This window comes from Streptomyces sp. I05A-00742 (assembly GCF_013055795.1).
GTDB lineage: Bacteria > Actinomycetota > Actinomycetes > Streptomycetales > Streptomycetaceae > Streptomyces.
Genome location: NZ_JABETO010000011.1, coordinates 113,448 through 171,118 on the forward strand (window position 1 = coordinate 113,448; position 57,671 = coordinate 171,118).

Here is a 57,671-nt window from a genome sequence, read left to right on the forward strand (position 1 = left end):
GGCTTGGGCTCCGCGAAGTGCTTGTACATCTGCGCCGTCCAGCAAATGGCCACGAACCGGCCCTTCTGCTCGCGCGTCAGCCGCGCGGCATGCCCGTCGCTGACCGAGAGGAACTGGCGTACCTGCTCGTACACGGCTCCCGCTGCTGCCCGCTCCCAGTCCGGTGTTTCCTCCCACGGGGTGACATAACCGGCCTTGGGCTCCCCGGGATAGTGCGCGCGCACTCCGGCGATCCACGTCTCACGGAACAGCCGGGCGCCTTCGTTCTCCGACAAGCGAATTCCTTTCATCGTCGTGGTCACGAATTCGAGGCGCTCACGTTCCGGTGAGCGCGGGGGCGAGCCCGCGGGCCCGCTCGTGGAGTTCCTTCGCCGCCGCGTTCCTCAGATGCGGGCGGATGCGGGCGCTCATGACGCGAACGCGGGTGTCCGCCCGGCCGGAGTGGACGTCGGGGTAGTCGTCGAGGGCGAGGTGCCACGTCCGGCAGGCCTCCTCCAAGTGACCGATGTCCAACTGCCGCTCGGCCAGCGTGCACCGATGCCGGACCCGTGCCCGCCGGTACACCCTCTGCCGGACGCGGTCCGACTCCTTCAGCACGCCGACCGATCCGGCGACGTCCCGCAACTCGTAGCGGACCTGGCTCACGTGGTACAGCAGGGACGAGGGATCGTACGAACCGAACGCCCTGGCCCGGGACTCGGCCTTCTCCATCGCCGCCTCCGCCTCCCGGATGTACATCAGCGCATTCGCCCGCTCCCCGGTCCGGGCCGCCGCATGGGCCTGCTGCCCCGCCAGGAACGCGCGCATCCGCGGCCCGGCCTGCGGCGACGCGGCCGCGGCGGCGTCGGCCAGGCGCAGGGCTTCACGACCGTGCCCGAGGTCCACCGCCTGGACGCTCATGCCCCGCAACGTCGTGCAGTAGGTGAGATGGTCACCCGCCGCCCCGGCCAGCTCCAGGGCCTTCACGTAGTAGCGCTGGGCCAGGCCGTGGAAGCCCTCGTCCACCGCCATGTAGCCGGTGAGGTAACAGAGGTCCGCAGCGGCGGACATCATCGCCCGGCGCACGGGCGTGGGCGCGTCCGCGCGGAGGTAGGGGGCAACGGTGTTGACGAGGAACGTGGCCGCCATCGGACGCGCATGCCGCCCGCCGAACCGGTCGTCCAGCTCCGATATCCGTTCGGTCATGGCGGACACCATGTCGACATCCGCCATGCCGTAGCGGTGCGCCCTTCCGCGCTGAACCGCTTCCATGCGCCCGACCACGTCCTGCCAGTGCGGAACAGTCAGCGCGACGGAGAACAGGCCGGCTCCGAGGACGCCGCGTCGCGAGGGCACCGGCCGGTACGGCCTGGGCAGATCCGCGTCACCGCCTGACGATTGCACGACACTCACGCTCCCGGGGAACGAGGTGGAGTCGGTCGGGGCTCACAAGGACCTGGTACAGGCTGACGGAACGGCCCTCGGCGACCACCCCGTACCATCGGAGTCTAAGTCACCGGAACCCAGGACCTCTTGAGGTGACCGTGAGCGGTTGGGCTGATCTGACGACCGGAAGGCGCATCAAGCACTTGCGCGGTTCCGACATGACACAGCAGGGCTTGGCGGATGCGGCCGGAGTGTCTCTCGCTCTGGTGCAGAAGGCGGAACAGGACAAGGGGGACCTGTCCGTCGGCTCACTGCTGAAGTTCGCCGCCGCGCTCCGGACGGACGTCTCGGTGATCCTGGGCCAGCAGGCTCCCCGACAGGGCATGAACCGCGAGGACCGGGCCGCACTGCGCCGCCTTTCCGACGCTGTGCACGAAAGCGCGCTCGGCGAATGGGAGGGGGTCGAGGACCCGAGCAGCGTCGATGAGCTGGGCAAGGCGCGTGATCTCGCGTGGGCCGCCTTCTGGGCCGGGGACACCGTCGCTTTGAGCGGCTTCGCCTCCCGGGTCCTCATGGAAGGCCAGGCGCGGTATGTGAGTGCGGGAGGAGTCGAGCGCGAGCGACTGGGCCTCGTCCTGGCGAGCACCTACAGGGTCGCCGCGTCCTGTGCGAACGGGTTCGGGCAGCGTGACCTGGCGCTGAGCGCGCTGACCTCCGCCAAACTGCGCGCCGTGGAGACCGGTGATCCCGTGATGCCGGCCCTGCTCGAATCCACCCTGTCCTGGATCTATCTCAGGAGCGCCAAGCTGCCGCGAGCGGTCTCCGTGGCCGAGCGCGCCGCCCTGGCCGTCGAACCCCGTTTCAGCCGGCCCTCGCGTCCGCAACTGGTTGCCTACGGCCGCCTCATGATCTCCGCAGCAGTCGCGGCGTCACGGCGTGAGGACGAGAGCGCAGCGGACGACTACATCTCCCAGGCCCATGCCGCGGCTGCCCGGCTCGGCAGGGACGTCGACCTGTACGGCACGAACTTCGGCCCGACGGCGGCGAAGGCTGAGGCCGTCGGCATTCACGTCGCCCTCGGCAACCACGGCCGGGCCCTGAAACTGGCCGGTGAGCCGGGCATGAACAAGCTTCCCTGCTCCATGTCGAAGGTGGCGAGGAACCGCTACAAGCTCGATGTGGCCCAGGCGCAGTGTTCCGCCGGTCTCTACGACCAGGCCGCGGACACGCTGATCGAAGTGGGGCTCGATGCTCCGGAGTGGGTGAGGCACCAGGCGCTTCCGGGGGTGATCGGCCGTCGCCTGGCCAAGGTGTCGGCGGCGAGGGTTCGGAACATCAGCCGGGTGATCGGCGTCCCCTTGATCAGCTGACCCGTACGGAGCGTACGAGCCGCTGCCGGCGGTCTGAGGAGGTAGGACGCCCCGTCGCTTCACCCCAGGTGTCCATACCGGCACGATGCGTGCATGGTCAGCAATCAGAAGACCGAGTCCGGGCCCGCGCCCGACGTCCGGAGGGCCGATGGTGATCGCAGGCGCCGACGCCAGTTGACGGACGCCGCCTCTGGTCTCACCTCCGGGGTCGAGCGGTTCCGATGCGTCATCTACCTGTCCGGTGGCATTGATTCCGTCACCGCGCGAGCGCGCGAGGACTGCCAGGGGGCCGCCTACGCGTTCGGATGGAGTGTGGTCGCGGTGATCGAGGCGGACGAGGGTCACATGACCCCGAGAGAACGCATCGGCCTGTCGAGCGCCCTTCGCTATATCCGGAGCGGAGCGGCAGGGGTTGTCCTCACCGCTTGGCGATCGATGATCGCGACAAGTGCCGAGGAATACCGTGAAGTTGCCCGGTCGGTCGAGGAGAGCGGCGGCTTCGTGTACGCCAGGACCCTGACAGGACCGTCGGACACCGCGCAACCGGGGCCGGAGCGGGACGACACGTGACGCAGCAGGTGAGAACCGGGGCACCCAGAGCCGGCGTTCCCCTCGGGCGCCTGGTCAAGGATCTGCGGTCGGGCCGGGTCGGGGTGGTCACACAGGATTACGGAGACACCGTTCGGCTCGGAGCGCCTGATGGCTCCGGGCGCTGGCTGTGCCCGGCGAGCCGGATCACTCTGGCCACCTCGGCCGACCGGCAGGCGCTCGGTCTGGCCCCCCACCCCGACCCGGGGCGATGACGGGCGGCACCCGCTTTCGGGCCGGTCGCATACGCTCGCCGGGTGACGCTCTACTTCGACCCCTTGACCGTTCTCGACGGCGAGGACCGCGACGTCTTCCGAGGCCGCTGGGAAGACCGGCTGTGGCTCAACGTCCCCGGCCCCTTCTACGGCGGTGAGACCGACACATGCTGGACGGGGCGCCTCCACGCGCCCCGGCACGTCCTCTACGGAGGCCGGCACCTCAGCGAGTACGTCTACCGTCAGCCCCGCACGCCCGCCGAGACCGCCGCGCTCGTGGAGGCCGCGGGGGACGACCCGTTCCTCGGGTACGGCTGTGACGGCGACTCGCGGTGGACGCCGGAGACCGTCCGGGAGTGGTGGCGCGATCGCGGCCGGGTCGCTCAGTACCTGTCGGACCACAGGAGCCAGTGGGAGGAGAGCGACGTCGCGGCGGGGCAGGGGGTGGCAGCGGCCGTGCGCGACTTCAAGGCCTACCTCGACGGGGAGTTGGCGGCCGATCTGCGGATCTACCTCTTCCGGTTGGCGGAGGGGCGGCCTCCTGCCTCGGGCGATCGGTTGCCCGAGCTCTAGTACTACAGCCGGTTGTTCACGTGACGTGACGGCGGGTGCCTCGTTGCTCCATTCGTGGGACTGATGCTGACGCTGGGCGTGGTGCAGACTGGCGAGCTGAACGAGTTTGAGATCCGGTCGCTGGATGGCGAGTTGGAAGCGCTGTGTGCATCTGTGGACGATGTGTTCGCGCGTCCAGCCTCGCGGGAGAACCTGCGGGCGATGGTGCGCGGGCTGCTCAGCGAGGTGCCGCGCAAGAACCTGTGGCAGCTCGCCGAGTTCGCCGGGCACCCCAATCCCGACCGGCTGCAGGGCTTTCTCGCCAAGGCGGCCTGGGACGCCGACGAGCTTCGCGACCGGGTCCGCGCCTACGCGGTCGCGGCCCTGGTGGCCGACGATGCGGTGCTGATCGCGGACGAGACCGGCGACATCAAGAAGGGCACCAAGACCGCCGGGGTGCAGCGGCAGTACATCGGCACGGCGGGCCGGATCGAGAACGCGCAGGTCAGTGTGCATCTGTCCTACGGCTCCAGCCGTGGCCGCACACTCATCGACCGCGAACTCTACCTCGGCCGCGCCTGGGCCGGTACCACCGCCGAGCACGAGCATCGCTGCGCCGAGCAGGGCATCCCGCCCGAGCGGGCCACCGAGGTGGCGACCAAGCCGGAGCTGGCCCGTCATGCACTGGCACCGCTGGCGCACCCGCCATCAGATCCGAGCCCGCGCCAGCCACTACCGCACGCGAACGGCCCGCGCTCACTCACCGTAAAACCACCGGCCGTAACACTAGTGGTGCCAAGCTCGCCCACCCGTGTTGTGGATGAACCGCTGCAACACCTTGAGGGCGGTCAGGTACTCCTCGTCGGAGATACCCGCGTGCCGTTCCGCCCAGAGCTCGTCCTGAAGGGCTGCGGCCTTGTCGTAGAACGCCCTGCCCTCAGCCGTGATGCCCAGACGTCCCTCGGCATCCTCTTTGATCCAGCCCTGGGCGATGATCGTGTCGATCTCTGACTCCATGGTTTCCGGGCCGGTGTCGAGATAGTTCCGAAGGAGGCGGGACACTTCGTCACGGGTCTTGACGGTGTCGGCGCCTGCGACCTGTGCGAGGGCCCACCACTGCGGTTGGGTAGTGCCGATCCCGGCGAGGGCGGCCCGGGTGCGGGCGATGACGGCCTTGTTGGCCGCCCAACTCCAGTAGCCGATGGGCTGTTTGATCAGGTCTGTGTCGCTGTGCGAGTACTCCATGGCCGAAACCCCTGTTCGTTGTCTGAGCCGGTTCGACGGGATCGACCGTAGAAACTCAACTGGACTTGAGGTCAAGGGCGTACCGGTCGACTCGTCCGAGAGGTCGCCTACTTGCTGCTCTCACCGTGAAACCACCGGCTGTAGTACTAGCCGGCCTTGGGTGGGCCGCACCGCTTCACGCCGCCATCGGCCACCGGGCGGAACGCGGAACGGGTACGGCTGCAACTCGGCTCCGCGCGGGCGAGCCTGCGCGCCGGCCGCCGTCAGGGCCTCGGGCGCCTTCCGCCGCTGTCGGTCGCGCACCAGCCAGCTAGCCGGGCGGGCGACCCGCACGTCCTCCCACAGCGCCGAGGGCGCGAGCGCTGCCGCTCCCGGCCTGATAGCCGCAGTCGAGCCTTCCGCGCGAGACAGCCGACAGCGCCGGGCCGCCCAGGCGGCGCCACTCGTGCAGGGAGCAGCCTCTGGCCTCAACTTCTGCCTAGGGAGGCGGGAGTTCTGGGCGGGGTGGGGTGGGATGGCGGTGTGCAGCCGGTGGGCGGTACGGCGCTGCTTCGGTGGGGCGGCATTGTGCCTGTCCGGCTGTCCGTTTCGTCTCGGGCCCTGCGGGCCCAAGGCGGCGGGCTGCGCGCGGGAAGGGGCCCGGGCCGGGTTCCTCGACCGCGGGAGTTGAGGGCGGAAGGCCCGGAGCAGCCGGTGTCGGGGAGTTGGCCGCGTCTCTGGCTCCTCGCACGTCCCACAGGCAGCAGTTGTGTCCCGCAGGCGTCTGCCTGGGCGTGGGCCGGGGCGGTTGTGGTAGATCCGGGCGGTTTTTCGGCCCGACACGCCACAAGAAGCGCCCCGATCCACCAGTTCCTGCTCGCTCACGCCGGGGAGGGGCGGGCACCCACTGCCACCGCTCCCGCCCGCGCCTCCACCCCCAGGAGCCGCAGGCGAGGTACCGGCCCGGGCCTCCTCTCCGCGTAGTCAGCCGCTTTGGGCCCGCAGGGCCCGAGACGAAACAGTCAGCCGGGCGAGCACCATGCCGCCCCACTCAACCTGATCCGCCCTACACGCACCCACACCGAACCCGTAGCCGAGTCCACGGCCTTGGCCACCTGCCCGGAGAAGTCCCCGACCGCCGCGGTCGAGCCGTCCTGGTTGAGCGGACAGGCCCCGGCAAGAAAGATCAGCCGGGCCTCGGCCGGTGCCGTGGCCGCGTAGGCGTACTCGGCGACGCCGGAGAGGGAAGGGGAGCGGACCAACGTAACGGCACGGGGCACAGGCATTCCCTTTCGCGTCATACGCAGTGGTGCCCCGCACCTTTTCAGAGATCCGCTCGGCCTCAGAGATCCACTCGGCATTCGACGCAATTCCCTGACCAGTTACGTATGGCAGCAAGCCGTTGTCGGCAATCGTCACGCGTCCACGCCGCGAACGAAGCAGGTGATCGGAGAGACGCGGTCTTCGGCAGCGTTTTCACCCCCGGAGATCGTCACGAAGGGCAGCACTATGTCAGGTCGTCGCGCACCTTCCGCGCCAACTCGGCGGCACCGGGGCCGCTGTCCTTCGCCGGCACCTTCCAGCGGAAGATATGACCCCGGGCGTCCAGGAACATGAGCGTTCCCCCGCGGGCCGCCTCCGGGATGTCGAAGGCGACCTGCGTGAGGTCGTAGGTGCCGGGCTGCACGATGTTGCCGTGGCCGCCGCCCTGGACGATGGCGGCTCCGTTCCCGGAACCGCTGTCGGTGGCTCGGCCGTCCGGGGCCACCCACTTCCAGCCTCCTCCGTCCAGGGACACCGCCTGAGCGGCAGGAGCCGCCCTGGTCGCCTTCTCCTTCACCGAGATGACGGCGAACAGGCCGTTCCTGGCCTTGGTGTACGGGCCGGTGCCGCCCTTGGCGTACACGACGTCGGTGGGGGTCAGTTCCAGTGGCCCACCGCCCGGGACCCGTGACGGGGAGCCGTCGGTCTGTACCGGCTTCCCCAGTGCAAGTGGATCGTCCGTGTTCCCCTGGGCGTCCGGCGCCGACTTGTGGGCGGCTTGCGGGGGGTGCGCCGGGACGGGATCGTCCGGAGCTTTGTTCCCTCCCCCGGAGGAGCAGGCTGACAGGCCAAAGGTGAGGAGAACGGTTCCGATCAAGATTTTTCTTCGCATGTCCGCATGATCACAGCGTTCATGGGCATCGCATGCATTCAAGGGCCATTGATGTCCCGACATTGTTGACTCGCGCCCTGGCGCAGGCACTCCCGACGCGAGCCGAGGCCGGTGTGGCGAGGACGCGGCCCAGGCAGGTCGACAACATGGCGTCAGCGGCGCCGGAATGCCAGCAGTGTGCAGTCGCACCGCAAGTGTCCCGCCTCATCGGCATGCTCGGCGAACACGGGATCGGTGCCGAGCCGCTCGTGCGGTATGTCGAACACGTTCTCCTGGTACACCTCGCACGTCAGGCCGGCGGACTCGGCGAACTGTTCCAGCAGGCCGATGTTTCCCGCGATCCTGCTGTACCCGAGGTAGACCGTTCCCGAGTCGGTCAGGTGGTCGGGCGCTGTCCGGAGAAACTCGCGGTGTGCGGTGTAGCCCGGGTCGAAGACCGCTGCCTCGGCATACGACGGGGAGGTGTTGTCGGCGGGGCTCTCGACGAACGGCGAGTTCCAGTAGATGATGTCGAACTTGTCGTGGGCGTCCAGGGATTTGAACAGGTCACTCCTCAACGCGCGCACCTTGTCCCCGACGCCGTGTCGCTCGGCGTTGGCCCGTACGTTGTCCACGGCGGACGGATTGATGTCGACGGCGGTCACGGGTGCGCAACCGTGCAGAGCGGCCATGACGGCGGTGACGCCGCTGCCGCATCCCATCTCCAGGAAGCTGGTTCCCGCAGTGAGGGGCAGCCAGGAAGTGAAGAGGGTGGACGCGAGCTTGGACTCCCCGGCGAATACGTCACCGAACTGAATCCACTCCCTGTCCAGGAGCGAGAATGAGGTGGTCTCGACCTCACCTCGTGCCCGGATCGCGCGCTGTCCCATTGCATAGCCGAGCCTGTTCATGACAATCCTCTCGAATTGGAGCGGTGATGTGAGAAAGGCGGTTTGCCGTGGGTCCGTGAGTGAGGGTCGACCACGTGCTGCTCGCGCTCCGGTCGTCTCGCGCTCCGGACGTCGCCGGTGGGGGAGGAGTCGACGCTCGTCGCCGTCAGGCCCAGCCGGTCCGCGTCCATAACGGGCAAGAGCCGGAAGGGATCGGCCGCGTCGGGCCGTGATCGCCGCGGCGCCCGGGGGCCGGTCGTGTCATGACCGCCGTGATCTGCCGGATCCCGGTTCCCGGGCGGGATTCGGCCGCCATCGTCGACATCGGCGCCCACCCCTTCCTGGCTCGGTGGGGCGACGCTACCCCTCCCGGATCGCGGTCCGCAGCCGATTCCGGGAAGGAGTCCGCACCGGGAGACAAATGGGCGGCCGCCCGGGCCGTCGGGCCGGGCCCGACGGCGGCGGGGGCGCCACGCGGCCCGGCCCGCGCGCCGGTGGTCGTCACCGGCGGCGGCCCCGGGCCCGCCGGTTCAGCACTCGATGACGTTGACCGCGAGCCCGCCCCGCGCCGTCTCCTTGTACTTGACCTTCATGTCGGCGCCGGTCTCCTTCATGGTCTTGATGACCTTGTCGAGGGAGACGTGGTGCCGTCCGTCGCCGCGCAGGGCCATACGGGCGGCGGTGACGGCCTTGGCGGCGGCCATGCCGTTGCGCTCGATGCAGGGGATCTGGACGAGGCCGCCGACCGGGTCGCAGGTGAGGCCGAGGTTGTGTTCCATGCCGATCTCGGCGGCGTTCTCGACCTGCTCGGGGGAGCCGCCGAGGACCTCGGCGAGGCCGCCGGAGGCCATGGAGCAGGCGGAGCCGACCTCGCCCTGGCAGCCGACCTCGGCGCCGGAGATGGAGGCGTTCTCCTTGAAGAGCATGCCGATGGCGCCGGCGGCGAGGAGGAAGCGGACGATGCCGTCCTCGTCCGCGCCGGGGACGAAGTCCATGAAGTAGTGCAGGACGGCCGGGATGATGCCGGCGGCGCCGTTGGTGGGGGCGGTGACGACGCGGCCGCCGGCGGCGTTCTCCTCGTTGACCGCCATGGCGTAGACGGTGATCCACTCCATGGCGCGGGCCTGCGGGTCGCCCTCGGCGCGGAGCTGCCGGGCGGTGCCTGCGGCGCGGCGGCGGACCTTGAGGCCGCCGGGCAGGATGCCCTCGCGGGACATGCCGCGGGCGACGCAGGCCTGCATGACGCGCCAGATCTCCAGCAGCCCGGCCCGGATCTCCTCCTCGGTGCGCCAGGCCTTCTCGTTCTCCATCATCATCGCGGAGATCGACAGGCCGGACTCGCGGGACATCCGCAGCAGCTCGTCACCGGTCCGGAAGGGGTACTTCAGGACGGTGTCGTCGAGGACGATGCGGTCCGCGCCGACGGCGTCCTCGTCCACCACGAAGCCGCCGCCGACCGAGTAGTAGGTCTTCTCCAGCAGGGGCGCGCCGCTCTCGTCGTAGGCGAAGAGCGTCATGCCGTTGGCGTGGTACGGCAGCGAGCGGCGGCGGTGCAGGATCAGCTGGCTGGGCTCGTCGAAGTCGATCTCGTGAGCGGTGCCGATCTCGGTGCTCAGGAGGCGCAGGCGCTTGGTGGTGCGGATGCGCTCCACCTCGTCGTCGGCGATCTCGACGTCCACGGTGCGCGGGGAGTGGCCCTCCAGGCCGAGGAGGACGGCCTTGGGGGTGCCGTGTCCATGACCGGTGGCACCGAGGGAGCCGAAGAGCTCCGCGCGGACCGAGGTGGTCTGGGCCAGCAGGCCGTCCTTCTTCAGGCGGCCCACGAACATCCGGGCGGCGCGCATCGGGCCGACCGTGTGGGAGCTGGACGGGCCTATGCCGATCGAGAAGAGATCGAATACGGAGATGGCCACGGTGGCAGCTCCTTGGGTCGGGGGGTGGTACGAGGGGTGGTACAAGGGTTGGCACACGGTGCGGGGCACCGCGCTCACCCACCAGTGTGCGCGATGCCCCGTGCGTACCGGTAAATCCGATGCGTCGGTCCTACTTCAGGCCGGGGTACAGCGGGTGCTTGTCGGCCAGGGCCGTGACGCGGGCACGCAGGGCGACGGCGTCGTAGGCGGGCTTGAGGGCCTCGGCGATGACGTCGGCGACCTCGCGGAAGTCCTCGGCGGTGAAGCCGCGGGTGGCCAGCGCCGGGGTGCCGATCCGCAGGCCCGAGGTGACCATCGGGGGACGCGGGTCGTTCGGGATGGCGTTGCGGTTGACCGTGATGCCGACCTCGTGGAGGCGGTCCTCGGCCTGCTGGCCGTCCAGCTCGGAGTTGCGCAGGTCCACCAGGACCAGGTGTACGTCCGTGCCGCCGGACAGGACGGAGACGCCGTGCTCCTTGACGTCGTCCTGGACCAGGCGCTCGGCCAGGATTCTGGCGCCGTCCAGGGTGCGCTGCTGGCGCTCCTTGAACTCCTCGCTCGCCGCGACCTTGAAGGAGACCGCCTTGGCCGCGATCACATGCTCCAGCGGGCCGCCCTGCTGACCGGGGAAGACCGCGGAGTTGATCTTCTTGGCGAGCTCGGCGGTGGAGAGGATCACACCACCGCGCGGACCGCCCAGGGTCTTGTGGGTGGTGGTGGTAACCACATGCGCGTGCGGCACCGGGGAGGGGTGCAGCCCGGCGGCGACCAGGCCCGCGAAGTGGGCCATGTCGACCATCAGGTACGCGCCGACCTCGTCGGCGATCCGGCGGAACGCCGCGAAGTCCAGCTGGCGCGGGTAGGCGGACCAGCCGGCGATGATCAGCTTGGGGTGGTGCTCCTTGGCGAGGCGCTCGACCTCCTCCATGTCGACCACGTTGGTCTGCTCGTCGACGTGGTAGGCGACCACGTTGTAGAGCTTGCCCGAGAAGTTGATCTTCATTCCGTGGGTCAGGTGCCCGCCGTGGGCGAGGTTCAGACCCAGGATGGTGTCGCCCGGCTTGAGCAGCGCGAACATCGCAGCGGCGTTGGCCTGGGCGCCCGAGTGCGGCTGCACGTTGGCGGCCTCGGCGCCGAAGAGCGCCTTGATCCGGTCGATGGCGATCTGCTCGACGACATCGACGTGCTCGCAGCCGCCGTAGTAGCGGCGGCCCGGGTAGCCCTCGGCGTACTTGTTGGTGAGGACCGAGCCCTGGGCCTCCATGACCGCGACCGGAGCGAAGTTCTCCGAGGCGATCATTTCGAGCGTGGACTGCTGACGGTGGAGTTCGGCGTCGACAGCGGCGGCGACGTCGGGGTCGAGCTCATGGAGGGAGCTGTTCAGAAGCGACATGAGTTCTTCCTGGGCGGGAGGGGCCGGGTGGAGGCGAGGGGCGAGGTCAGCCGGCGAAGTCCGTGTACGCGTCGGCGGTCAGCAGCTCCGCCGGCTCGTCCGTGATCTTCACCTTGAACAGCCAGCCGCCCTCGAAGGGGGCGGAGTTCACCAGCGAGGGGTCGTCCACGACGTCCTGGTTGGCCTCGACGACCTCGCCCGTGACGGGGGCGTAGAGGTCGCTGACCGACTTGGTCGACTCCAGCTCACCACAGGTCTCGCCCGCGGTGATGGTGGCGCCGGCGGCCGGGAGGTCGGCGTAGACGACGTCCCCGAGCGCGTTGGCCGCGAACTCGGTGATACCCACCGTCGCCACACCGTTCTCGTCGGTGGCCGACAGCCACTCGTGCTCCTTGGTGTAGCGCAGGTGCTGGGGGTTGCTCATGGGTCGATTCTCCTGTACGCGGGTCAGTGCTTGTGCAACGGGTCTTGACAGGTGAGACGGAAAGACGCAGAAAGGGGCAGCCGAACGGGAAGTGGATCAGCGCTCGCGCTGGTAGAACGGCAGTGCCACGACCTCGTACTCCTCGTGGCTGCCCCGGATGTCCACGGCGACCCCGGCCGTCCCGGGCGCGGCGTGCGCCGCGTCCACGTAGGCGATGGCGATCGGCTTGCCGAGCGTGGGGGAGGGGGCGCCCGAGGTGACCTCGCCGATCACCGTGCCGGAGGCGGCCTCCACCACCGGGTACCCGGCGCGCGGCACCCGGCGGCCGGTGGCGACGAGCCCCACGAGCTTGCGCGGGGGAGTGCCCGCGGCGCGCTCGGCGGCGGCCTCCAGCGCCGCGCGCCCCACGAAGTCGCCGGGCTTGTCGAACTTGACGACGCGGCCGAGCCCGGCGTCGAAGGGCGTGGTCGCGGTGGTCAGCTCATGCCCGTAGAGCGGCATGCCCGCCTCCAGGCGGAGCGTGTCGCGGCAGGAGAGGCCGCAGGGCACCAGGCCGGCGTCCGCGCCCGCCTCGGTGAGCGCCTGCCACAGCTTCTCCGCGTCGGCGGGGGCGACGAACAGCTCGAAGCCGTCCTCGCCGGTGTAGCCGGTGCGGGCGATGAGCGCGTCCACGCCGGCGACCGTGCCGGGCAGTCCGGCGTAGTACTTCAGGCCGTCCAGGTCCGCGTCGGTGACGGACTTCAGGATGGCGGGGGAGGCGGGGCCCTGGACGGCGAGCAGGGCGTAGTTCTCGCGGTCGTCCCGGACGGCCGTGTCGAAGCCCGCGGCCCGCTCGGTGAGCGCGTCCAGCACCACCTGGGCGTTGGAGGCGTTGGCGACGACGAGGTATTTCTGGCGGCCTTCCTCCTCGTCCAGCCGGTAGACGATCAGGTCGTCCAGGATGCCGCCGCGCTCGTCGCAGATCATCGTGTACCGGGCGCGGCCGGGCTTCAGCGCGGAGAGGTTGCCCACCAGGGCGTGGTCCAGGGCCTGGCCTGCCTGCGGACCCGTAAGGGTGATCTCGCCCATGTGCGAGAGGTCGAACAGACCGGCTCGGGTGCGGACGGCCACGTGCTCGTCCCGCTCGCTGCCGTAGCGGAGGGGCATGTCCCAGCCGGCGAAGTCGGTCATCGTCGCGCCCAGGGCGCGGTGGACCGCGTCGAGCGCGGTACGACGGGGGGCGGCGGTCTCTGAGGGCATGATCAAGGCTCCCGGGCAGCAGTCGCGGGGACGTCGAGGAACGGCCTCCCCATCTGTCATCGGAACCTGAGAGGTTCACCGGGAGCCCCCGCAGAGGGCACGCGGCTTGCACCTTGGGTGGGACCGCGCCGCGGTCCGCTTTTCAGATCTGCCTCACCCTGCGCGGTACGGGGCCTGAGAGATTCAAGGGAGGAACTTGCTCCTTCGGCGCCCGGCATGCGGCATGCCGGGACTCTCCCGCGCGGATTCGAGCGGCCGGTATGCAGTTGGTCGTGCGTTGGCGCGCACATCATTGCACGTACGGACGTGCGATGGACCGTTCGGAGCCCATCGCATTGCATTACTTTTCGCTTACTTGCTCCGTATCCGGGTCGGGTAGACCGAGGGCACGGGTGGCCGGGCAAGGAATCCCGGGAATGCCCGGGGTAGCCATGGGGAAGTCAGAGGCGTCAGAGCAACCAGAGGCTTCTGAGAAGCAAGAGAATCCGGAGAAGCCCGGGAAGATCGAAGACCGTGAGCAGCGGGAACACCGTGAGCAGCGGGAACACCGCGAACACCGGGGAGACCGGGGAAAGGGACGGGGGAACATTGGGAACGGGTGGCCATACGGAGGCGGCAGGCGCCGCTCCGGGCACGGAGGAGGCCCTGCCACGGGTCCGGGACCTGCGCCGTGCGGCACGGCCCACGGCGGAGTCCACGGCGGAGCTGCGGTACGCGGCCGGGGACCTGCTGGTGGTCTCCGGACTGCCCGGCAGCGGGAAGTCCACCCTGATCCGGCGGACGGTGACCGCTCTCGACGGGCGCGGCGAGCCCGTCCGGTGCGTGGACTCGCAGGACTCCCGGGCCCGCCTGGAGCGCAGACTGCCCGTCCGGCTGCCGTACGGCGCCTACCGCCCCCTCGCGCGCCTCGTGCACTACGCCCGCCTGTGGCGCGCCCTGCGCTCCGGCGCGAGCCTCGTCGTGCACGACTGCGGGCAGCGGGACTGGGTCCGCCGCGGGCTCGCCCGCGAGGCACGGCGCCGGGGCACGGCCCTGCACGTCCTGCTGCTCGCCGTCACCCCCGAGACGGCGCTGGCCGGCCAGCGGGCCAGGGGCCGGGCCGTCCCCCGGGCCGCCTTCGAGCGCCACCGCCGGGCCATGGAACGGCTGGTCACGGCCGCGGCCTCCGGCCGGCCACCAGCCGGCGCGGCCTCCGTGGTGCTCCTCGACCGCCCGGCGGCCGCCGCGCTGCGGACCGTCGCCTTCCCCCGCCGGGCCGGGGCCGGCGCCCCCGCCCCGCATCCCTCTCCCTCCTCCTCCGTTCCCGCGCAGGCCACCGCCCGTCCGACCCCGGCCCCTCCCACGACCTGACGGGGAGCCGGCCGTTAAGGTGCGGTGCGACGGCGACGACACGGTGGTGAGAACGGATGAACGGCCCCGGGCTGTACGGCACGGAGCGGGACCGGGGCGAGGCGCCCGGCTGGCCCGCCAACGAACTGGAGGAGACCCTCGCCGCCTGCGCGGGCGTCCCCGGAACGGGCGAGCGCGTCGTCGAGGTGCTCGGCCGCAGCCCGGTGTGGATCCCGCTGCCCAACGGCGGCGGCCCCGACAGCCCCGACCTCGACCTGCCCACCGTGGAACTCGGCGGCGCCGCCTTCGTGCCGGTCTTCAGTTCCGAGGAGGAGTTCCTGCGCGTCGTCGGCGACCGCATGCCCTACGCGGTCGCCCCCGCCGTGGAGTTCGCCCGCGGCCTGCCCCCGCAGGTCGGCATCGTCGTCAACCCTGACGGGAGGATCGGCGCGCCGCTGCCCCCGGCCGCCGTCGCCGAGCTCTGCCGGGCCGGGCACCTGCGCCTGGAGGGCGAGCCCACCGGCGGCCGGGTCCGCCTCTATGAACCGGACTGGCAGGACGAGCCCACCGCCTTCCTCGCCGCCGCCGGACTGGAGTTCGCCGCCGCCCGCCCGGTGCGCACCGCCCGCCGCGCGCTCGCCAGCGTCGAGGGCGGCGCCCCGGAGCTGTTCGTCGGCGTCGAGCTCGACCTCCCCGACGACGCCAGCCGCACCGCCGCCCTGGACGCCCTGGGACGCGCCCTCGGCTCCGTCCCCGTCCCCTGGCCGGTGCGCACGGTCTTCCTCGACGTCGCCCGGGACCCCGTGGCCGACTGGATGCGCGACCGGGTCGGACCGTTCTACGACCGTGACCGGTGACTGCTCCCCTGCACGCCGCCCCGGCCTCGTAAGCTGGTTGGACGAACCTACGGGAGGCGCGACCGCGCCATGAGGCAGTGGGCGGACGCGATGCCGGCGTCGGCCGGGAGAAGGGGCGGGATCAGGTGAGCGCGGGCGCGGAGAGTGGCGTGGAGCAGGTGCTGCGCCAAGTGGCGCCCGGGCGGTACGACGTCTACGAGGCGCTGCTGCGCGCCGTCGCCGAGGACCGGCTGTGGATGCTGCTCTGGCACGGGCGGCCCGGCTCGCCCGACGCCCAGTACGGGAACATGGAGGTCGACGGCCTCGGCTACGCGCCCTGCGTGACCTCCGAGCGCGAGCTCGCCGCCAGCGGCTGGAACCGGGCCCACGAGGTCGTCCCCGGCCGCTCCCTCGCGACGTCCCTCTACCCGGGTCGCTGGGGCCTCTGGCTCAACCCCCACGCCCCCGGCGGCGGCGTCGGCATCCCCTGGCTCGACCTGCGCCGTATCGCCGGCGGCCTGGACCGGCTGCCCGCCGGGCCGCTCGTGATCACCGAACCGGCCGTGGAGATCCCGCAGTTCTACGCCCTCCTCGCCCAGCACGCCCGGCGCACCCCCGCCGTCCGGGCGCTGCGCCGCGCCTGGGTGCAGCCGGCGATCGGCGCCGCCTACCTGGCGATCGGCCTGGACCTGCACGACACCTCACCGCCCGCCGTGGAGTCCGTCCGGTCGATGATGCAGCAGGTGGTGAGCGTGGTGCCGGAGGGGCTGCCGGTGTCCACCGTCGCGATGTCGGACGGTTTCGATCCCGTCGCGATGTGGATGCGCGCGCACGCGCGGCCGTTCTACGGGCACGAGGCGCCGAACGGGGCACCGGCGCCGGCGGCGGGGTACGGGTACCCGCGTTAGGGGTCGTTCGTGGACTGAGCGGAGCCGCGGCGTCCCGTCGCCTGCGGCCGAACGCGCCGCGGCCGGCCCGTCGTGACGACGGACCGGCCGGGTCAGGCAGTGGCGGTGTGCCTCTCGGTCACTCCCAGATGTGGAGCTCGTAGCCGGCCGACACCTCGTAGCACTTGTAGTAGGTCGCTCCGTGGCGCATGAAGTACTCGCCGCCGCCCTGACACTGCCGGTAGTTCTCGTAGAGGCCGATGTAGCGGTGGGTGTCGGGTGTTACCCGACTGACCGTGGAAGGCGCCGCCACAGCCGAAGTGCCGGCAGCGAGGGCACCGGTCAGACCCAGAGTGATCGCTGCTCCCGCCATGGCCGCCCTGTGCATCAGCTTCCGTGTCACGTCAACTCCCTTGTTCGCAGGGGTGGATGGCTTTTCAGAAGTACTGTGAGCCTCATCGTCGAGCCATAGGCCTGTCAAGGCTCAGAGGGCTCTTGCGCCGCATACATCCCATTAACAACACCATTACCAAGGAGTGGAGTTACTCCTTCCGTCTCTCGCTCAGAGACCATCGGTGTCCGTATAACGGAACCCTGCATCGCACATCACGGTTGCGCATCCATTGCCGGTCAGGTCTGGCGGGTGATCGTGACGGCGTTGAAGACTCCCGCTCCAAGGACCCGCAGGTCCGGTGTACGGCCAGCTCTGCATGTATTTCCCGCACTTCAGCACCACCTGTGTTCAGTGATGTCGACCAGCCGCCCGCCGGGCGGCCGGCACGGGCCGGGACCACCGGCCGAGAGGGGTCCTGCGAACGATGACGGCACCACTCCCCGAGACGAGCGCGACCGGGACCGCGACCGTCGTCGCCGACGCGGAAATTCCGGTTCCGGGCAAGACGATCGAGGGCCGTTCTCCCTGGCGGATCGCCTGGACACGGCTCAAGCGCGACAAGCTGGCGCTGGGCGGCGGGATCGTCGTCCTGCTGCTCGTGCTGGTCGCGATCTTCGCTCCGTTGATCGTGGACCTGCTGGGCCACCCGCCGAACGAGTACCACGAGGACCAGATCGACCCGCTCTTCGGTACTCCGAAGGGCTCGTGGGGCGGCATCAACGGGGACTTCCTGTTCGGCGTCGAGCCGGTCAACGGCCGGGACGTCTTCAGCCGGGTGGTCTACGGCGCCCGGGTCTCGCTGCTGGTCGCTTTCCTCTCGGCCGTGGTGGCGGTGCTGATCGGTACCGTTCTGGGCATCGTGGCCGGCTACTTCGGCGGCTGGGTGGACACCGTGGTGAGCCGGGTGATGGACGCCCTGCTGGCCTTCCCGCAGCTGCTGTTCATCATCGCCCTGATCTCCGTCGTGCCCAACGAGCTCTGGGGGCTGACCGGTTCGGGCGTGCGGATGGCCGTCCTGATCGCCGTGATCGGCTTCTTCGGCTGGCCCTACGTGGGACGCATCGTGCGCGGGCAGACGCTCTCGCTCCGGGAGCGCGAGTACGTCGAGGCGGCGCGCAGCCTGGGCGCCGGCCGGACGTACATCCTCTTCCGCGAGCTGCTGCCCAACCTGGTCGCGCCGATCACCGTCTACGCCACCCTGATGATCCCGACCAACGTCCTCACCGAGGCCGCGCTGAGCTTCCTCGGCGCCGGCGTCAAGCCGCCGACGTCCTCGTGGGGGCAGATGCTCTCCAAGGCCGTCAACACCTACGAGGGCGACCCGATGTTCATGGTGATCCCGGGTCTCGCCATCTTCGTCACCGTCCTGGCGTTCAACCTCTTCGGCGACGGCGTCCGGGACGCACTCGATCCCAAGGGTTCGCGCTGACCCCGCGCGCACCTCGCAACACCCCAAGCACCGGGAGCGCTTGACGACCGTCAGTCACTTCCGGCCCCAGGAGTACGAGCTGTAGAACCACCCCTCATCGCGGTCCGCTCCCCGGTCCGCGACAATCACGGAGGTCGCGACATCTTGGCAACGCAGAGAACATCGAGGCGCGGAACGGTCGCCGGCGCGGCGCTGGTGGTCGCGGCCCTCGTCGGCGTCACCGCCTGCGGCGGCGGAGGCAGCAGCAAGGACAACGGTGGCGGGGGCGGCGGCAAGGGCCCCGGCTTCAACGCGGGCGTCGAGAAGGTCGCCTCCCCGTCCGACAAGAAGGGCGGTGAGCTCAAGTTCATCGCCACCCAGGAATCCGACTCCTGGGACCCGCAGCGCATGTACTACGGGTTCGCCTGGGACTTCGCCCGCTACTACACCCGTACGCTCGTCACCTCGAAACCCGCGCCGGGCCACGAGAGCGCCGAGCTGGTGCCGGACATGGCGACCGACCTGGGGAAGATCTCGGACGACAAGAAGACCTACACCTTCACCCTGAAGGACGGGATCACCTGGGAGGACGGCAGGCCGATCACCGCCCAGGACATCAAGTACGGCATCGAGCGCACCTGGGCCCAGGACAAGATCTCCGGCGGCCCGACCTGGCTGATGCAGGTCCTGGACCCGGAGAAGAAGTACAAGGGTCCCTACAAGGACGAGAGCAAGGACAAGCTGGGCCTGTCGGCGATCGAGACGCCGAACGAGAAGACCATCACCTTCAAGCTGGCCAAGCCCAACGGTGACTTCCTCCAGATGCTGGCGCTGCCCGCGGCGGCCCCGGTGCCCCGGGACAAGGACAACGCGGAGAAGTACAACCTCCGGCCGTACTCCAGCGGGCCGTACAAGTTCGAGTCGTACAGCCCCAACAAGAGCATGGTCCTCGTCCGCAACGACAAGTGGAACAAGGACTCCGACAAGGTCCGCAAGGCCCTGCCGGACAAGATCTCGATCAAGTTCACCACCAACGCCGACGCGATGGACAGCGACCTGATCGCGGGCAACTACGACGTGGACCTCAACGCCACCGGCATGGGCTCGGCCGGCCGTCAGAAGGCGCTCCAGACCGCCAAGGGCAACCTGGACAACCCGCAGACCGGCTTCATCCGGTACGCGGCCTTCCCCAAGTCCGTCGCGCCGTTCGACAACGAGCACTGCCGCAAGGCGGTCATCTACGGTGCCGACCACACCTCCCTCCAGACCGCCCGCGGCGGTCCCCAGGCGGGCGGTGACATCGGCGTCAACATGCTGCCGCCGGCCGTCACCGGCCACGACGGGAGCTACGACCCGTACAACCTCAAGCAGGGCGCGGCCGACATCAACAAGGCCAAGGAGGAACTGAAGCTCTGCGGCAAGCCGGAGGGCTTCAAGACCACCATCGCGGTGCGGAACAACAAGCCGCAGGAGATCGCGACGGCCGAGTCGCTCCAGGCGTCCCTGAAGAAGATCGGCATCGAGACGCAGATCGACCAGTACGACGGTGCGCAGTCGCAGAGCGTCGTCGGCGCCCCCAAGAACGTCAAGAACAAGAACTACGGCATCATCGTCTTCGGCTGGGGCGCGGACTTCCCCAGTGGCCAGGGCTTCCTCCAGCCCATCGTGGACGGCCGGTTCATCCTCGACACCGCCAACCAGAACTACCCCGAGCTCAACGACCCCAAGGTCAACGAGCTGATGGACCAGGCCATCGCGGAGACCGACCCGCAGAAGGCGGGGAAGATCTACCAGGAGGCCAACAAGAAGGTCATGGAAGGCGCCTGGTACCTGCCCTTCACCTTCGAGAAGAACATCATCTGGCGCAGCTCCCGGCTGACCAACGTCTACACGACCGACGCGTTCAACGGCCGGTACGACTACGCGTCCCTGGGCGTCGTCAAGTGACCGCCCGAGGGCCACAGATGATCGTCCGACCGCTCCTCCGGCACTCCCGCCGCTAGGCCCGAAGGGCAGGTGAGGGCCGAGCGCGGCGGCCCGGTGGGTACTCCACCACCGGGCCGCCGCCGGGCCGACCGCAGTGTTCGCTTACATCGTCAGGCGACTGTTCGCCGTCATCGTGATGCTGCTCGTGGTCACGCTGGTGACCTTCTTCATCTTCTTCACCATCCCCAAGCTCACCGGGGCCGACCCCGCCGCCATGTACGTCGGCAAGCAGGCGGACCCGGAGACGATCGAGGGCATCCGGCAGAAGCTCGGGCTCAGCGACCCGGTCCTGGTCCAGTTCTGGCACTTCATCAGCGGCATCTTCGCGGGCCGCGACTACACCGGGGGCGGCACCACCGACCACTGCGCGGCCCCCTGCTTCGGCTACTCCTTCCGCACCGAGCAGGCCGTCTGGCCGATCCTCACGGACCGGCTGCCCCCGACCCTCTCGCTGGCCGGCGGGGCCTGTGTGATCTGGCTGCTGCTCGGCGTCTCGGCCGGTGTGGTCTCCGCGCTCAAGCGCGGCACCAAGATCGACCGCGGTGCCATGATGACCGCCCTGGCGGGCGTCTCGCTGCCGATCTACTTCACCGCGCTGCTGCTGCTCGCGCTGTTCAAGTACAAGCTCGGCTGGACCTCGTCCGAGTACGTGGACTTCGCGGAGGATCCGGCCGGCTGGTTCGGCGGACTGATCCTGCCCTGGGTGGCCCTGGCGTTCCTCTACGCGGCGATGTACGCCCGGCTCACCCGCGCCACCATGATGGAAGTCCTCGGCGAGGACTACATCCGCACCGCCCGCGCCAAGGGACTGACCGAACGCGTGGTGATCGGCAAACACGCCATGCGCTCGACCATGACCCCCATCGCCACCATCCTCGGCATGGACCTCGGCGCCCTGGTCGGCAGCGCGATCCTCACCGAGAGCGCGTTCAACCTGCCCGGCCTGGGCCAGGCGGCGGTCACGGCCATCAACAACCGCGACCTGCCGATCATCCTCGGCGTGGTCCTGATCGCCGCCACCGCCGTCGTCGTCGCCAACCTCGTGGTGGACCTGCTCTACGCCGTGATCGACCCCCGAGTGAGGCTCTCATGACCACCACCCCCGAGCCGGCCACCGAGGCCACCGCGCCCGCGGAACGGCCGGCGGACGGCCGCGCCTACCTGGACGTCCGCGACCTGCGGATCCACTTCCCGACCGACGACGGCGTGGTCAAGTCCGTCGACGGGCTCTCCTTCGAACTGGAGAAGGGCCGTACGCTCGGCATCGTGGGCGAGTCGGGATCCGGCAAGTCGGTCAGCTCGCTCGGGATCATGGGCCTGCACACGGTCGGCCAGTACGGCCGCCGCAAGGCCCGGATCTCCGGGGAGATCTGGCTGGACGGCAAGGAGCTGCTCTCCGCCGACCCCGAGGAGGTGCGGCGGCTGCGCGGCCGGGAGATGGCGATGATCTTCCAGGATCCGCTGTCGGCCATGCACCCCTACTTCACCATCGGCGCCCAAATCGCCGAGGCGTACCGGATCCACCACTCCGTCGACAAGAAGACCGCCCGCAAACGGGCCGTGGAACTGCTCGACCGGGTCGGCATCCCCCAGCCCGACCAGCGGGTGGACGACTACCCGCACCAGTTCTCCGGCGGTATGCGGCAGCGCGCCATGATCGCCATGGCGCTGGTCAACAACCCCGCGCTGCTCATCGCGGACGAGCCGACGACCGCCCTGGACGTCACCGTCCAGGCGCAGATCCTCGACCTCATCCGCGACCTCCAGAAGGAGTTCGGCTCGGCGGTCGTCATCATCACCCACGACCTGGGCGTGGTCGCCGAACTGGCCGACGACATCCTCGTCATGTACGGCGGGCGCTGCGTCGAACGCGGCCCGGCCGAGCAGGTCTTCTACGAGCCCCAGCACCCGTACACCTGGGGCCTGCTCGGCTCCATGCCGCGCATCGACCGCGAGCAGACGGAACGGCTGATCCCGGTCAAGGGCTCCCCGCCCAGCCTGATCAACGTGCCGCCCGGCTGTGCCTTCAGCCCCCGCTGCCCGTACGCCGACGTCCCGGAGGAGGGGGTCACCCGCACCGTGCGGCCCGAACTCCTCCCGGTGACCGGTGAGAAGAGCCGGGGCCACGTCGCCGCCTGCCATATGGCGCAGGAGGAGCGGACGCGGATCTGGACCGAAGAGATTGCGCCCAAGCTGTGAAGGACCGAGCCGTGCCCGACGAATCTGTGCCCGACAAGGCTGTGCCCGACAAGGCTGTTCCCGACCAGGCTGTTCCTGACAAAGCCGTGTCCGCCGAGAAGGCCGCGCCCGGGAAACCGGAGGCGGAGGCCGAACCCCTGCTCCGGGTCGAGGGCCTGGTCAAACACTTCCCCATCACCAAGGGGCTGCTGCGCCGCCAGGTCGGCGCCGTCCACGCCGTGGACGGCGTCTCCTTCGACGTGCGTCCGGGCGAGACCCTGGGCGTGGTCGGCGAGTCGGGCTGCGGCAAGTCCACCATGGGCCGGCTGGTGACCCGGCTGCTCGAACCGACCGGCGGGACCATCGAGTTCGAGGGCAAGGACATCTCCCACCTGGGCGTGGCGGGGATGCGCCCGATGCGCCGGGACGTCCAGATGATCTTCCAGGACCCGTACTCGTCGCTGAACCCCCGGCACACCGTGGGCACCATCGTCGGCGCCCCCTTCAAGCTCCAGGGCATCACGCCCGAGGGCGGTGTGAAGAAGGAGGTGCAGCGGCTGCTGGGGCTGGTGGGTCTCAACCCCGAGCACTACAACCGCTATCCGCACGAGTTCTCCGGCGGCCAGCGGCAGCGCATCGGCATCGCCCGGGCGCTCGCGCTCAAGCCGAAGCTGGTGATCGCCGACGAGCCGGTCTCGGCGCTGGACGTGTCGATCCAGGCCCAGGTGGTCAATCTGCTCGACGACCTCCAGGACGAGCTGGGCCTGACGTACATCATCATCGCCCACGACCTGTCGGTGATCCGGCACGTCTCGGACCGGATCGCGGTGATGTACCTGGGCAAGATCGTGGAGCTGACCGACCGCGCGTCGCTCTACCGCTCGCCCCTGCACCCGTACACCAAGGCCCTGCTCTCCGCCGTGCCGGTGCCCGACCCCCGCCGGCGGGCCAAGCGGGAGCGGATCCTGCTCAAGGGCGACGTGCCCTCGCCGATCTCGCCGCCGTCCGGCTGCCGCTTCCACACCCGCTGCTGGAAGGCGACGGACCTGTGCAAGCAGAAGGAGCCGGTCCTGAGCGCGCTCCAGCCGGGGCACCAGGTGGCCTGCCACCATCCGGAGCCGGTGGTGGAGCCCGCCGCGCCCACGGCGGCGTGACGGCCGGGACGTCCCGGCCCGCCCCCGACCGGGCGGCGCCGGGACGTCCCCGTGGAAACGTCCACAGGGCAGGACATGGGCGACACCGCGCCGACCGGTAAGAATGTCGCGTGCTCACCGATCTGTTCACCCCCTCCGTCCAGCACTGGCTGGACATCGCGGGGATCTTCGTCTTCGCGATCTCCGGCGCGCTGCTCGCCGTCCGCAAGAACTTCGACGTCTTCGGCATGGCCGTGCTGGCGGAGGTCACGGCCCTGGGAGGGGGGCTCTTCCGGGACCTGGTCATCGGTGCCGTACCGCCCGCGGCCTTCAGCGACCTCGGCTACTTCGTCACCCCGCTGATCGCCACACTGATCGTCTTCTTCCTCCACCCCGAGGTGGAACGGATCACCGCCGCGGTGGGCGTCTTCGACGCGGCGGGGCTGGGCCTCTTCTGCGTCACCGGAACCGTCAAGGCGTACGCGTCCGGGCTCGGTCTCACCCAGTCCGCCACCCTGGGGCTGGCCACCGCGGTGGGCGGGGGAGTGCTGCGCGACGTGCTCGCCCACGAGGTCCCGTCGCTGTTGCGCTGGGACCGGGACCTGTACGCCGTCCCGGCCATGGCGGGCGCCGCGACGGCCGCGCTGATGCTGCGGTACGGCGTCCTGCACGGGCCCACCAACGCCATCCCGGTGGTCGTCGGCTGCGGGCTGCGGCTGCTGGCGATGCGCTTCCACTGGCGCGCCCCGCGCGCCTGGCACCGGCGCAGCGCGGCGGCGGAGGAGGTACTGCCAGGGGTAACACCCCGGAAAGCTACCCGTCGGTAACGTGCCGGTGTACGGTGCCCGCATGGCACTGGCAAGCATCGGCAACAGCGAGTTCGACCGGGACACCGCGATCACGTCGCGTACCCCGGAAGCCACGGGGGACCAGGGACACCAGGGCTCCGCCGTGCACGACGCCCACATCCACGAGGGCTGGACCCTCCTCGGCGCGGCCAACGGCGGCTACCTCCTCGCCATCACCGCGCGCGCCCTCGCCGACACCCTCCCGCACTCCGACCCGTTCACCGTCACCGCGCACTACCTGAGCGTCACCCGGCCCGGCCCCGCCGTGATCCGCAGCAGCACGGTCCACCGGCGCCGGTCGCTCTCCACCGGCCAGGCGAGCCTGTTCCAGACCGCCGAGGACGGCACCGAGGTCGAGCGCCTGCGCGTCCTCGCGACCTACGGGGACCTGGACGCGCTCTCCGACGACGTGCGCACCACGGCCAAGCCCCCGGGCATACCGCCGCGCGAGCACTGCTTCGCCGCCGGCGACGGCGAGGGCTTCGGCGCCGCCGAGATCGTCGCCCGCCTCGATATGCGCCTCGACCCCGCCACCGCGGGCTGGGTGACCGGCGGCCCGGCCGGCCGGGGCGAGATGCGCGGCTGGTTCGACTTCGCCGACGGCCGCGACCCGGACCCGTTCTCCCTCCTCCTGGCCGCGGACGCGCTCCCGCCCACCACCTTCGACCTGGGGATGGTCGGCTGGGTGCCGACCGTGGAACTCACCGTCCACGTCCGGCGCCGCCCCGCCCCCGGCCCGCTGCGGGTCGCCGTCGTCACCCGCAACCTGGCCGGCGGCTTCCTGGAGGAGGACGCGGAGATCTGGGACAGCGAGGACCGGCTGGTCGCCCAGTCCCGCCAGCTGGCCCGGCTGTTGAACGGCCCGTCCGGCGCTTGAGGACGGGCGCCGAAGGCGTGCTCGGGGGGGCCGGGGGTTCGGGGGCGATGCCCCCGAGAAACGGTGCAAGGGCGGGGGCGCGTCCCCCACCACCGACAGCACACCACCGCCCCACCGGACACACCCCGGGGCCGGAGGCTGTCAGCCGGCCGTCGTCTCCACCGCCCTGCCGGTCCGCGCGGCCAGCCGGACGTGCGCGTCCGCGCCCTCGGGGGCCGGCCGGGCGGCGGCGAAGGCACCCGGCCGTCCCTCGGCGGGCAGCCGCTCGGCCGTGGCGAGGGCGTACTCGGACAGCTCGGGATCGAGGGCGGCCGGACGGCCGAGCGCCTCGTTGAGGTCCCAGGCGTGCACGACCAGCTCCATGACGATGAACCGCAGGGCGTTGTGGCCCGGCACCTTCCCCCACGGGGCGTCGAACGGCTCGGTCAGCCGGGCCTCGTCCCGCCACGCGTCGACGAGCTCCGTACAGGACTCCTCGACGGCGGCCGGCCAGGCGTCGTCCGCCACCCGGGGCGGACGGTCGTCCCCGCGCCGGACCTCGCCCTCGCCCGTGGCCTCGGCCAGGGCGCGGGCGACCCCGACGAGGTGCCCGAGCAGCCCCCGGACGTCGTACTCGCCGCAGGGCGTCGCCGCGTCCAGGCGGTCGGGCCGCACCTGTGCGGCGACGGCGTTCAGCTGGGCGACGGCGCGCCGTAACTGCGGGCGCGGGTCCTGGTCGTTCTGTATGTCCTGCACGGGCGGCTCTCCTCAGTGACAGGTACGTGGATCCGGTACGTGGATCCGGTACGTGGATCCGGACAGGCCGAGCCTGCCGCCACCGGCCGCCGCCCACCGACAGGTTTTCGGCCAATATGCGGACGTCCGTCCTCCCGGCGGGCGGGCCGACGGCGGAGAACGCGTCGCCCGCCGGCCGGACCGGGCCGAACCACCGGGTACGACACCGCCCGTCAGCTCGTAGAATCGTCCCCACCATGGCCTACCTCGACCACGCAGCCACCACTCCGATGCTCCCGGAGGCGGTGCGGGCGATGACCGACCAGCTCGCCGTCGCCGGAAACGCCTCGTCGCTGCACGCCGCGGGGCGCCGCGCGCGCCGCACCGTCGAGGAGGCCCGCGAATCCCTCGCCGCGGCGCTCGGCGCCCGGCCCAGCGAGGTCGTCCTCACCGCAGGCGGCACCGAGGCGGACAACCTCGCCGTCAAGGGGCTGTACTGGGCCCGCCGCGCCGCCGACCCGGCGCGGACCCGCGTCCTCGCCAGCCCGGTCGAGCACCACGCCGTCCTCGACGCCGTCGACTGGCTGGCCGCCCACGAGGGCGCCACCGTCGAGTACCTGCCCGTCGACGCCCACGGCCGCGTGCACGCCGACGCCCTCCGCGAGGCCATAGCCCGCGACCCCGCCGACGTCGCGCTGATCACCGTCATGTGGGCCAACAACGAGATCGGCACCGTCATGCCGGTCCATGAACTCGCCGCCGTCGCCGCCGAGTTCGACATCCCGATGCACTCCGACGCGGTCCAGGCCTTCGGCCAGCTGGATGTGGACTTCGCCGCCTCCGGGCTCGCCGCGATGACCGTCAGCGGCCACAAGATCGGCGGCCCGTACGGCATCGGCGCGCTGCTCCTCGGCCGCAGCCAGACGCCCGTCCCGCTGCTGCACGGCGGCGGCCAGGAACGGCACGTCCGCTCCGGCACCCTGGACGTCCCCGCCATCGCCGCCTTCTCCGTCGCGGGCACGCTCGCCGCCGAGCGGCGGGAGGGGTTCGCGCGGGAGATCGGCGCCCTGCGCGACCGGCTGGTCGCCGGCGTCCTGGAGGCCGTGCCCGACGCGGTCCTGGGCGGCGACCCGGACCCGGCGGGCCGCCTCCCCGCCAACGCGCACTTCTCCTTCCCCGGCTGCGAGGGCGACTCGCTCCTGCTGCTCCTGGACGCCCAGGGCATCGAGTGCTCCACCGGCTCCGCCTGCACCGCCGGCGTCGCCCAGCCCAGCCACGTCGTCCTCGCCACCGGCACCGACCCGGACCTGGCCCGGGGCACCCTCCGCTTCTCCCTCGGCCACACCTCGGCCGAGGCGGACGTACGGGCCGTGACGGAGGCCATCGGGCCGGTCGTGGAACGGGCGAGGAGCGCGGGCCTGAGCTAGGCCGGCCCGCGCCACGGCGCCCGCCGGAAAACGGGAAGGGCCGTGACCGGGGCTCCCGTACCCTGGAGGGGCTATGACTGACTTCCCAGGTGCACCCGACCCCCAGGCCCCCCGCAAGGGGCTCCGCGTGCTCGCCGCCATGTCCGGCGGCGTCGACTCCGCCGTGGCGGCGGCCCGCGCCGTCGAAGCGGGCCACGACGTGACCGGCGTGCACCTGGCCCTCTCCGCCAACCCCCAATCCTTCCGCACCGGCGCCCGCGGCTGCTGCACCATCGAGGACTCCCGCGACGCCCGCCGGGCCGCCGACGTGATCGGCATCCCCTTCTACTGCTGGGACCTGGCCGAGCGCTTCCGCGAGGACGTCGTCGAGGACTTCGTCGCCGAGTACGAGGCCGGGCGCACCCCCAACCCGTGCCTGCGCTGCAACGAGAAGATCAAGTTCGCGGCGCTGCTGGACAAGGCGCTCGCCCTGGGCTTCGACGCGGTCTGCACCGGCCACTACGCCACGGTCGTCCTCAACGAGGACGGCACCCGTGAGCTGCACCGCGCCAGCGACATGGCCAAGGACCAGTCCTACGTCCTCGGCGTCCTCGACGAGCGGCAGCTCGCCCACGCGATGTTCCCGCTGGGCGACACCCTCACCACCAAGGACGAGATCCGCGCCGAGGCCGAGCGCCGCAGCCTGGCCGTCGCCAAGAAGCCCGACAGCCACGACATCTGCTTCATCGCCGACGGCGACACCCGCGGCTTCCTCTCCAAGCGCCTCGGCACCGCCGAGGGCGACATCGTCGACGAGTCCGGCACCAAGGTCGGCACCCACGACGGCGCCTACGGCTTCACCATCGGCCAGCGCAAGGGCCTCCGCATCGGCCACCCGGCCCCCGACGGCAAGCCCCGCTACGTCCTCGACATCTCCCCCGTGAACAACACCGTCACCGTCGGCCCCGTCGAGGCCCTGGACGTCGCTTCCCTGACCGCCATCAACCCCCGCTGGTGCGGCCTCGCCCCCCACGGCCCCGGCACCTACACCGCCCAGCTCCGCGCCCACGGCGGCGAGACCACCGTCACCGCCGAACTGCTCGACGACACCCTCCACGTCACCTTCACCACCCCCGTCCGCGGCGTGGCCCCCGGCCAGGCGATCGTCCTCTACGACGGCACCCGCGTGGTCGGCTCGGCGACGATCGCGACGACGGCGCGGGCGGTCGCGGCCTGAGGTGTGGGCCGAGCGGTGACCAATCGGGGAATCCGCGCACGCCCAACCGATCACTTCGGACGGTGCCCCGCGGCGCCGGGCTGCCGAGCCCGGCGCCGCGGGGCACCGTCATTCCCGTGAAATCCCAGCGGAAGGCGTCAACTCGCGGCAATATTGCTGTACATGACACCCACGGCAGGAAGTGCTGCCTCCGCCGAGGCGATCGACAAGGCTCACCCGTGTACCCGTACACGGCCCGTTCAGGGCACTGAGCGGCCGATGCCGGCATCCGCCCGCCTCTATTTCCGGCGCGCGGAACGCCCTGGATTTCTCACGGTCCAAGGGCCGTCGGGCCCCCTGGTTCCGATGTTCACCTCGCTGGAAGCCCTCGCCCGGTTCGCCGGGCCCTGTTCCTGGGCTTCCACCACCGCCGCGGACGCGCTCGACCTGCTTCCGGACGGGTGTCGCATCCTGGTCGACCCTCTGGGGCGCCGGCCGTTGCTCCTCGGCAGAAGCGCCACGGGTGGTGCGGAAGGCGGCGGCCGTGACGAGTAGGGACGCGGTGAGTGCTGTCACCCACGACGACTTCGACGAAGGACGCGACGGGTACGCGGTCGAGATCGCGTCGCTGAAGGGCATCGTCGCGCCACTGCTGGAATCCGTCGCCGCCGCCGAGCAACTGGGCAAGAGCGCGGAAGGCCTGTTGGGGCACCTCGCCGCCGAGACCGCGGAACTCAGGCAGTCGGGACAGCACTTCTTCACGACGTGGGGTTTCGGCATGGAGCAACTGGCTGATTACGCGTCTCAGGTGGCCGACCGGCTCAACGAGGCGATCACGGCCTACGCTTTGGCCGACATTCTGCAGGTGAAGAATTTCACCCCCACACAGGACAACATCGAGAAGCTTCCCGTGGGTTCGGCAAGTACGTGGATGTGGCACCACGGCGGAGACCAGAAGATGAGCAAGTCCGGTGGAACGGTCGCCAAATGGGTCGAGAAGGCGGAGGACTGGGGGTTTGACTGGTGACACAGAAGGATGCCACGAATCCCGGCCCCGACCGCATTCCGTCCGGGGCCGACCCCGCCGATCTGGTACCGGGCGATCCGGAGAAGGTGGACGATCTCGTCAGCACCCTCCGCGCGTATGCCGGAGCCTTCGACGACGGAAGGGAGCGACTTCGTGCACTGGACCGTATGGAGTGGGAGGGTTCCGGCGCCATCTCCTTCCGCCGGGCGGCCAAAAAGCTGCCGGGCGACCTGAGCGCCGCCCACCGGCAATTCCTGGATGTGGCCGACGCACTGCAGGCGTATGCGCACAAGCTGCGTTCGGTGCACCAAGCGTGCGTACCACTCATTGAGGAAGCGGAAGAGGCGCGCGCCGCGTCCAGGCGCTACCGGCTGCAGGTGGACGACTACAACAACGCGCTGGTCCGACAGGATTCCGTGCTGCCTGAACGCCCTCCCGGGACCGACCCCGGAGTGACGGCGATGAGTGGGTGCGTGAGTCGACTGGACAGCCTGATCTCGGAGATGAACGAAGTCCTCAAGGCGACTAAGCGCAAGGTTGACAAGGCGGCGGCAGAGGCGCCGGACAAGCCGAAGTCCTGGAAGACAAACACTCGGGACTTTCTCCAAGGGGCTTACGAAGGCGCCGACTCCCTGGCCGCCCGGCTGAAACCATGGCTCACCGGTGACGGCAAGGCCGAATCGATGCAGTTGGCCGGTGACATCGATGCGGCGGCCTACGCGAAGGAGCACCCGAAGGAATTCGCCAAGGCACTGGTGAACTGGGACGAGTGGACGAAGCATCCGGCCAGAGCGGCGGGAGAGCTCACCCCGGGCGCGATCCTGGCGATTCTCAGCGGTGGCGGTGGGCTTCTCAGCGGTGGCAAGGGGGCCAGGGACGCCGCCGCTCAGCTCGCCGACCGTGTGCGAGCGCTCCGCCGTGACGGTAGCGCTCGCGAGAGAGCCGAGAGCCAACCCGGAAAACACGACAAGTGCGGAACGGAGAAGTGCACGGCTGGTGAGCCGGTCGACGTCGTCACGGGCGAGCTTGTGCTCCCCGCCGTCGATGTGCACCTTCCAGGTGCGCTTCCCCTGGTGCTTGAGCGCACTTTCGTGGCCGGCTATTCAAGCGGAGGGTGGTTCGGTCCTTCGTGGGCGTCGACCCTCGACCAGCGCCTCGAACTGGACGACAAGGGCATCGTCTACACGGCGTCCGACGGGATGCTTCTCACCTATCCGGTTCCCTCACCCGGTGAGGCGGTCATGCCGACCAGCGGCCCGCGGTGGCCGCTGACCTGGTACGGCACCGCAGACGGCGCGATGCGTATTTCCGTTCCGGAGGCGGGTCGTACGTGGGAGTTCGCCCCCCTGCCGGGATGCGTGGCGAACGGCCCGGTGACGGAACTGCCGCTCCGGGAGCTTTCCGACCGTAACGGGCACCGCATGGTGCTGTCCTACGACGACCAGGGCCGCCCGGTGGAAGTCACCCACTCCGGCGGATACCACCTGGCGGTCGACACCGACCCGACGGCGATGCGTGTCACCGGTTTCCGTCTTCTCGGCGCCGGTGACGGGGAGCGCGGTGTCGGACTGATCCGCTACGGCTACGACGACGCCGGCGATCTCGTCGAAGTCTTCAATTCCAGCGGGCTGCCCCTGCGGTACACCTACGACGAGGCGCACCGCGTCACCTCCTGGACCGATCGCAACGGAACGACGTTCGGCTACGTCTACGACCACCGCGGCCGCGTGTTGCGTACCGTCGGGCCGGACAACATGATGAGCGGCCGCTTCCACTACGACGAGCCGAACCGCACCACGTGGTACACGGACTCGTTGGGGCATCGGACGGCCTACACGTACAACGCGCGATACAAAGTCGTCTTGGAGACCGACCCTCTGGGCAACACGACGAGAACCACGTGGGACTCAACTCACCGCTTCCCCGTGACGATCACGGACCCTTTGGGCAGGACAACTCATTACTCCTACGATGAGCAGGGCTGTCTGAGAAGCGTGATCCGCCCGGACGGCACCACCATCACAGCTGCCTATAGCGAGCTGGGCCTGGCCACGGAGGTGGCCGATCCGGGGGGTGCGCTATGGCGCTACACGTATGACGAGCGCGGCAACCGTACCTCGGCCATCGACCCCGTCGGGGCGGAAACCCATTACACCTACGATGAACTCGGCCACCTCAGCTCGATTCGCAACGCCTTGGGGCACACCACTACCGTCACGATGAACAAGGCGGGACTTCCCCTCACTGTCACGGACCCGCTCGGCAATACCACCACGGTCGTGCGCGGCGTCCACGGCTGGGTCAATTCCCTCACCGATCCTCAGGGGAACACCACCCGGCATGCTTGGACCATCGAGGGCAGGCCGGCGTGGGTGGAACGCCCCGACGGGCGCCGGGAAACGTGGAAGTGGGATGCGGAAGGCAATCTCGTCAGGCACACGAATGCCGCTGGACAAGAGACGTCCTTCACGTACACGCACTTCGACCTGCCGGCGACGCGGACCGATGCGGACGGGGCTCGATGCTGCTTTTCCTACGACACGGAGCTTCGACTGACGAGTGTCACCAATCCCGATGGCCTGCGGTGGTGTTATGAGTACGATCCTGCCGGACGGATCGTCTCGGAGACCGATTACAACGGGCGGACGGTCGACCGCTCTTACGACGGGGCCGGCTGCCTGCTGTCACACACCAACGGTGCAGGTCAGGAACTTCGCTTTGTGCGCGACGCGTCGGATCGGATCGTGGAGCAGCACGATGCGGAGGGAGGGGTCACGACCTATCGGTATGACCCTGCCGGGTACCTGGTCGAGAGCGTGAACTCTGATTCCAGAGTGCTTTTCCTGCGCGACAAGCTGGGACGAGTTCTACAGGAGCGGCTCAACGACTTCACTACCAGCTATTCTTATGATGCCTTGGGCCGTCGAATCAGTAGAGTGACGCCTTCTGGTGTCCTCTCGGAATGGGTTCATGATCCGGCGGACCGCCCGACTGTGCTCAGAAATCCCGTCGGGACGTTGGACTTTACCTATGACGGAATGGGGCGCGAAACAGCGCGCGTCGTCAGTGGCCGGGCCGTCCTGTCGCAACAGTGGGACGAGATGGACCGTCTGGTCTCGCAAACCGTCGCCGAGAGCGGCCACAATGGTCGTGGCACAGTGCAGGGCCGATCCTACTCCTATCGGGACGACGGATGCTTGACAGAGATCCAGGACCAGACCTCCGGAGTGCGTAAATTCGATCTCGACCGTGTGGGCCGCGTCGTCGCAACGCGCGCATATGGGTGGGACGAGAGGTACCGCTATGACAGGTCGGGAAACCTCACTGAGGTTCATGCTCCCTTCCATCCTTCTCCGGGGAAGCGGCAATTCGACGGCACCCTTGTGCGGCGCGCCGGCCGCACTCACTATGCCTACGACGCCCAGGGGCGAGTGGTGCGAAAGCTCCGCAGACTGCTCAATGGAAAGAAGCTGGTGTGGACGTACAGATGGAATTCTCAGGATCGCTTGGTGGGAGCAACCTCTCCGAATGGCGCCTGTTGGAAATACTCGTACGATCCGTTGGGGCGGCGCACGGCCAAGTGCCGACTGGACGCTGAGGGTTCAGTAGCCGAGAAGACCGAGTTCGTTTGGGATGACACCAGGCTGGCCGAACGGTACTGCAGCGCGGGCCTCGTCACCACATGGGACTACCGTCCGGGCACCCACCATCCGCTCGCTCAGACAGAACACAGGCACTTCAATCCGCTTCTGGGAAGCTCGCCTCCTCCTGTGGCGGGAACCGGCGTCGCGAGCGGTTCCGGGGATTTCTACGCAGTCGTCACAGACGTGGTGGGGACGCCGACCGAGCTGGTGACTCCCGACGGAGCAGTGCCTTGGCAGTATCGGACGACGGTCTGGGGAACAGCTTTCCCCTCGCTCAGGGAGAACGATGGGCCGGATTGCCCGCTTCGGTTCCCCGGGCAGTATGAGGACCTTGAAACAGGTCTCCACTACAATTATCTACGGCATTATGATGCGGAGACAGGCCGGTACACGTCTCCCGACCCACTTGGTCTGCTGGCCGGGCCTAACAATTTTTGGTACGGCCCAAATCCGCATGAATGGATCGACCCGCACGGCCTCGCCCTGTGCCGGGCGAATCCGAGGATGGAGAGCGGGAACAACAAGGAGGGCTGGCAGCATATCGATGAACGGCATATCGCAGGAAACAGTGCAGGCGGGCACGGTGACCTGATGCCACCATCGACCACACGGGCTCAAGTGGAGGAAGCCTCGCAGAAGGTGATGGAGAAGGGGACGAGGGTATCTGATCCGTCGCGCCGGATCCAGACATTCGAGAAGCGCCTGATTGTCAATGGCATGAGAGCGCGTTACCGTCTGGTGGTCGACTCGGAGGACGGGAACAGAGTCATTACCTTCTTTCCGGTCGGAAGGAGCTACACCCCGTGATCGAAATCAGGTTCACCGTGCGCCCCGGGCAAGGAGATCCTCATGGGTTCGATCTGGGCGACATCCTTTGTGAGGGCCCTCTCGGGCGTGTGAGTTCCGCCGGACATACGCCGGACCAAGGAATGATGATCTACCCGTCCGTCGTGCTGCTCCTCGACAGCCTCAGGGAGTTTTTCAACGGAGGGCGCAAAGTGGCGCGCTTCATCGGTGTCGACTCATCGTTCGAGTTGGTTGTCCGTCGGCGCGGCAAGGGTTGTGTCGTGGCCGCGGGGTCGAAGCCCATCGCCGAGGTGGAGCGAGATGAACTTGCGGAGTCAGTGCTGTCCGCTGCCGAAGAACTGGCGCGGACCCAGTTGGCACGTGTTGCTCCGCATGATGCGGCGAAGGAGGACTATCTCGCCGCGCTGACCGCGTTCCGGTCGGCGACGGGGGAGTGGCGGGCGGCACGGTGAAGGTGCGACGGGCCGGCAAGGTCGCGCCGCCCGCGCAGAGGGCAACCGAAGGGGCGGCCCCGAAGATACGGGGCCGCCCCTTCGTCATGGCGGTGCTCAGTTCGACGTGCGCACCACGTTTGTGACCTCGCAGCGGCCGCGGCCCGTGGGGGCGCCCGGCTTGGGGACGTAGGGGGTGGAGACGTCGGCGTTGCCGGTCTTGCCGGGGCCGACGAAGAGGATGGAGCGCTGGCGGGTGGTGCGGGTGCCGTCGGGGACCGTGAAGTTTACGGTGAAGCGGTAGTTGTAGGTGAGGGACGTGCTGCTGTTGGTGGCCGTGATCTTGGCGGTGATGCCGAGGCGGTCCGAGTAGTCGCAGCCGGCGATCCGGATGTCGCGCATCGCGCTGTTGCGGCTGCTGCTGCCGCCGGTCGAGCCGTACGTGGACGAGCCGCCGGTCGTGGTCGTCGTCGTGGTGCTGCCGCTGGTGCCGCTCGTGGTGAAGCCGCCCGTGGTGGTGCCGTCGGTCGTGCCGCCCGAGGTCGTGGAGCCGACGGTCGAGTCGCCTCCGGTCGTGCCGCCCGAGGTGGTGGTGGAGCCGCCCGAGGACGAGCTGCTGCTGCTGTGGCTGGAACCGCCCCCTCCGCAGCTGCCGCCGTGGTGGCCGCGGGCTCCGGTCAGGGTGACGACGACGATGCCGAAGACGGCCGCCGCGCGGACGTGACGAATCTTCATTTTTGTGGAACTCCCCCGATAAATGACCTGGTTGCCCGTCATTGACGAGCGCACGACAGGCTAACAACGGCCTTACAAGCCACCAAATCCCAGCAAGATCTGTGACAAGGGTGCGATCAAACCGGGCCCCAACCGGAACGGAGAGTGTCCGAAAACGGGCATAGCGGTTCAGTGTGTGGTCACCGGACGGGTGGTGGGGCGGTCGTCCTCCGCCGCCGGGTCGCCGTCGGGCAGGACGACCCGGACGCGGAACCCGTCGGCCAGCGGCTCCGCCGTGAACGTTCCGCCGAGGTGTTCGGCCCGCTCGCGCAGACCCGTCAGACCGTGACCGCCGGACGGCAGGGAAGGGGGTGCGGCGTCGGGGGAGAGGCCGTTGCGGATCTCGGCCACCAGGGCGGAGCGGCCCGCCAGTTCGCCGGGTTCCACGGTGACCGTCACCGGCGCGCCCGGCGCGTGCTTGCGGACGTTGGTCAGGGCCTCCTGGACCGTGCGGTAGAGGGTCTCCTCGACGGCCTCGGGCCACTTCCGGGAGTCGATCGCCGGTATGTCCCCGCGCAGGGTGGCGTCGAGGCCGCTGTTCCCGACGAGGTCGGGCAGCGCGTTCAGCCGGGGGCGGATCGCCGCGTTGCCCGGTACGGAGCGCAGGACGCCGACGAGGCCGCGCAGTTCCTGGAGGGCGGTGACGCCGAGGCCGCGGATCACCGAGGCGGTCTCCCGGGCGGCGGGCTCCTCCGCGGTGCGCTCCAGGGCGCCGGCCTGCACGGTCATCAGGCTGACCTGGTAGGACACCACGTCGTGCATCTCCCGGGCCAGCCGCGCCCGTTCGCCGACGACCGCGCGTTCGGCGATCAGCTCGGCCTCCCGCCGATGGGCCCTGGACAACTCCTCGATGTGTGCGGCCAGTTCGCGCCGTGCGCGGCTCAGCTGCCCCATCGCCGTCGGCCCCGCCGACATCAGGGCGGAGGAGATGACGCCGAAGAGGAGCGCGTCCTCGGTGGGCCACACGCCGAACACCGACGGCCACCAGGGGCCGAGCGAGGCGGCGAAGAACACCAGGGCCCAGCCGTAGACCGCCCGGCGCCGCTCCAGGGACCGTGCCACCTCGAACATCGCCACCATGGGCGCGAGCAGCAGGTGTCCGGCGACGGCGACGGGCAGGGCCGTCACCAGGGCGGGGACGGGGAAGCGGCGCCGGAGGAAGAGCGCGCCGACCGTCACGCCGTAGAGGGCGACCTCCACCGTGCCGGCCAGCGGGCGCATGGCCAGCGCCTCGGCGGCCGTGACCGGGACGAGGGCCAGGTCCCTCACCAAGGTCTTCCGTGACGTGAGGTGCCGCAGGCGGGACGGGATCCGGGCCCGGATCCGGGGGAGGTTCACGAGGAGCGGGCGGGGGCGCCGCCCGCCCCCGGGTCCGTGTCGAGGCGCACCAGCCCGTAGTGGTGGGCGAGCACCGCGGCCTGGACGCGGTTGGACGTGCCCAGCTTGGCGAGGATCGCGCTGACGTGGTCCTTCGCCGTGGCGGCGCCCATGAGCAGGGCGGCGCCGATCTCGGCGTTGGACTTGCCCAGGGCCAGCAGCGTCAGCACCTCCCGCTCGCGGTCGGTGAGGGCCGCGAGCCGGGACGGGGGGCGGCCCCCGCTGGAGCGCAGGTATCCGTCGACCACGCTGCCGGCGACGGCCGGGGAGAGGATGGTCCCGCCGGCGGCGAGGATGCGTACGGCGCTGGCCAGCTCCTCCGGCACGGTGTCCTTCACCAGGAACCCGGACGCCCCGGCGCGCAGGGCGGGGGCGATGTGCTCGTCGCCGGAGAAGGTGGTCAGCATCGCCACCACGGGCGGCTCCGGCAGGGCGAGCAGCGGGCCGAGGACGGAGATCCCGTCCACCTCGGGCATGCGGATGTCGAGGAGGACGACGTCGGGGCGGTGGAGGGCGGCGAGCTCCACGGCCTGGGCGCCCTCGCAGGTCACCGGAACCTCGATGTCGGGTTCCGCCTCCAGAATGCTGCGGATTCCCGCGCGCAGCAGCTTCTCGTCGTCGACGACCATGACGCGGATCACTATCACCACTCCTGCGCTGGTACTGGTCAGGAAATATAACAACCGTCCGCCCGGTTCGAGGCCGCTGCCCCCGCCGACCGGCGGGGACGGAACCGACGGTCGGCGGATACCGGGGGGTGGCACGGGCTTGCCATCCTGAGTGCAGGGGGATGCGGTCCGCACCGTGTCGGACACACCGGAGGCGGGCAGGCGGCCGTGCAGCCAGGGGGGATGCACTGGCCGGGAGCCGTACGACCAGGGGGGACGTACGGGTCCGGGGGGCTGTGCTCGGAAGACGCCGGCCGCCCGCCTCCGGAATGAGCCCGCCCCGGCCGTGGTGCTTCCCCGCCCCCGATGGGGGTCGCCACCGCCGGGGCGCTCGGTCGTTCTCGCCTTCCCGGGAGCCCATGGGCCCGGGTAGGGCAAGCTGGGGCCCATGGCAACACATGTGATCACCGGTGCCGGATCGGGCATCGGAGAGGCCCTGGCCGAGCGGCTGCTCGCCCGCGGCGACGAGCTGTACCTGTTCGCACGCGACGCGGGCCGCGCCAAGGAGCTGGCGGCCCGCTTCCCCGGCGCCCACACCCTCGTCGGTGACCTCGCCGACCCCGACCGGCTGTCCTGGGCGCTGAGCCACCAGACACTTCCCGAGAGCGTCGACTCGCTGCTGCACGTCGCGGGCGTCGTCGACCTCGGCGGGGTCGGCGAGCTGACGACGAAGACGTGGAACCGCACGCTCGCGGTCAACCTCGTCGCGCCGGCCGAGCTGACCCGGCTGCTGCTGCCCCAGCTGCGGCTGTCGCGGGGCCACGTGGTCTTCGTGAACTCGGGGGCGGGGCTCAGCGCGGGGCCGAACTGGAGCGCGTACGCGGCGAGCAAGCACGGGCTCAAGGCGCTCGCCGACTCCCTGCGCGCCGAGGAGCACGGCCACGGCGTACGGGTGACCAGCGTCTACCCCGGCCGTACGGCCACCGCCATGCAGGCGAAGGTGCACCAGCAGGAGGGCAAGGAGTACGACGCCGGGAAGTGGATCGACCCGGGCTCCGTGGCGGCGACGGTGCTGCACGTGATCGACCTGCCCCGGGACGCCGAGATCAACGACGTCTCCGTCCGGCCGGGTTCCTGAAGTGCGGGCGTAGGGTGAGGTCATGAACAGCGCAGCGGACACCGTGACGACCGGCGCCTCGATCCGGGACATCCGGCTCCTGGTCGTGGAGCTCGGCAAGCGGATGGACGCGCACCGGCGCGCCCGGATCGCCGAGTTCGACCTCACCCTGACGCAGGCCAAGGCTCTGGAGGAGCTGGGGGATCCCAAGACGGCGCGCGAGTTGGCCGTCGTGCTCAGCTGCGAGCCGCCGAACGTCACCTACATCATGGACAAGCTGGAGAAGCGCGGCCTGGTCGTCCGTGAGCCGCACCCGCAGGACCGGCGGGCCAAGCGGCTCGTCCTCACCGAAGCGGGGCGGGAGATGCGGCTGAAGCTGCTGCGGCGGATGGGGCAGGACTCGCCGCTGGACCACCTCGCGCAGGACGACCTGAACGAGCTGCGGGACCGGCTGTTCCGGGCCCTGGACGGGCCGGAGGACAGCTGACGGCTCCCGCGGAAGCCCTCGGGACGGAAGCACGGGTCCCGGGGGCTTCCGTATAGCTTGAGTAAAGTTCGAGCTGTAACTATTGCCGCTGTAATCGATACAGCTTTAACGTTCTTGCATGATCACCGAAACCCGTATCCGCGCGGCGGCCCCGGCGGCCGCCCCCGCCACTCCCGCCGCCCCGCGGCGCCAGGGCCTCCAACTCCTCGCCCTGGCCCTCGGGTTCGTGATGGCCGTCCTCGACACCACGATCATGAACGTCGCGGGGCCGTCCCTGCGCTCCGGACTGGACCTGTCCCTCTCCGGCCTCACCTGGGTGGTCAGCGGCTATATCCTCGTCTTCGCCTCGCTGCTCCTGCTCGCGGGCTCCCTCGCAAGCCGCTACGGGGCACGCAAGATCTATCTGACCGGGCTCGCGCTCTTCAGCGTGGCCTCGCTGATCTGCGCGACCGCCCCCACGGCGGGTCTGCTGGTGGCGGGCCGGCTGCTCCAGGGCGCGGGCGCGGCCCTGTTCATGCCCAGCTCGCTGACCCTGCTGCTGGCCGCGTTCCCCGGGGCGCGGGAGCGGGCCCGGGTGCTCGGGCTGTGGTCGGCGATCGTCTCCACCGCGGCCGGCCTCGGCCCGGCGCTGGGCGGCGTGCTGGTCGACGCGTTCGGCTGGCGGTCGATCTTCCTGATCAACCTGCCCTTCGGCATCCTCGGACTGATCCTGGCCCGCCGCGTCGTCACCGACCTCCCCGGCCGCCCCGGCTCGCTCGGCGCCGGCGGCCACGCCCTCGGCCTGCTGGCCCTGGCGGGGCTCAGCTACGGGCTGATCCAGGGGCCCGAGCGGGGCTGGGCGGACATCACCGTGCTCGGCTCGTTCCTCGTGGCCCTGGCGGGCGCGGCGGGATTCGCCGCCCGTGAGCGGCGCGCCGAGGAGCGCATCCTGCCCAGTGGCCTCATCGCCAACTCCGGTTTCCGCGCGGCCGGCCTGATCGGCTTCCTCTTCAACTTCGGGGCGTACGGAGCACTGTTCGTCCTGGGCCTCTTCTTCCAGCAGGCCCGCGGTGCGAGCCCCCTGGAGGCCGGTCTGGAGATGCTCCCCACCCAACTCGTCTGGCCCCTCGGCAACATCATCTACACCCGCTACGGCCGCCGCCTGGGTAACCGCGCCATCCTCGCCGTCTCGCTGGGCCTGGCCGCCGTCGGTATGCTCGTCCTGGCGCTCACCGTCTCGCCCGACATGCCCTACTGGGTCCTCGCGATCGTCCTGGGCGTCCTCAACACCGGCATCGGCGTCGCCTCCCCGGCCATGACCGGCGCCCTGATGGACTCCGCCGGAGCGGAGCACGCCAACATCGCCAGCGCCTCCCTCAACGCCAACCGCCAGATCGGCAGCCTTGTCGGCATCGCCGTGATGAGCGCCCTCGTCGCCGGGATCGACGGCTGGTACGCGGGCATCGCGGTGATCTTCGCCGTGGCCGCCGCGGCGTACGCGGGCGGCGGACTGGCCGCCTGGCGGGGGCTGCGCACCCGGCAGCAGGGGGACCGCGTTCCGGCCTGAGCCCGCGGACGTCCGGCCTGAGCCCGCGGACGTCCGGCCTGAGCCCCCGGACGTCCCGGATCGTTACCCTTCCGGGGTGAGCGAGACGAGCGAGACCAGCACATGGGGACCCGGCGCCGCGACAGGTGTCGGGTCCATGCCGGGTACGGACGCCCGTGAGGCGGCGAAGACCGTCACGGGGTCCCTGGAGACACTCCCGCACCTTCCGGAACTGCCGGCGCGGGGGCCCGGCGCGGACATGATCGGCCGGACCGTGGGCCTCCTCGTGGAGGTCTTCGCGCATGTGGAGCCCAGCGGCTGGCGGATCAGCGACCGGCCGGGACGCGACACCCGGCGCGCGCGGTCCTGGCTGGGCGAGGACCTGGACGCGCTGGAGGAGTTCACCCAGGGGTACGAGGGCGCGCTGAAGGTCTCGGCCGTCGGGCCCTGGACGCTGGCGGCGGCGCTGGAGCTGCGCGGCGGCGAGGCGGCGCTGAGCGACCCGGGTGCCTGCCGCGACCTCACCGCCTCGCTCGCCGAGGGGCTGCGCGGCCACCTCGCCGAGGTGCGCCGCCGGGTGCCGGGCGCGGCGGTGGTGCTCCAGCTCGACGAGCCGTCCCTGCCGGCGGTGCTCCGCGGCCAGGTCCGTACGGCCAGCGGCTACCGCACCCACCGGGCCGTCGACCGGGCGGTGGTCGAGGGCGCGCTGCGGGAGCTCGCCACCGTCGCACGGGAGGGCGGCGCCTCCCTCGTCGTGCACTCGTGCGCCCCGGGCGTGCCGTTCGCGCTGCTGCGGCGGGCCGGTGCGACCGGAGTCTCATTCGATTTCTCGCTGCTCACCGAGCGTGAGGACGAGGCGATCGGTGAGGCCGTCGAGGCCGGGACGACGCTCTTCGCGGGCGTCGTGCCCGGCGTGGACGGCCCATTGTCCGACCCTGCCGGTAGCGTCATGGGAGTCAGGACGCTGTGGCGCAGGCTGGGGCTGTCACCGGGGACTCTCGCCGAGTCCGTGGTCGTCACCCCGTCGTGCGGACTCGCGGGCGCTTCGCCCGCATATGCCCGCGCGGCCCTCGCACACTGCGTCCGGGCGGCACGATCACTCGTGGACAACCCTGAGTGACGGCGCCAGGGCGGCGCTCAACAGAAAAACGGGAGGACGAGACGGTGGCTGTCGAACAGCACGGCGGGCACGGCGGAAAGCTCACGACGGAGGCGGCGACGCCCGCGGAGGCGCGGGAGAAGCACGCCCTGCTCGCCGAGCAGGTCGAGGAGCACCGCTTCCGGTACTACGTGAAGGACGCGCCGGTCGTCAGCGACGCCGAGTTCGACCGGATGCTGCGCTCCCTGGAGTCCCTGGAGGACGAGTACCCGGAGCTCCGCACCCCCGACTCGCCCACCCAGAAGGTCGCCGGCTCGTACGAGACGGAGTTCACCTCCGTCGAGCACCGCCAGCGCATGCTCTCCCTCGACAACGCCTTCGACGACGAGGAGCTGGCCGCCTGGGCCGACCGCATCGCCAAGGACATCGGGGAGGGCGCCGCCTACCACTTCCTCTGCGAGCTCAAGGTCGACGGCCTCGCCGTCAACCTGACGTACGAGCACGGGCGGCTCACCCGGGCCGCCACCCGCGGTGACGGCCGCACCGGCGAGGACATCACGCCGAACATCCGGACCATCTCCGAGATCCCGCACCGGCTGAAGGGCGACCGCGTCCCCGCCCTGGTCGAGGTGCGCGGCGAGGTCTACTTCCCGATGGAGAAGTTCGAGGAGCTCAACGCGCGCCTCGTGGAGGCGGGCAAGCCACCGTTCGCCAACCCGCGGAACGCGGCGGCCGGCTCGCTGCGCCAGAAGGACCCACGGGTCACCGCCACCCGCCCGCTCCACATGGTGGTGCACGGCGTGGGCGCCCGCGAGGGCTTCGACATCGACTGCCAGTCGCACGCCTACGAGCTGCTGCGCGAGTGGGGCCTGCCCACGGCCGCCCACGCGGAGGTCGTGGACTCGCTCGACGGCGTACGGAAGTTCATCGCGCACTACGGGCAGCCCAAGGTCCGGCACTCCATGGAGCACGAGATCGACGGCGTCGTCGTCAAGCTCGACGAGGTCCCGCTCCAGGGGCGGCTGGGCTCCACGGCCCGGGCGCCGCGCTGGGCCATCGCCTGGAAGTACCCGCCGGAGGAGGTCAACACCAAGCTCCTCGACATCCGCGTCGGCGTCGGCCGCACCGGGCGGGTGACCCCGCAGGCCGTCTTCGAGCCCGTCACGGTCGCAGGCTCCGAGGTCGAGTTCGCCACCCTGCACAACCAGGAGGTCGTCAAGGCCAAGGGCGTCCTCATCGGCGACACCGTCGTCATCCGCAAGGCCGGCGACGTGATCCCCGAGGTCCTCGGCCCCGTCGTGGACCTGCGCGACGGCACCGAGCGGGAGTTCGTGATGCCCGCCGAGTGCCCGGAGTGCGGCACCGGCCTGCGCCCGATGAAGGAGGGCGACATCGACCTCCGGTGCCCCAACGCCCGCTCCTGCCCGGGCCAGATCCGTGAGCGGCTGTACTACCTCGTGGGCCGCGAATGCCTCGACGTCGAGAACTTCGGCTACGTGGCCGCCTCGGCCCTCACCCAGCCCCTGGAGCCCGCCACCCCGCCCATGGCCAACGAGGGCGACCTCTTCGACCTGAAGATCGAGGAACTGCTGCCCATCAAGTCCTATGTGCGGGACCAGGACAGCGGACTGCCCAAGATCGACCCCAAGACGGGCAAGGAGAAGGTCGTCACCTTCTTCGCCAACCAGAAGGGCGAGCCCAAGAAGAACGCCCTGGCCATGCTGGACAACATCCAGGTGGCCAGGCAGCGCCCGCTCGCCCGGATCGTCAACGGCCTGTCCATCCGGCACGTGGGCCCGGTCGCCGCGGCCGCCCTGGCCCGCGAGTTCCGCTCGGTCGACCGGATCGCCGAGGCCACCGAGGAGGAACTCGCCGCCGTCGACGGCGTCTCCGACACCATCGCCGCCGCCGTCCGCGAGTGGTTCGCCGAGGACTGGCACCGCGAGATCATCGAGAAGTGGCGCGCGGCCGGCGTCCGGATGGAGGAGGAGGCCGGCGAGGACGAGGGCCCCCGCCCGCTGGCCGGACTCACCGTCGTCGTCACCGGGACCCTCGCCTCGTACACCCGCGACGCGGCCAAGGAGGCGCTCCAGTCCCTCGGCGCCAAGGTGACCGGATCGGTCTCGAAGAAGACCGACTTCGTGGTCGTCGGCGACAACCCCGGCTCCAAGTACGACAAGGCCATGCAGCTGAAGGTGCCCGTGCTGGAGGAGGACGGCTTCGCCGTGCTGCTCGCCGAGGGCCCGGAAGCCGCCCGCTCGGCCGCCGTCCCGCAGGAGCCCACTCCGGCGGAGTAATGCCCGCGGGGCCAGTGGGCATGACCCCTACAGCGCGTACCGGACGGCCGCCCGAGGCCGGATCCTGTTCGCGCAACCGCTGCCGATCGCTGCCCGTCGTAGCCTTCTGCGGCCTACTGTTGAGATGTGCGCCTGCCGTGGCGCGGGTACCGCCGGCTGTGAGAGGGACGGGCATGAAACCCACCGACAGCGCCGAACCGGCATCGCGGCTGCGCAGGGATCCACCGCCCGCGCTGCCGGTGCTCTGCGTCCCCCTCGCCCTGGTCGTCCTCGCCCTGGGGATCGGGCAGGTGGCCTCCGCCGGCCACGCCCTGTTCCCCGGCCGGACGGTCGGCTGGTCCCTCGCCACCCTGACGGCCCTCATCGTCGCCCATCTGGTCGCGCTCGGCCGCGACCGGTGGTGGGGCGGCACCGGCTCCGGTGCCGCCCTCACCCTGGCCGTCCTGCTGCTCTACGGCTGGCTCCCGGCCGCCGTCATCAGCATCGCCGTCGTCACCTTCGTCGCCACCGCCCGGCGGCACCGGTGGCGCCAGGCGTTACTCCACTGCGCCGTCGACGTCCTCGGCGTCGCGGCGAGCGGCTCGGCCCTCGGGCTGCTCGGCGTCCACGCCTCCGTCGAACACCCCTGGCTCCCCGGCGGCTGGACACCCGCCGACGTCCCCCGGCTGGCGCTGACGGCCTTCGTCTACCTCACCGTCACCCGCGCCCTGCTCTGGCGCCACCTCGCCCCGCCCAGTTCGGGACTGACGAGCAGCGTCGCCCGCGCCGCCCTCCTGCGGCAGGCGCTCGTCGGCGGGGCGCTCCTCGGCATCGCACCGCTGATCGCCGTCGTCGCCGAGCACGCGCCGCTCCTGCTGCCGCTCTTCGCGGTCCCCCTCATAGCCCTCGACTCCACCCTGTGGATCGCCCACGCCCGCGCGGAGGAACAGCTCCGCGACCCGCTCACCGGGCTGCCCAACCGGCAGTGGCTGCTCGAACGGACCTGGGCCGCGCTCGACGAGGCCGAACAGGCCGGCGAGCGGACCGCGCTCGTCCTCATCGACCTCGACCGCTTCCGGTCCGTCAACGACACCCTCGGCCACCTCGCGGGGGACCGGCTGCTGCTCCAGATAGCCGCCCGGCTCCGCGACGCGCTGCCCCGCGACGCGGAGGCCGCCCGCCTCGGCGGCGACGAATTCGCCGTCCTGCTCCCCGCGGTGGACTCCCTCACCAGCGCCCAGCGCGCGGCCCGCGGCCTCGTCGCCGCCCTCGGCTCGCCCCTCGACCTCGACGGGCTCACCCTCGTCCTGGAGGCCAGCGCCGGCGTGGCCGTCCACCCCGACCACGCCCTCGACGCCGAAGGCCTGCTGCGCCGCGCCGACGTGGCGATGTACCAGGCCAAGCGCGACCGCAGCGGCGTCGAGGTCTACGAGGCCCGCCGGGACGGCAACACCCCCGACCGGCTAGGGCTCCTGGGCGATCTGCGCCGCGCCCTCGACGCGGGCGACGTCGAGCTGCACTACCAGCCGAAGGTGGCCTTCGACGGCCATGTCGAGGGCCTGGAGGCCCTGGTGCGCTGGGTGCACCCGGAGCGCGGCCGGGTCTCCCCGGACGAGTTCATCGCGATCGCCGAGTCGTCCGGGCTGATGCCGCGCCTCACCGAGTACGTCCTGGAGACCGCCCTCGCCCAGGTCGCCCGCTGGCGCGCCATGGGCCTGGAAGTGCCGGTCGCCGTCAACGTCTCGCCCCGCGACGTCCACACCCCCGGCTTCGCCGGCTCCGTCGCGGCCCGCCTCGCCCGGCACGGCGTCCCGCCCGGCGCCCTCCAGCTGGAGATAACCGAGCACGTCCTGCTCGAAGACCCGCAGCGGGCCGCCGACGCGCTCGCCGGGCTCACCGGGCACGGCGTCAAGATGTCCCTCGACGACTTCGGCACCGGCTACTCCTCCCTCGTCCACCTCCGGCGGCTCCCCGTCAGCGAGCTGAAGATCGACCGCTCCTTCGTGGCCCGCCTCGCCATCGACAACGAGGACGCCGAGATCGTCCGCTGCACCCTCGATCTCGCCCACTCCCTCGGGCTCCTCGTCGTCGCCGAGGGTGTCGAGGACGACGAGACCTGGGAGCGGCTCCGTGACCTCGGGTGCGACGCGGTGCAGGGGTGGCTGGTCGCCGCCGCCATGCCGCCGGAGGAGACGACGGCTTGGCTGCGGCTGCGGGAGGGGGGCTGGCGGCGGGAGCCCGCCGCTGCCCCTGCCCCTGCCGAGGCGTCGCCCGCGCCGGCGCCGGCGCCCGCTCCCGCGGTGGCGGAGAAGGAAGCGGATCAGCCGGTGACGTAGGTGGGGGTGCCCCGGACCCGCCCTTTCACCGTTTCTTGCAGGGGCTGCGCCCTCGCACCCCCGCGAAGCGCGCTGCGCGCGCTGTCCTCAAACGCCGGACGGGCTATCCAGCCCGTCCGGCGTTTGAGGACAACCGCGCGGAGCGCGGTTTCAGGGGGCGCGGGGCACCGGGACGGGGCACCCCACCCCGCCCACAGCGAATCCGTTTCGCGACGACCGCACCCCGCGCCATAGGATTGGCCGCGAAACCTACACACTCCACCCTGAGGATCGCTGCATGCCTGGCATCACGCGCGAGGAGGTCGCCCACCTCGCCCGGCTGGCGCGCCTGGAGCTGCGGGACGAAGAGCTCGATCACTTCGCCACCCAGCTCGACGACATCATCGGCGCGGTAGCCCGCGTCTCCGAGGTCGCCGACCAGGACGTCCCGCCGACCTCCCACCCGCTGCCGCTGACCAACGTCATGCGCCCGGACACCGTCCGTCCGTCGCTGACGCCCGAGGCGGCGCTCTCCGGCGCGCCCGCCCAGGAGCAGCAGCGTTTCAAGGTGCCGCAGATCCTGGGTGAGGAGTGACCATGACGACCGAACTGATCAAGCTGACCGCGGCAGAGATCGCCGCGCGGATCGCCGCGGGCGAGATCACCGCCGTCGAGGTCACCGAGGCCCACCTGGCGCGCATCGAGGCCGTCGACGAGAAGGTGCACGCCTTCCTGCACATCGACCGCGAGGGCGCCCTGAAGCAGGCGCGCGCGGTCGACGAGAAGCGCGCGCGGGGCGAGAAGCTGGGCCCGCTGGCCGGCGTCCCGCTGGCGCTGAAGGACATCTTCACCACCGAGGGGATCCCGACCACGGTCGGCTCCAAGATCCTCGAAGGCTGGATCCCGCCGTACGACGCGACGCTCACCAAGCGCCTCAAGGACGCGGACGTGGTCATCCTCGGCAAGACGAACATGGACGAGTTCGCCATGGGTTCGTCGACGGAGAACAGCGCGTACGGCCCGACGGGCAACCCCTGGGACCTGACCAAGATCCCCGGCGGCTCCGGCGGCGGCTCCAGCGCGGCCCTCGCCGCGTACGAGGCCCCGCTCGCCATCGGCACGGACACCGGCGGCTCGATCCGCCAGCCCGCCTCCGTCACCGGCACGGTCGGCGTCAAGCCGACCTACGGCGCGGTCTCCCGCTACGGCATGGTCGCGTTCTCGTCCTCCCTCGACCAGGGCGGGCCCTGCGCCCGTACGGTCCTGGACGCGGCGCTGCTGCACGAGGTCATCGCGGGCCACGACCCGCTGGACTCGACGTCCATCGACGCCCCGGTCCCGCCGGTCGTCGAGGCCGCCCGCAACGGTGACGTCAAGGGCATGCGCGTCGGCGTCGTCAAGCAGTTCCGCGGCGAGGGCTACCAGGCCGGTGTCCTCCAGCGGTTCGACGAGTCCGTCGAGCTGCTGCGCGGGCTCGGTGCCGAGATCGTCGAGGTGGACTGCCCGTCGTTCGACCTGGCGCTGGCCGCGTACTACCTGATCGCGCCGTCCGAGTGCTCCTCGAACCTCGCCCGGTTCGACGGCCTCCGCTACGGCCTGCGCGCCGGCGACGACGGCACCCGGTCCGCCGAGGACGTCACCGCCCTCACCCGCGAGGCCGGCTTCGGCCCCGAGGTCAAGCGCCGCGTGATGCTCGGCACCTATGCGCTGAGCTCCGGCTACTACGACGCGTACTACGGCTCGGCGCAGAAGGTCCGCACCCTCATCACGCGGGACTTCGAGAAGGCCTTCGAGCAGGTCGACGTGCTCGTCTCGCCGACCACGCCGACCACCGCCTTCGCGATCGGCGAGCGCGCCGACGACCCGATGGCGATGTACCTGGCGGACCTGTGCACCATCCCGACCAACCTGGCGGGCAACGCGGCCATGTCGCTGCCGTGCGGCCTCGCCCCGGAGGACGGTATGCCGGTGGGGCTTCAGATCATCGCCCCCGCCATGAAGGACGACAGGCTCTACAAGGTCGGGGCCGCGGTCGAGGCCGCGTTCCAGGACCGTTGGGGCCACCCGCTGCTGGAGGAGGCACCGTCACTGTGAGCGAGAACAAGAGCAAGGGCAGCGCGCTGAAGAAGGCCAAGGGCTTCAAGAAGTCCAAGGCCGGCACGTACCTGTCCATCGGCACGACCCTGTTCGGCGCGGTCAGCGTCATCAAGCAGGCGAAGACGGCGCGCGGCGAGCAGGACACGCTCCAGCTGGTCGACGCGGTCGTCTCGGCCGCCGCCATCGCCACCGGCGTCGCCCTGCTCGTACGGGAGCTGCGCCGTATGAAGAGCGACGACGTCCTCGCGGGCTGAGCCGGGACTGAGAGGTTAGTTTTCCGTGACCGTCACTGAACTGGTGTCGTACGAGGACGCGTTGGCGTCCTACGATCCCGTCATGGGCCTGGAGGTCCATGTCGAGCTCGGCACCAAGACCAAGATGTTCTGCGGGTGCTCCACGGAGCTGGGCGCCGACGCCAACTCGCAGACCTGCCCCACCTGCCTCGGCATGCCCGGTGCGCTCCCGGTCGTCAACGCCGTCGGCGTGGAGTCCGCGATCAAGATCGGTCTCGCGCTGAACTGCGAGATCGCCGAGTGGTGCCGCTTCGCCCGGAAGAACTACTTCTATCCGGACATGCCGAAGAACTTCCAGACCTCGCAGTACGACGAGCCGATCGCCTTCAACGGCTACCTGGACGTCCAGCTGGAGGACGGCGAGGTCTTCCGCGTGCAGATCGAGCGCGCCCACATGGAGGAGGACACCGGCAAGTCCACGCACGTGGGCGGTGCCACCGGCCGCATCCACGGCGCGTCCCACTCCCTGCTCGACTATAACCGGGCCGGCATCCCGCTCATCGAGATCGTCACCAAGCCGATCGAGGGCGCGGGCGAGCGGGCCCCCGAGGTCGCCAAGGCGTACGTCGCCGAGCTGCGCGAGCTCATCAAGGCGCTCGGCGTCTCCGAGGCCCGGATGGAGATGGGCCAGATGCGCTGCGACGTCAATCTGTCGCTGCGCCCGAACGGCACCGAGAAGTTCGGCACCCGCTCGGAGACCAAGAACGTCAACTCGCTCCGCAGCGTGGAGCGGGCTGTGCGGTACGAGGTCATGCGGCACGCGGCCGTGCTGTCCTCGGGCGGCACGATCGTCCAGGAGACCCGGCACTTCCACGAGGAGGACGGCTCCACCACCGCCGGCCGCATCAAGGAAGAGGCCGAGGACTACCGCTACTTCCCCGAGCCGGACCTGGTGCCGGTGGCCCCCTCCCGCGAGTGGGTCGAGGAGCTGCGGGGGACCCTGCCCGAGCTGCCGCGCGTACGCCGCAACCGGCTGCGCGAGGAGTGGGGCGTCTCCGAGCACGACATGCAGTCGATCCTCAACGCGGGCGCGGTCGACCTGATCGTCGCCACCGTCGAGGCCGGCGCCGACTCCGCCGCCGCCCGCAAGTGGTGGATGGGCGAGTTGGCCCGCCGGGCCAACGAGGCCGGCACCGACCTCGCCGCCATGGCGATCACCCCCGCCCAGGTGGCGCGGGTGGCCGCGCTCGTCGCCGACGGCTCGCTCAACGACAAGCTGGCCCGCCAGGTCATCGAGGGCGTGCTCGCGGGCGAGGGCGACCCGGACGCGGTCGTGGAGAAGCGCGGCCTGAAGGTCGTCTCCGACGAGGGTGCGCTCGGCACCGCCGTGGAGGAGGCCATCGCGGCCAACGCGGCCATCGCGGACAAGATCCGCGGCGGCAAGGTCGCGGCGGCGGGCGCGCTCGTCGGCGCGGTCATGAAGGCCACGCGCGGGCAGGCGGACGCGGCCCGGGTGCGTGAGCTGATCCTGGAGAAGCTCGGCGTCGAAGGCTGACATCTGCAAGTGGAGAGAGGGCCGTTCCCCGGTGGGGAGCGGCCCTCTCCGTATGGACGGGCAGATTGGCCGACAAGTCGTATATGGCCGGATTCGTTCGGTCCGTTCTCCGGCCACCGGAACGGTCCGGCATGATCCGGTGGAACGGGCCGGTCCGCGTGCCCGTACTCCATGGCTGGGGGTAGCAATGCGACGGTTGAGCACTGCGCTGGCCGCGCTCCTGCTGGCGGGCGCCGGGCTGGTGACGGCCACCGGGGCCGCCGGCGCCTTCGCGTCGGAGCCCACGAGCGGCGCCACGGACGCGTCCGCCTGCCGGATCGGCTGGGGGAGCCGGCCCAAGGTCCGTCCCGACTCCGACTACCACCCGCTGACCGACATCCGGACGGGCCGGCACCGCTGCTTCGACCGCATGGTCTTCGATGTGCACACGAGTGACGGTCACTCGATCGGGTACCGCGTGGGGTACGTCGACAAGCTGTATCAGGACGGTTCCGGGGGCGCCGTCGCGGTCGGCGGCGGCGCCGTGCTGGAGATCAGGGTGGCCGCGCCGAGCCACGACCCGGAGACCGGCGGCGCGCGCTACCCCGCCAGGGCCGGGCATCCGCTGCCCGGGGTGGACCTCACCGGGTACCGGACCTTCCGGGAGGCGCGCTTCGGGGGCAGCTTCGAGGGGGACACGCTGGTGGGGCTGGGGCTCAGGGGACGGCTGCCGTTCCGGGTCTTCCAGACCGGCAACCATGTGGTGGTGGATGTAGCGCACACGTGGCACACGTTCCGTTAGGGCCCTAGGGTCGGCCGGGAGAGCCGTGATCCATGGGGCGTCCGCAGCCCTGTGGTGTGACCCACAAAAAGGACAAACGATCTCCCGGAGCTGCCAGAGTGGACGGCCGGAGGCCCCCGCGGGGGGTCGTCCGTCCGCTGCCGCAGCGCCCGGAACGAGGGATTCCCCTCCGGTGTGTCCGACGCGGCCACGACACACCCGAAAGCAGGGAATGACCGCACTCGCCCGGTGGTGCCTGCGCCGCCGCCTCGCCGTCATCGTCCTGTGGCTCGCCGCCCTGGCGGCCACCGCCGCGGCGGCCACGCTGGCCGGTTCGTCCTACTCCGAGGACTACCGCGTACCCGGTACCGAGTCGGGCCGGGCCACGGCCCTGCTCGAACGGGACTTCCCCGCCCTCGGCGGCGACGACACCGTCGTCTGGCACACCGCGCCCGGCGGCGTCCGCTCCCCCGACGTCAAGCAGCGGATGGCCGCCACCCTCGACGAGATCGCCGCCCTGCCCGGCGTCGCCTCGGTCGGCAGCCCCTACCGCGGCTCCGGCGGGGGCGGCATCAGCCCCGACGGGCACACCGCCTACGCCGACCTGAGCTTCACCGACACCACCGGCGACCCGGACCTCGCACAGGTCCGCGCGGTCGTCGACACCGCCCGCGCCGCCGCGGGCGACGGGCTGGAGGTGGCCCTCGGCGGCAGTTCCGTCGCCCTCACCGAGAGCACCGACGGCCACCTCAGCGAGATCATCGGGATCGCCGTCGCCGCCGTCGTGCTCTTCGTCGTCTTCGGCTCGCTCGCGGCCAGCCTGCTGCCCATCGCGACCGCCCTCGTCGGCGTGGGCACCGCCGCCATGGGCACCGTCCTGCTCGGCCACCTGATGCCCGTCGCCGGGTTCGCCCCCATGCTGGGCACCCTCGTCGGTCTCGGCGTGGGCATCGACTACGCCCTGTTCATCGTCACCCGGCACCGCAAGGGCCTGCGCCAGGGCCTGTCGGTCGAGGAGGCCGCCGAACGGGCGGTGGCCACCACCGGGCGGGCCGTCGTGTTCGCCGGTGGCACCGTCTGCGCGGCCCTGCTCGGCATGCTCGTCCTCCGGCTGGACTTCCTGGTCGGCGTGGCCGTCGCCGCCTCGCTGACCGTCGTGCTCACGGTCGCCGCCTCCCTCACCCTGCTGCCGGCCCTGCTCGGCCTGATCGGCAGGCGGGCCCTGAGCCGACGGGAGCGCCTCGCGACGGTGCCGGCGCTGCCCGCCGCGTGCGCCGGTCCCGTCCCGTCCGCCGGTCCCGTCCCTCCGGGCGGTCCCGTCCTTCCCGCGGGTCCCGGCCTCCCCGCCAGTCCCGGCCTCCCCGCCGGTCCCATCCCGTCCGCCGGTCCCGGCCCGGATGCCCCCGCCGGGCTGGCCGCGCGCTGGTCCGCGTTGGTCGAGCGCCGCCCCCGGCTGCTCGCCGCCGCGGCCGCCGCCGTCATGCTCGTCCTCGCCCTGCCGGCCTTCTCCCTCCACCTGGGCACCTCCGACCAGGGCAACAACCCGTCCACCTCCACCACCCGCCAGGCGTACGACCTGCTCGCCGACGGCTTCGGCCCCGGCGTCAACGGGCCGCTGACCCTCGTCGCCGAACTCGACGGCGCCGGCGAACGCCTCGCCTTCGACCGGCTCGCCGACCGGCTGCGCGGCACGGAGGGCGTCGCCTCCGTCGGACCCGCCGCGCACAGCCGCGGCTCCGCCAGTGGCGTGATCGCCGTGGTCCCGACGAGCGCCCCGCAGGACCGCGCCACCAGCGAGCTCGTCGAGCGGCTGCGCTCCGAGGTGCTGCCCCGCGCCACCGAGGGAACCGGACTCCGCGTCCACGTCGGCGGCCCGACCGCCTCCTACGACGACTTCGCCGCTGTCATCCGCGGCAAACTGCCGCTCTTCGTCGGCACGGTGATCGGCCTCGGCTGCGTCCTGCTGCTCCTCGCCTTCCGCAGCGTCGGCATACCGCTGAAGGCCGCCGCGATGAACATCGCCGCCGTCGCCTCCTCGTTCGGCCTGATCGTCGCGATCTTCCAATGGGGCTGGGGGAGTGAGCTCCTCGGCCTCGGCAGGGCAGGGCCCATCGAGCCGTTCCTGCCCGTGGTGATGATCGCGGTGCTCTTCGGGCTCTCCATGGACTACCAGGTCTTCCTGGTCAGCAGGATGTACGAGGAGTGGCTGGCCACCCGCGACAACTGCCGCGCGGTACGGGTGGGGCTGGCCGAGACCAGCCGCGTCATCAACTCGGCCGCGGTCATCATGATCTCCGTCTTCCTCGCCTTCGTGCTCAGCGGCGACCGGGTCATCGCGATGTTCGGCATCGGCCTGGCCGCCGCCGTCGCCCTGGACGCGTTCGTCCTGCGCACCCTGCTCGTCCCGGCCCTCATGCACCTGCTCGGGGGCGCCAACTGGTGGCTGCCGGGCTGGCTGGAGCGCCGGCTCCCGCGCATCAGCATCGAACCCCCGGAGCCGCGGCCCGAGCCGTCGGGCCGCCCGCTCCCGGACCGCGCGGACGTCTACCCGGCGGCCTGACCGCCGGCCCCACGGGTGCCGGACGCGTGCCGGACCGCCGCCTCCGCCAGGGCGCGGATCAGGGGGTGCGCCCGAGTCCCGTCCCCGGCCAGCTCCGGCTGGAACAGCGTGCCGAGGAAGAACGGATGGCCCGGGAGCTCCACGATCCGCGGGTCACCGTCCTCGTCGACGCCGCTGAAGCGCAGACCGTGGTCGCGCAACAGGCCCGCGTAGGACGGGTCCAGGGCGTACGAGCAGTGGTACCGCTCGACCGTGCGGTCCGCGCCCAGCAGCCGCCCGGCGAGCGAACCGGGGTCCACGGTGACGGGGCCCTCGTGACCGGCCAGGGAACAGGCCAGCGGCGCGATCAGCGGCTCGGCGGCCTCCGGGGCGGTCTCCGCGTGCGCGGCCCCGCGCAGGCCGCACACCGTCCGCGCGTACTCCAGCAGCGCGTGCTGGAACCCGCCGCAGGTGCCGAGGAACGGCACGCCCCCTTCCCGCGCGGCCCGGACGGCGGCGACGGCCCCCGCCTCGCTCCGGTAGGGGCTGCCGGGCAGCAGCCAGACGGCGTCGAACCCGTCGAGGGCGCCCGGGACTTCGGCGTCCTCGGTCGGGATCCAGTAGGCGTCCACCACCAGACCCTCGTGCCGGGCGAGGGACTGGAGGAGGGCGGGGACGCGGGCGTGGGACCGGACGGCGGGCGACCGGTCCCCGACCAGGGCGAGACGGGCCGTCGGTGCGGGCGCGGAAGTGGACATAAGGGCATCCTGACCCGGCGGTGCCGTTCAGCGCCAACGATGATCCCTGCACTGTCCATCAGTAATACTGATGCCCATGGACCCGCACCTGCTCCGCACCTTCGTGACCGTCGCCCGGCGCGGATCCTTTTCGGCGGCGGCCCGCGAACTCGGCTACACCCAGTCCGCCGTCTCCCAGCACATCGCCGCCCTGGAGACCGACCTGTCCGCGGTCCTGCTGCGGCGCCGCCCCGTCGAGCCCACCGAGGCGGGCCGCCTGCTCCTCGACCACGCCGGCCCGCTCCTGCTCCGCCTCGACGCCGCCCGCGCGGACATCGCCCGGCTCGTCGCCCAGCCGGCGGCCCGGCTGGTCGTCGGCGCCTCGCCGCTCGCCCTGACCGCGCGGTTCGCCGAACGGCTCGCCGGGCTGCGGGCCGCGCACCCGCGCTGGGAGGTGACGGTCCGGGTCCTGGACCGCGACGCCATTCCCGCGGCCGTCTCCGCCGGCGACCTCGACGCCGGCCTCACCGACGGCATGACCGCCCCCAGCGACCCCCTGCGCCTCCCCGAAACGGGCCCCCTGACGACCACCGTCCTCTCCGAACACCCCCTCCACATCACCCTCCCCACCACCCACCCCCTCGCCCACCGCCCCACCCTCCGCCTCCCCGACCTCGCCGACGCCCTCTGGCTCGACGCCCCCGCCACCGCCATCCCCCTCCCCCACCTCCGCACCACCTGCACCCCCGGCGCCTTCCGCCCCTCCCTCCACTACGAGGGCACCGACCTCCACGGCCTCGCCACACTCGTCGCCGCGGGGGAGGGACTGGCCCTGCTCCCCGCCGTGGACGGATTCGTCGGCGTGGCCCAAGTGCCGGTCGTGGAACCGAGGTTGGTGCACCGCGTGGAGCTGCTGTGCGGCGGCGCGGCGGCGGGGGCGGTGGGCGCGCTCCGGTCTGCGCTGACCTCCGGCGACTCCCGTCAGCCGGGGGCGACCCCGGCCTGAGCCCTGATCACCTGCCCGGTCTAAGGCCCCCACCCCCCGCACCCCCAGAACCTAAGGCCCCCCGCCCCGCCGATATCAGGCACTCACCCGATGTCCCGCCCCCACCTCAGAGACGAAGCTTCCAGTGGGCCGGAAAAACCGAGCCGGCCCGGAACGTCCGAACCTGAGGAGTTGTCATGATCGAGCTCATCCTCCACCGCTTCCGTCTCGTCGAGGCCGGCCGGGACGCCATGGGCCACCGGATGCTGGACGAGGCGCGGGCCGCCGCCGGGCGTGAGCGGGGTGGCCAGGAGGCCGAGGGGCGGGTGAGGGGGGAGGGGAATCTGCCGCTGGTACCGAGGCAGCGGCGGCGGCGGGTGTCGGAGCGGGCCGGGCTGTGATGTATTCGGGTGCCGCGATGTCAGTGGGCTGTGCGATCCTCGGCGATGTGCACAAGACCTCCGTCAGTCCCGTGTTCGTCGGCAGGACCGATGAGCTGGGCGTCCTCACCGATGCGCTCGCCCGGGCCGCCGCGGGCGAGCCGCAGTGCCTGCTCGTCGGCGGAGAGGCGGGGGTCGGGAAGAGCCGGCTGATCGACGAGTTCCTGACGGCCGCCGCGGCGGCGGGGGCCGTCACGGCCGTCGGCGGGTGTGTGGAGATCGGAAGCGACGGACTGCCGTTCGCGCCGGTGTCCACCGCGCTGCGGGGTCTGCACCGGCAGCTCGGGGACGAGCTCGCCAGGGCGGCGGCGGGGCAGGAGGGCGAGCTGGCCCGGCTGCTGCCGGAGCTGGGGGAGACGGCGCGGGAGTCGGAGGACGGCCGCGCGCGCCTCTTCGAGCTCACCGCCCGGCTGCTGGAGCGGCTCACCGCGGACCGCACGATCGTCCTCGCCATCGAGGACCTGCACTGGGCCGACCGCTCCACCCGCGAACTGCTCTCCTACCTCTTCCGCTCGCTGCACACCGCCCGCCTGGTCATCGTCGCCACCTACCGCTCCGACGACATCCACCGCCGTCACCCCCTCCGCCCGTTCCTCGCCGAGGCGGACAGGATGCGGGCGCTCGGCCGCGTCGAGCTGTCCCGCTTCACCCGGGACGAGGTGAGGGCCCAGCTCACGGGCATCAGCGGCACCACGCCCGACCGCGAGCTGCTCGACCGGGTCTTCGAACGCTCCGACGGCAACGCCTTCTTCGTCGAGGAGCTCGCCGCGTCCATCACCGACGGCTGCCGGTCGGGGCTCAGCGACTCCCTGCGCGAGCTGCTGCTCGTCCGCATCGAGGCGCTGGGCGAGGACGCCCAGCGGGTGGTCCGCGTCGCGTCGGAGGGCGGATCGGCCGTGGAGTACGCGCTGCTGCGCGCGGTCGCCGGGCTGGGCGAGGACGAGCTCATCGAGGCCCTGCGCCAGGCCGTCGGGGCCAGCGTCCTCGTCCCGACGTCCGACGGCGACGGCTACCGCTTCCGGCACTCCCTGGCCCGCGAGGCCGTCGCCGACGACCTGCTCCCGGGCGAACGCTCGCGGCTCCACCGGCGCTACGCCGAGGCCCTGGAGGACGAGCCCGGTCTCGTCCGGGCCGATGAGCTCCCCGGCCGCCTCGCCAGTCACTGGTACCACGCGCACGAGCCGGCCAAGGCGCTCCCCGCCGTGCTGGAGGCGTCCGTGCACGCCCGCAGGCGCTGCGCGTACGCGGAGAAGCTGCGGCTGCTGGAGTGCGCGCTGGAGCTGTGGGAGGACGCCCCCGTCGAGGTCCGCGAGGCCCTGCGCCCGCTTGACTTTGCGGACTTCTACCCGGCCTGCGGCTGCGACGAGGAAGCCCTGCAGCACACCGACCTGCTGGCCGAGATCGTCGTCGTGGCCAACCTCGCGGGGGACCGCGATCGCGCCCTGGCCATGGCCAAGAAGGCGCTGCGGAAGCCGGGGATGGACCCGGTGCGGGCCGCCTGGTTCTGGCTGCAGCGCTCGCGGCTGATGAGCGCCCTCGGCCGGGGCGACGGCCGGGAGGAGCTGAGCACGGCCCAGGAGCTGGTCGAGGGCCTGCCGCCGTCCCAGGTGCAGGCCGAGATCATGGCCCAGCTCGCCAGCTGGGACGCCCTCCACGACGTGGGCCCCGACGTCCGCGCCACGGCAGGGCGCGCGGTCGAACTGGCCTGCGCGATCGGCGCGGAGAACGCCGAGCTCAGCGCCCGTCTCACCCTCGGCGGCTACAAGGTCGACACCGGCGAGGACGTGGACGGCGGGCTCGCCGAGATGGCCGACGTCTGCGAGCGCGTGATCGCCCTGGGCGCCGTCGGCATGATCGGCCGCAGCCACATCAACCTGGCCTCCGCGCTCCAGGGCGTGGGCCGTTCGACGAGGGCGGCGGAGGTGGCTCGGGAGGGCATCGTCCTCGCCGACCGCTACTGCCTCGACGACGCGCGGGCGTGGGCGCGCAACAACCTGGCGTCCGCCCTCTTCGCGCTGGGGCACTGGGACGAGGCCGAGCGGGTGGCCCAGGAGGCGCAGTGCGAGGCGCGGGACGTCAAGCCGCTCGGCTGCGCCACGGGCTGGCTGGCCGCCATCTCACTCGCCCGGGGCGACTGGGAGCTCGCGGAGACCCGCCTCGCCACCGCCCGCGCGCATTACGGCACTCACGACCCGCAACCGCAGGACAACCTGTTCCTCGCGCGCAGCGCCATCGAGCTCGCCGTCGCGCGCGGTCGGTACCTCGACGCGCGGGCCGAGCTCGAACGCGCCCTGGCCTCCGGTCCGCCGCTCGCCGCGC

49 protein-coding genes, 2 pseudogenes and 1 riboswitch (2 of these 52 cut by a window edge) are annotated in these 57,671 nt (G+C 71.1%); of the genes and pseudogenes, 35 read left to right on the top strand and 16 right to left on the bottom strand.

Annotated elements, in window-relative coordinates; translation table 11 throughout:
- Together HN013_RS13675 and HN013_RS13680 are read right to left on the bottom strand one after the other, a co-directional pair.
- Nucleotides 1–275, bottom strand: partial view of a hypothetical protein gene (locus HN013_RS13675; RefSeq protein WP_171166382.1) — the 5' portion only. It extends 94 nt beyond the left edge of the window; only the first 275 of its 369 coding nucleotides appear in the window; its start codon is at nt 273–275; its stop codon lies beyond the left edge, outside the window.
- A gap of 40 nt (nt 276–315) precedes the next feature.
- Nucleotides 316–1,383 carry a transcriptional regulator gene (locus HN013_RS13680; protein WP_398979542.1) on the bottom strand — a complete coding sequence of 356 codons (1,068 nt, stop codon included), beginning with the start codon at nt 1,381–1,383 and terminating at the stop codon, nt 316–318.
- A 140-nt stretch (nt 1,384–1,523) separates the two neighbouring features.
- Between HN013_RS13680 and HN013_RS13685 the strand changes: the two genes are divergently transcribed.
- The 4 genes and pseudogenes from HN013_RS13685 to HN013_RS32970 all read left to right on the top strand — a co-directional run.
- A complete protein-coding gene (locus HN013_RS13685) occupies nt 1,524–2,735 on the top strand; it encodes a helix-turn-helix domain-containing protein (RefSeq protein WP_171166449.1) in 1,212 nt (403 codons plus the stop codon).
- A 93-nt stretch (nt 2,736–2,828) separates the two neighbouring features.
- Nucleotides 2,829–3,305: a hypothetical protein gene (locus tag HN013_RS13690; protein WP_171166383.1), complete on the top strand. Its 477-nt coding sequence runs from the start codon at nt 2,829–2,831 to the stop codon at nt 3,303–3,305.
- Between the two features lie 275 nt (nt 3,306–3,580).
- Nucleotides 3,581–4,111: a ferredoxin gene (locus HN013_RS13695; RefSeq protein WP_171166384.1), complete on the top strand. Its 531-nt coding sequence runs from the start codon at nt 3,581–3,583 to the stop codon at nt 4,109–4,111.
- A 63-nt stretch (nt 4,112–4,174) separates the two neighbouring features.
- Nucleotides 4,175–4,777 (top strand): annotated as a pseudogene (locus HN013_RS32970) (transposase); the annotation flags it as partial.
- A gap of 99 nt (nt 4,778–4,876) precedes the next feature.
- On the opposite strand, the gene HN013_RS32975 reads toward HN013_RS32970, so the two are convergent.
- From HN013_RS32975 to gcvT, 8 genes and pseudogenes are all read right to left on the bottom strand, one after another.
- Nucleotides 4,877–5,335: a MarR family winged helix-turn-helix transcriptional regulator gene (locus HN013_RS32975; protein ID WP_249374992.1), complete on the bottom strand. Its 459-nt coding sequence runs from the start codon at nt 5,333–5,335 to the stop codon at nt 4,877–4,879.
- A gap of 1,073 nt (nt 5,336–6,408) precedes the next feature.
- Nucleotides 6,409–6,594, bottom strand: a pseudogene (locus tag HN013_RS13705) (RidA family protein); the annotation flags it as partial.
- Nucleotides 6,595–6,821: 227 nt separating this feature from the next.
- Complete coding sequence (locus HN013_RS13710; RefSeq protein WP_171166386.1) at nt 6,822–7,220, bottom strand: hypothetical protein; 399 nt, start codon at nt 7,218–7,220, stop codon at nt 6,822–6,824.
- 401 nt (nt 7,221–7,621) lie between these two features.
- Entirely contained in the window at nt 7,622–8,359 is a 738-nt protein-coding gene (locus HN013_RS13715; RefSeq protein ID WP_171166387.1) for a methyltransferase, read from the bottom strand.
- A gap of 509 nt (nt 8,360–8,868) precedes the next feature.
- The gene (locus HN013_RS13720) at nt 8,869–10,251 is read right to left on the bottom strand and encodes an L-serine ammonia-lyase (RefSeq protein ID WP_171166388.1); all 1,383 of its coding nucleotides are present in this window, start codon (nt 10,249–10,251) and stop codon (nt 8,869–8,871) included.
- A gap of 130 nt (nt 10,252–10,381) precedes the next feature.
- On the bottom strand, nt 10,382–11,644 hold the full coding sequence (glyA, locus tag HN013_RS13725; protein ID WP_171166389.1) for a serine hydroxymethyltransferase: 1,263 nt from the start codon (nt 11,642–11,644) through the stop codon (nt 10,382–10,384).
- A gap of 46 nt (nt 11,645–11,690) precedes the next feature.
- Nucleotides 11,691–12,068, bottom strand: coding sequence for a glycine cleavage system protein GcvH (gene gcvH / locus HN013_RS13730; protein ID WP_171166390.1), 378 nt, complete (start codon nt 12,066–12,068; stop codon nt 11,691–11,693).
- A 96-nt stretch (nt 12,069–12,164) separates the two neighbouring features.
- Entirely contained in the window at nt 12,165–13,307 is a 1,143-nt protein-coding gene (gcvT, locus tag HN013_RS13735; protein ID WP_171166391.1) for a glycine cleavage system aminomethyltransferase GcvT, read from the bottom strand.
- 153 nt (nt 13,308–13,460) lie between these two features.
- A riboswitch (glycine riboswitch) is annotated at nt 13,461–13,557 on the bottom strand.
- A gap of 263 nt (nt 13,558–13,820) precedes the next feature.
- Between gcvT and HN013_RS13740 the strand changes: the two genes are divergently transcribed.
- The 3 genes from HN013_RS13740 to HN013_RS13750 all read left to right on the top strand — a co-directional run bounded on the left by HN013_RS13740 (nt 13,821) and on the right by HN013_RS13750 (nt 16,380).
- On the top strand, nt 13,821–14,657 hold the full coding sequence (locus tag HN013_RS13740; protein WP_312018597.1) for an AAA family ATPase: 837 nt from the start codon (nt 13,821–13,823) through the stop codon (nt 14,655–14,657).
- 56 nt (nt 14,658–14,713) lie between these two features.
- A complete protein-coding gene (locus HN013_RS13745) occupies nt 14,714–15,493 on the top strand; it encodes an enhanced serine sensitivity protein SseB (protein ID WP_171166392.1) in 780 nt (259 codons plus the stop codon).
- A gap of 125 nt (nt 15,494–15,618) precedes the next feature.
- Nucleotides 15,619–16,380: an enhanced serine sensitivity protein SseB C-terminal domain-containing protein gene (locus HN013_RS13750; RefSeq protein WP_171166451.1), complete on the top strand. Its 762-nt coding sequence runs from the start codon at nt 15,619–15,621 to the stop codon at nt 16,378–16,380.
- A 118-nt stretch (nt 16,381–16,498) separates the two neighbouring features.
- On the opposite strand, the gene HN013_RS13755 is transcribed toward HN013_RS13750, so the two are convergent.
- The gene (locus HN013_RS13755; protein ID WP_171166393.1) at nt 16,499–16,762 is read right to left on the bottom strand and encodes a hypothetical protein; all 264 of its coding nucleotides are present in this window, start codon (nt 16,760–16,762) and stop codon (nt 16,499–16,501) included.
- A gap of 415 nt (nt 16,763–17,177) precedes the next feature.
- Between HN013_RS13755 and HN013_RS13760 the strand changes: the two genes are divergently transcribed.
- From HN013_RS13760 to HN013_RS13790, 7 genes are all read left to right on the top strand, one after another.
- Nucleotides 17,178–18,182: an ABC transporter permease gene (locus tag HN013_RS13760; protein ID WP_171166394.1), complete on the top strand. Its 1,005-nt coding sequence runs from the start codon at nt 17,178–17,180 to the stop codon at nt 18,180–18,182.
- Nucleotides 18,183–18,326: 144 nt separating this feature from the next.
- A complete protein-coding gene (locus HN013_RS13765) occupies nt 18,327–20,108 on the top strand; it encodes an ABC transporter substrate-binding protein (RefSeq protein WP_171166395.1) in 1,782 nt (593 codons plus the stop codon).
- A 133-nt stretch (nt 20,109–20,241) separates the two neighbouring features.
- Complete coding sequence (locus tag HN013_RS13770) at nt 20,242–21,240, top strand: ABC transporter permease (RefSeq protein ID WP_171166396.1); 999 nt, start codon at nt 20,242–20,244, stop codon at nt 21,238–21,240.
- Nucleotides 21,237–22,346 (top strand): ABC transporter ATP-binding protein, encoded by a 1,110-nt coding sequence (locus HN013_RS13775; RefSeq protein ID WP_171166397.1) that lies wholly within the window; start codon nt 21,237–21,239, stop codon nt 22,344–22,346. The genes HN013_RS13770 and HN013_RS13775 overlap by 4 nt, the downstream gene beginning before the upstream one ends.
- Nucleotides 22,347–22,432: 86 nt before the next feature.
- A complete protein-coding gene (locus tag HN013_RS13780; RefSeq protein ID WP_171166452.1) occupies nt 22,433–23,479 on the top strand; it encodes an ABC transporter ATP-binding protein in 1,047 nt (348 codons plus the stop codon).
- 110 nt (nt 23,480–23,589) lie between these two features.
- Nucleotides 23,590–24,285 (top strand): trimeric intracellular cation channel family protein, encoded by a 696-nt coding sequence (locus tag HN013_RS13785; RefSeq protein ID WP_171166398.1) that lies wholly within the window; start codon nt 23,590–23,592, stop codon nt 24,283–24,285.
- Nucleotides 24,286–24,307: 22 nt separating this feature from the next.
- Nucleotides 24,308–25,183, top strand: a complete 876-nt coding sequence (locus HN013_RS13790; RefSeq protein WP_171166399.1) for a thioesterase family protein — start codon at nt 24,308–24,310, stop codon at nt 25,181–25,183.
- A gap of 141 nt (nt 25,184–25,324) precedes the next feature.
- Here the strand turns inward: HN013_RS13790 and HN013_RS13795 are convergent, their stop codons facing one another.
- Nucleotides 25,325–25,918: a TIGR03086 family metal-binding protein gene (locus HN013_RS13795; protein ID WP_312018598.1), complete on the bottom strand. Its 594-nt coding sequence runs from the start codon at nt 25,916–25,918 to the stop codon at nt 25,325–25,327.
- Between the two features lie 236 nt (nt 25,919–26,154).
- On the opposite strand from HN013_RS13795, the gene HN013_RS13800 reads away from it, so the two are divergent.
- The 6 genes from HN013_RS13800 (at nt 26,155) to HN013_RS13825 (ending at nt 34,449) form a co-directional block, all read left to right on the top strand.
- Nucleotides 26,155–27,324 (top strand): cysteine desulfurase family protein, encoded by a 1,170-nt coding sequence (locus tag HN013_RS13800; RefSeq protein ID WP_171166400.1) that lies wholly within the window; start codon nt 26,155–26,157, stop codon nt 27,322–27,324.
- Nucleotides 27,325–27,397: 73 nt separating this feature from the next.
- Complete coding sequence (mnmA, locus tag HN013_RS13805) at nt 27,398–28,540, top strand: tRNA 2-thiouridine(34) synthase MnmA (protein WP_171166401.1); 1,143 nt, start codon at nt 27,398–27,400, stop codon at nt 28,538–28,540.
- A gap of 258 nt (nt 28,541–28,798) precedes the next feature.
- On the top strand, nt 28,799–29,074 hold the full coding sequence (locus HN013_RS13810; RefSeq protein WP_283247557.1) for an SseB family protein: 276 nt from the start codon (nt 28,799–28,801) through the stop codon (nt 29,072–29,074).
- Nucleotides 29,075–29,081: 7 nt separating this feature from the next.
- Nucleotides 29,082–29,546 (top strand): hypothetical protein, encoded by a 465-nt coding sequence (locus HN013_RS13815; RefSeq protein WP_171166403.1) that lies wholly within the window; start codon nt 29,082–29,084, stop codon nt 29,544–29,546.
- Nucleotides 29,543–33,997, top strand: coding sequence for a putative T7SS-secreted protein (locus HN013_RS13820; protein ID WP_171166404.1), 4,455 nt, complete (start codon nt 29,543–29,545; stop codon nt 33,995–33,997). The genes HN013_RS13815 and HN013_RS13820 overlap by 4 nt, the downstream gene beginning before the upstream one ends.
- Nucleotides 33,994–34,449, top strand: a complete 456-nt coding sequence (locus HN013_RS13825) for a hypothetical protein (RefSeq protein WP_171166405.1) — start codon at nt 33,994–33,996, stop codon at nt 34,447–34,449. The genes HN013_RS13820 and HN013_RS13825 overlap by 4 nt, the downstream gene beginning before the upstream one ends.
- Before the next feature lie 96 nt (nt 34,450–34,545).
- On the opposite strand, the gene HN013_RS13830 is transcribed toward HN013_RS13825, so the two are convergent.
- The 3 genes from HN013_RS13830 to HN013_RS13840 all read right to left on the bottom strand — a co-directional run bounded on the left by HN013_RS13830 (nt 34,546) and on the right by HN013_RS13840 (nt 37,220).
- Complete coding sequence (locus tag HN013_RS13830) at nt 34,546–35,163, bottom strand: hypothetical protein (protein ID WP_171166297.1); 618 nt, start codon at nt 35,161–35,163, stop codon at nt 34,546–34,548.
- 168 nt (nt 35,164–35,331) lie between these two features.
- On the bottom strand, nt 35,332–36,471 hold the full coding sequence (locus HN013_RS13835) for a histidine kinase (protein ID WP_171166406.1): 1,140 nt from the start codon (nt 36,469–36,471) through the stop codon (nt 35,332–35,334).
- Nucleotides 36,472–36,536: 65 nt separating this feature from the next.
- Nucleotides 36,537–37,220: a response regulator transcription factor gene (locus HN013_RS13840; RefSeq protein WP_171166454.1), complete on the bottom strand. Its 684-nt coding sequence runs from the start codon at nt 37,218–37,220 to the stop codon at nt 36,537–36,539.
- A 415-nt stretch (nt 37,221–37,635) separates the two neighbouring features.
- Between HN013_RS13840 and HN013_RS13845 the strand changes: the two genes are divergently transcribed.
- The 12 genes from HN013_RS13845 to HN013_RS13900 all read left to right on the top strand — a co-directional run bounded on the left by HN013_RS13845 (nt 37,636) and on the right by HN013_RS13900 (nt 53,211).
- Complete coding sequence (locus HN013_RS13845; RefSeq protein WP_171166407.1) at nt 37,636–38,325, top strand: SDR family oxidoreductase; 690 nt, start codon at nt 37,636–37,638, stop codon at nt 38,323–38,325.
- 22 nt (nt 38,326–38,347) lie between these two features.
- Nucleotides 38,348–38,791, top strand: coding sequence for a MarR family winged helix-turn-helix transcriptional regulator (locus tag HN013_RS13850; RefSeq protein WP_171166408.1), 444 nt, complete (start codon nt 38,348–38,350; stop codon nt 38,789–38,791).
- A gap of 118 nt (nt 38,792–38,909) precedes the next feature.
- Complete coding sequence (locus HN013_RS13855) at nt 38,910–40,337, top strand: MFS transporter (protein ID WP_171166409.1); 1,428 nt, start codon at nt 38,910–38,912, stop codon at nt 40,335–40,337.
- Between the two features lie 76 nt (nt 40,338–40,413).
- Nucleotides 40,414–41,436 (top strand): methionine synthase, encoded by a 1,023-nt coding sequence (locus HN013_RS13860; RefSeq protein ID WP_171166410.1) that lies wholly within the window; start codon nt 40,414–40,416, stop codon nt 41,434–41,436.
- Nucleotides 41,437–41,480: 44 nt separating this feature from the next.
- Complete coding sequence (ligA, locus tag HN013_RS13865; protein ID WP_171166411.1) at nt 41,481–43,712, top strand: NAD-dependent DNA ligase LigA; 2,232 nt, start codon at nt 41,481–41,483, stop codon at nt 43,710–43,712.
- A gap of 173 nt (nt 43,713–43,885) precedes the next feature.
- On the top strand, nt 43,886–46,027 hold the full coding sequence (locus HN013_RS13870) for a bifunctional diguanylate cyclase/phosphodiesterase (RefSeq protein WP_171166412.1): 2,142 nt from the start codon (nt 43,886–43,888) through the stop codon (nt 46,025–46,027).
- A 277-nt stretch (nt 46,028–46,304) separates the two neighbouring features.
- Nucleotides 46,305–46,601 (top strand): Asp-tRNA(Asn)/Glu-tRNA(Gln) amidotransferase subunit GatC, encoded by a 297-nt coding sequence (gene gatC, locus HN013_RS13875; protein ID WP_171166413.1) that lies wholly within the window; start codon nt 46,305–46,307, stop codon nt 46,599–46,601.
- A gap of 2 nt (nt 46,602–46,603) precedes the next feature.
- The gene (gene gatA, locus HN013_RS13880; protein ID WP_171166414.1) at nt 46,604–48,100 is read left to right on the top strand and encodes an Asp-tRNA(Asn)/Glu-tRNA(Gln) amidotransferase subunit GatA; all 1,497 of its coding nucleotides are present in this window, start codon (nt 46,604–46,606) and stop codon (nt 48,098–48,100) included.
- Nucleotides 48,097–48,357, top strand: coding sequence for a hypothetical protein (locus HN013_RS13885; protein WP_171166415.1), 261 nt, complete (start codon nt 48,097–48,099; stop codon nt 48,355–48,357). Before gatA ends, HN013_RS13885 begins: the two co-directional genes overlap by 4 nt.
- A gap of 25 nt (nt 48,358–48,382) precedes the next feature.
- Entirely contained in the window at nt 48,383–49,891 is a 1,509-nt protein-coding gene (gatB, locus tag HN013_RS13890; protein ID WP_171166416.1) for an Asp-tRNA(Asn)/Glu-tRNA(Gln) amidotransferase subunit GatB, read from the top strand.
- A gap of 187 nt (nt 49,892–50,078) precedes the next feature.
- Nucleotides 50,079–50,672, top strand: a complete 594-nt coding sequence (locus HN013_RS13895) for a hypothetical protein (protein WP_171166417.1) — start codon at nt 50,079–50,081, stop codon at nt 50,670–50,672.
- A 211-nt stretch (nt 50,673–50,883) separates the two neighbouring features.
- A complete protein-coding gene (locus HN013_RS13900; RefSeq protein ID WP_171166418.1) occupies nt 50,884–53,211 on the top strand; it encodes an MMPL family transporter in 2,328 nt (775 codons plus the stop codon).
- Here HN013_RS13900 and HN013_RS13905 read toward each other — a convergent pair.
- Nucleotides 53,196–53,948: a glutamine amidotransferase-related protein gene (locus HN013_RS13905; protein WP_171166419.1), complete on the bottom strand. Its 753-nt coding sequence runs from the start codon at nt 53,946–53,948 to the stop codon at nt 53,196–53,198. The genes HN013_RS13900 and HN013_RS13905 overlap by 16 nt on opposite strands.
- Before the next feature lie 76 nt (nt 53,949–54,024).
- Between HN013_RS13905 and HN013_RS13910 the strand changes: the two genes are divergently transcribed.
- The 3 genes from HN013_RS13910 to HN013_RS13920 all read left to right on the top strand — a co-directional run.
- Entirely contained in the window at nt 54,025–54,933 is a 909-nt protein-coding gene (locus HN013_RS13910; RefSeq protein WP_171166420.1) for a LysR family transcriptional regulator, read from the top strand.
- Nucleotides 54,934–55,109: 176 nt separating this feature from the next.
- Nucleotides 55,110–55,313 carry a hypothetical protein gene (locus HN013_RS13915; protein WP_171166421.1) on the top strand — a complete coding sequence of 68 codons (204 nt, stop codon included), beginning with the start codon at nt 55,110–55,112 and terminating at the stop codon, nt 55,311–55,313.
- Between the two features lie 17 nt (nt 55,314–55,330).
- Nucleotides 55,331–57,671, top strand: partial view of an AAA family ATPase gene (locus tag HN013_RS13920; protein WP_398979568.1) — the 5' portion only. Its footprint extends 698 nt past the window's final position; only the first 2,341 of its 3,039 coding nucleotides appear in the window; its start codon is at nt 55,331–55,333; its stop codon lies beyond the right edge, outside the window.

Excerpts from the sequence above, each read along its gene's own strand:
- HN013_RS13690 (WP_171166383.1), top strand. The coding sequence starts at position 2,829 with ATGGTCAGCAATCAGAAGACCGAGTCCGGGCCCGCGCCCGACGTCCGG.
- HN013_RS32975 (WP_249374992.1), bottom strand. The coding sequence starts at position 5,335 with ATGGAGTACTCGCACAGCGACACAGACCTGATCAAACAGCCCATCGGC.
- HN013_RS13715 (WP_171166387.1), bottom strand. The coding sequence starts at position 8,359 with ATGAACAGGCTCGGCTATGCAATGGGACAGCGCGCGATCCGGGCACGA.
- glyA (WP_171166389.1), bottom strand. The coding sequence starts at position 11,644 with ATGTCGCTTCTGAACAGCTCCCTCCATGAGCTCGACCCCGACGTCGCC.
- gcvH (WP_171166390.1), bottom strand. The coding sequence starts at position 12,068 with ATGAGCAACCCCCAGCACCTGCGCTACACCAAGGAGCACGAGTGGCTG.
- gcvT (WP_171166391.1), bottom strand. The coding sequence starts at position 13,307 with ATGCCCTCAGAGACCGCCGCCCCCCGTCGTACCGCGCTCGACGCGGTC.
- HN013_RS13745 (WP_171166392.1), top strand. The coding sequence starts at position 14,714 with ATGAACGGCCCCGGGCTGTACGGCACGGAGCGGGACCGGGGCGAGGCG.
- HN013_RS13760 (WP_171166394.1), top strand. The coding sequence starts at position 17,178 with ATGACGGCACCACTCCCCGAGACGAGCGCGACCGGGACCGCGACCGTC.
- HN013_RS13775 (WP_171166397.1), top strand. The coding sequence starts at position 21,237 with ATGACCACCACCCCCGAGCCGGCCACCGAGGCCACCGCGCCCGCGGAA.
- HN013_RS13790 (WP_171166399.1), top strand. The coding sequence starts at position 24,308 with ATGGCACTGGCAAGCATCGGCAACAGCGAGTTCGACCGGGACACCGCG.
- HN013_RS13800 (WP_171166400.1), top strand. The coding sequence starts at position 26,155 with ATGGCCTACCTCGACCACGCAGCCACCACTCCGATGCTCCCGGAGGCG.
- mnmA (WP_171166401.1), top strand. The coding sequence starts at position 27,398 with ATGACTGACTTCCCAGGTGCACCCGACCCCCAGGCCCCCCGCAAGGGG.
- HN013_RS13810 (WP_283247557.1), top strand. The coding sequence starts at position 28,799 with ATGCCGGCATCCGCCCGCCTCTATTTCCGGCGCGCGGAACGCCCTGGA.
- HN013_RS13830 (WP_171166297.1), bottom strand. The coding sequence starts at position 35,163 with ATGAAGATTCGTCACGTCCGCGCGGCGGCCGTCTTCGGCATCGTCGTC.
- HN013_RS13845 (WP_171166407.1), top strand. The coding sequence starts at position 37,636 with ATGGCAACACATGTGATCACCGGTGCCGGATCGGGCATCGGAGAGGCC.
- HN013_RS13850 (WP_171166408.1), top strand. The coding sequence starts at position 38,348 with ATGAACAGCGCAGCGGACACCGTGACGACCGGCGCCTCGATCCGGGAC.
- HN013_RS13855 (WP_171166409.1), top strand. The coding sequence starts at position 38,910 with ATGATCACCGAAACCCGTATCCGCGCGGCGGCCCCGGCGGCCGCCCCC.
- HN013_RS13870 (WP_171166412.1), top strand. The coding sequence starts at position 43,886 with ATGAAACCCACCGACAGCGCCGAACCGGCATCGCGGCTGCGCAGGGAT.
- gatC (WP_171166413.1), top strand. The coding sequence starts at position 46,305 with ATGCCTGGCATCACGCGCGAGGAGGTCGCCCACCTCGCCCGGCTGGCG.
- gatA (WP_171166414.1), top strand. The coding sequence starts at position 46,604 with ATGACGACCGAACTGATCAAGCTGACCGCGGCAGAGATCGCCGCGCGG.
- HN013_RS13895 (WP_171166417.1), top strand. The coding sequence starts at position 50,079 with ATGCGACGGTTGAGCACTGCGCTGGCCGCGCTCCTGCTGGCGGGCGCC.
- HN013_RS13900 (WP_171166418.1), top strand. The coding sequence starts at position 50,884 with ATGACCGCACTCGCCCGGTGGTGCCTGCGCCGCCGCCTCGCCGTCATC.
- HN013_RS13905 (WP_171166419.1), bottom strand. The coding sequence starts at position 53,948 with ATGTCCACTTCCGCGCCCGCACCGACGGCCCGTCTCGCCCTGGTCGGG.
- HN013_RS13910 (WP_171166420.1), top strand. The coding sequence starts at position 54,025 with ATGGACCCGCACCTGCTCCGCACCTTCGTGACCGTCGCCCGGCGCGGA.
- HN013_RS13915 (WP_171166421.1), top strand. The coding sequence starts at position 55,110 with ATGATCGAGCTCATCCTCCACCGCTTCCGTCTCGTCGAGGCCGGCCGG.